This window comes from Cetobacterium somerae ATCC BAA-474 (assembly GCF_000479045.1).
GTDB lineage: Bacteria > Fusobacteriota > Fusobacteriia > Fusobacteriales > Fusobacteriaceae > Cetobacterium_A > Cetobacterium_A somerae.
This window is the reverse complement of sequence record NZ_KI518180.1, coordinates 57,672-110,332: the sequence shown is the minus strand read 5'-3', so window position 1 is coordinate 110,332 and position 52,661 is coordinate 57,672. Positions and strand designations below refer to the sequence as shown.

The 52,661-nt window shown below is 28.6% G+C and carries 48 protein-coding genes (1 of these 48 only partly in view); 18 read left to right on the top strand and 30 right to left on the bottom strand.

Annotated features, from left to right (window positions below; all coding sequences use genetic code 11):
- Window positions 1-52: 52 nt before the first annotated feature.
- The 8 genes from HMPREF0202_RS09635 to HMPREF0202_RS09600 all read right to left on the bottom strand — a co-directional run bounded on the left by HMPREF0202_RS09635 (window position 53) and on the right by HMPREF0202_RS09600 (window position 9,024).
- Entirely contained in the window at window positions 53-1,450 is a 1,398-nt protein-coding gene (locus HMPREF0202_RS09635; protein ID WP_040407111.1) for a BatD family protein, read from the bottom strand.
- Between the two features lie 11 nt (window positions 1,451-1,461).
- A complete protein-coding gene (locus tag HMPREF0202_RS09630; protein WP_023050620.1) occupies window positions 1,462-2,151 on the bottom strand; it encodes a hypothetical protein in 690 nt (229 codons plus the stop codon).
- Entirely contained in the window at window positions 2,144-3,106 is a 963-nt protein-coding gene (locus HMPREF0202_RS09625; RefSeq protein ID WP_023050619.1) for a vWA domain-containing protein, read from the bottom strand. The genes HMPREF0202_RS09630 and HMPREF0202_RS09625 overlap by 8 nt, the downstream gene beginning before the upstream one ends.
- 11 nt (window positions 3,107-3,117) lie before the next feature.
- Window positions 3,118-4,077 carry a vWA domain-containing protein gene (locus HMPREF0202_RS09620; RefSeq protein ID WP_023050618.1) on the bottom strand — a complete coding sequence of 320 codons (960 nt, stop codon included), beginning with the start codon at window positions 4,075-4,077 and terminating at the stop codon, window positions 3,118-3,120.
- Window positions 4,070-4,777 carry a hypothetical protein gene (locus HMPREF0202_RS09615; RefSeq protein ID WP_023050617.1) on the bottom strand — a complete coding sequence of 236 codons (708 nt, stop codon included), beginning with the start codon at window positions 4,775-4,777 and terminating at the stop codon, window positions 4,070-4,072. The genes HMPREF0202_RS09620 and HMPREF0202_RS09615 overlap by 8 nt, the downstream gene beginning before the upstream one ends.
- A complete protein-coding gene (locus HMPREF0202_RS09610; protein WP_023050616.1) occupies window positions 4,774-5,604 on the bottom strand; it encodes a DUF58 domain-containing protein in 831 nt (276 codons plus the stop codon). The genes HMPREF0202_RS09615 and HMPREF0202_RS09610 overlap by 4 nt, the downstream gene beginning before the upstream one ends.
- A gap of 9 nt (window positions 5,605-5,613) precedes the next feature.
- Window positions 5,614-6,543 carry an AAA family ATPase gene (locus HMPREF0202_RS09605; RefSeq protein ID WP_023050615.1) on the bottom strand — a complete coding sequence of 310 codons (930 nt, stop codon included), beginning with the start codon at window positions 6,541-6,543 and terminating at the stop codon, window positions 5,614-5,616.
- A 126-nt stretch (window positions 6,544-6,669) separates the two neighbouring features.
- Window positions 6,670-9,024 (bottom strand): sensor domain-containing protein, encoded by a 2,355-nt coding sequence (locus tag HMPREF0202_RS09600; protein ID WP_023050614.1) that lies wholly within the window; start codon window positions 9,022-9,024, stop codon window positions 6,670-6,672.
- A 149-nt stretch (window positions 9,025-9,173) separates the two neighbouring features.
- Between HMPREF0202_RS09600 and HMPREF0202_RS09595 the strand changes: the two genes are divergently transcribed.
- Complete coding sequence (locus HMPREF0202_RS09595; RefSeq protein ID WP_023050613.1) at window positions 9,174-9,971, top strand: Cof-type HAD-IIB family hydrolase; 798 nt, start codon at window positions 9,174-9,176, stop codon at window positions 9,969-9,971.
- A gap of 45 nt (window positions 9,972-10,016) precedes the next feature.
- On the opposite strand, the gene HMPREF0202_RS09590 is transcribed toward HMPREF0202_RS09595, so the two are convergent.
- Together HMPREF0202_RS09590 and HMPREF0202_RS09585 are read right to left on the bottom strand one after the other, a co-directional pair.
- The gene (locus tag HMPREF0202_RS09590) at window positions 10,017-10,520 is read right to left on the bottom strand and encodes an outer membrane beta-barrel protein (protein WP_023050612.1); all 504 of its coding nucleotides are present in this window, start codon (window positions 10,518-10,520) and stop codon (window positions 10,017-10,019) included.
- An 83-nt stretch (window positions 10,521-10,603) separates the two neighbouring features.
- Window positions 10,604-11,875, bottom strand: coding sequence for an aldehyde dehydrogenase family protein (locus tag HMPREF0202_RS09585; protein ID WP_051364152.1), 1,272 nt, complete (start codon window positions 11,873-11,875; stop codon window positions 10,604-10,606).
- A 140-nt stretch (window positions 11,876-12,015) separates the two neighbouring features.
- On the opposite strand from HMPREF0202_RS09585, the gene HMPREF0202_RS09580 reads away from it, so the two are divergent.
- From HMPREF0202_RS09580 to HMPREF0202_RS09565, 4 genes are all read left to right on the top strand, one after another.
- Window positions 12,016-13,701 carry a M3 family oligoendopeptidase gene (locus tag HMPREF0202_RS09580; RefSeq protein ID WP_023050610.1) on the top strand — a complete coding sequence of 562 codons (1,686 nt, stop codon included), beginning with the start codon at window positions 12,016-12,018 and terminating at the stop codon, window positions 13,699-13,701.
- A gap of 115 nt (window positions 13,702-13,816) precedes the next feature.
- On the top strand, window positions 13,817-15,997 hold the full coding sequence (locus HMPREF0202_RS09575; protein WP_023050609.1) for a TolC family protein: 2,181 nt from the start codon (window positions 13,817-13,819) through the stop codon (window positions 15,995-15,997).
- A gap of 12 nt (window positions 15,998-16,009) precedes the next feature.
- Complete coding sequence (locus HMPREF0202_RS09570; RefSeq protein ID WP_023050608.1) at window positions 16,010-17,095, top strand: efflux RND transporter periplasmic adaptor subunit; 1,086 nt, start codon at window positions 16,010-16,012, stop codon at window positions 17,093-17,095.
- Between the two features lie 2 nt (window positions 17,096-17,097).
- A complete protein-coding gene (locus HMPREF0202_RS09565; protein WP_023050607.1) occupies window positions 17,098-20,313 on the top strand; it encodes an efflux RND transporter permease subunit in 3,216 nt (1,071 codons plus the stop codon).
- A gap of 37 nt (window positions 20,314-20,350) precedes the next feature.
- Here the strand turns inward: HMPREF0202_RS09565 and HMPREF0202_RS09560 are convergent, their stop codons facing one another.
- A complete protein-coding gene (locus tag HMPREF0202_RS09560; protein ID WP_023050606.1) occupies window positions 20,351-21,016 on the bottom strand; it encodes a response regulator in 666 nt (221 codons plus the stop codon).
- Window positions 21,017-22,570 (bottom strand): ATP-binding protein, encoded by a 1,554-nt coding sequence (locus HMPREF0202_RS09555; RefSeq protein WP_023050605.1) that lies wholly within the window; start codon window positions 22,568-22,570, stop codon window positions 21,017-21,019.
- A gap of 214 nt (window positions 22,571-22,784) precedes the next feature.
- On the opposite strand from HMPREF0202_RS09555, the gene HMPREF0202_RS09550 reads away from it, so the two are divergent.
- Together HMPREF0202_RS09550 and HMPREF0202_RS09545 are read left to right on the top strand one after the other, a co-directional pair.
- Window positions 22,785-23,828, top strand: a complete 1,044-nt coding sequence (locus HMPREF0202_RS09550) for an AEC family transporter (RefSeq protein WP_023050604.1) — start codon at window positions 22,785-22,787, stop codon at window positions 23,826-23,828.
- 27 nt (window positions 23,829-23,855) lie between these two features.
- Window positions 23,856-24,842, top strand: coding sequence for a 2-hydroxyacid dehydrogenase (locus HMPREF0202_RS09545; RefSeq protein ID WP_023050603.1), 987 nt, complete (start codon window positions 23,856-23,858; stop codon window positions 24,840-24,842).
- A 44-nt stretch (window positions 24,843-24,886) separates the two neighbouring features.
- Here the strand turns inward: HMPREF0202_RS09545 and dacB are convergent, their stop codons facing one another.
- Both dacB and sstT read right to left on the bottom strand, forming a co-directional pair.
- Window positions 24,887-26,371, bottom strand: a complete 1,485-nt coding sequence (gene dacB / locus HMPREF0202_RS09540; RefSeq protein ID WP_023050602.1) for a D-alanyl-D-alanine carboxypeptidase/D-alanyl-D-alanine endopeptidase — start codon at window positions 26,369-26,371, stop codon at window positions 24,887-24,889.
- Between the two features lie 124 nt (window positions 26,372-26,495).
- Window positions 26,496-27,731: a serine/threonine transporter SstT gene (gene sstT / locus HMPREF0202_RS09535; protein ID WP_040407105.1), complete on the bottom strand. Its 1,236-nt coding sequence runs from the start codon at window positions 27,729-27,731 to the stop codon at window positions 26,496-26,498.
- Between the two features lie 154 nt (window positions 27,732-27,885).
- On the opposite strand from sstT, the gene HMPREF0202_RS09530 reads away from it, so the two are divergent.
- From HMPREF0202_RS09530 to HMPREF0202_RS09505, 6 genes are all read left to right on the top strand, one after another.
- Window positions 27,886-28,323, top strand: coding sequence for an ACT domain-containing protein (locus HMPREF0202_RS09530; RefSeq protein ID WP_023050600.1), 438 nt, complete (start codon window positions 27,886-27,888; stop codon window positions 28,321-28,323).
- Window positions 28,324-28,417: 94 nt separating this feature from the next.
- Complete coding sequence (locus tag HMPREF0202_RS09525; RefSeq protein ID WP_023050599.1) at window positions 28,418-29,380, top strand: biotin--[acetyl-CoA-carboxylase] ligase; 963 nt, start codon at window positions 28,418-28,420, stop codon at window positions 29,378-29,380.
- Window positions 29,374-30,684, top strand: a complete 1,311-nt coding sequence (locus tag HMPREF0202_RS09520) for a sodium:solute symporter family protein (RefSeq protein WP_023050598.1) — start codon at window positions 29,374-29,376, stop codon at window positions 30,682-30,684. The genes HMPREF0202_RS09525 and HMPREF0202_RS09520 overlap by 7 nt, the downstream gene beginning before the upstream one ends.
- A 246-nt stretch (window positions 30,685-30,930) precedes the next feature.
- Window positions 30,931-31,656 carry a transporter substrate-binding domain-containing protein gene (locus tag HMPREF0202_RS09515; protein ID WP_040407103.1) on the top strand — a complete coding sequence of 242 codons (726 nt, stop codon included), beginning with the start codon at window positions 30,931-30,933 and terminating at the stop codon, window positions 31,654-31,656.
- 328 nt (window positions 31,657-31,984) lie between these two features.
- Complete coding sequence (locus tag HMPREF0202_RS09510; protein ID WP_023050596.1) at window positions 31,985-33,496, top strand: ABC transporter substrate-binding protein; 1,512 nt, start codon at window positions 31,985-31,987, stop codon at window positions 33,494-33,496.
- An 18-nt stretch (window positions 33,497-33,514) separates the two neighbouring features.
- A complete protein-coding gene (locus tag HMPREF0202_RS09505) occupies window positions 33,515-34,678 on the top strand; it encodes an amidohydrolase (protein ID WP_023050595.1) in 1,164 nt (387 codons plus the stop codon).
- 37 nt (window positions 34,679-34,715) lie between these two features.
- On the opposite strand, the gene HMPREF0202_RS09500 is transcribed toward HMPREF0202_RS09505, so the two are convergent.
- Window positions 34,716-36,773, bottom strand: a complete 2,058-nt coding sequence (locus tag HMPREF0202_RS09500) for a BglG family transcription antiterminator (protein ID WP_084537671.1) — start codon at window positions 36,771-36,773, stop codon at window positions 34,716-34,718.
- Between the two features lie 166 nt (window positions 36,774-36,939).
- Here HMPREF0202_RS09500 and HMPREF0202_RS09495 point away from each other — a divergent pair, with 166 nt between their 5' ends.
- Entirely contained in the window at window positions 36,940-38,838 is a 1,899-nt protein-coding gene (locus HMPREF0202_RS09495) for a PTS fructose transporter subunit EIIC (RefSeq protein WP_023050593.1), read from the top strand.
- A 47-nt stretch (window positions 38,839-38,885) separates the two neighbouring features.
- On the opposite strand, the gene HMPREF0202_RS09490 is transcribed toward HMPREF0202_RS09495, so the two are convergent.
- On the bottom strand, window positions 38,886-40,616 hold the full coding sequence (locus tag HMPREF0202_RS09490) for a solute:sodium symporter family transporter (RefSeq protein WP_187116530.1): 1,731 nt from the start codon (window positions 40,614-40,616) through the stop codon (window positions 38,886-38,888).
- A gap of 241 nt (window positions 40,617-40,857) precedes the next feature.
- Here HMPREF0202_RS09490 and HMPREF0202_RS09485 point away from each other — a divergent pair, with 241 nt between their 5' ends.
- From HMPREF0202_RS09485 to HMPREF0202_RS15635, 4 genes are all read left to right on the top strand, one after another.
- Entirely contained in the window at window positions 40,858-41,577 is a 720-nt protein-coding gene (locus HMPREF0202_RS09485) for a GntR family transcriptional regulator (RefSeq protein ID WP_040407100.1), read from the top strand.
- Window positions 41,578-41,594: 17 nt separating this feature from the next.
- Window positions 41,595-43,046: a sulfatase family protein gene (locus HMPREF0202_RS09480; protein ID WP_023050590.1), complete on the top strand. Its 1,452-nt coding sequence runs from the start codon at window positions 41,595-41,597 to the stop codon at window positions 43,044-43,046.
- Window positions 43,047-43,159: 113 nt separating this feature from the next.
- Window positions 43,160-43,636 (top strand): flavodoxin, encoded by a 477-nt coding sequence (locus tag HMPREF0202_RS09475; protein ID WP_023050589.1) that lies wholly within the window; start codon window positions 43,160-43,162, stop codon window positions 43,634-43,636.
- 18 nt (window positions 43,637-43,654) lie between these two features.
- Complete coding sequence (locus HMPREF0202_RS15635; protein ID WP_261795768.1) at window positions 43,655-43,783, top strand: hypothetical protein; 129 nt, start codon at window positions 43,655-43,657, stop codon at window positions 43,781-43,783.
- Window positions 43,784-43,818: 35 nt separating this feature from the next.
- On the opposite strand, the gene HMPREF0202_RS09470 is transcribed toward HMPREF0202_RS15635, so the two are convergent.
- The 14 genes in view from HMPREF0202_RS09470 to eutC are tightly spaced (at most 59 nt apart) and all read right to left on the bottom strand, a layout consistent with a single transcriptional unit that may run on beyond the window.
- On the bottom strand, window positions 43,819-44,937 hold the full coding sequence (locus HMPREF0202_RS09470; RefSeq protein ID WP_023050587.1) for a 1-propanol dehydrogenase PduQ: 1,119 nt from the start codon (window positions 44,935-44,937) through the stop codon (window positions 43,819-43,821).
- An 8-nt stretch (window positions 44,938-44,945) separates the two neighbouring features.
- Window positions 44,946-45,392, bottom strand: a complete 447-nt coding sequence (locus HMPREF0202_RS09465; protein ID WP_023050586.1) for a cupin domain-containing protein — start codon at window positions 45,390-45,392, stop codon at window positions 44,946-44,948.
- A complete protein-coding gene (gene eutH, locus HMPREF0202_RS09460; protein WP_023050585.1) occupies window positions 45,389-46,477 on the bottom strand; it encodes an ethanolamine utilization protein EutH in 1,089 nt (362 codons plus the stop codon). Before eutH ends, HMPREF0202_RS09465 begins: the two co-directional genes overlap by 4 nt.
- Window positions 46,467-46,733: a hypothetical protein gene (locus HMPREF0202_RS09455; protein ID WP_023050584.1), complete on the bottom strand. Its 267-nt coding sequence runs from the start codon at window positions 46,731-46,733 to the stop codon at window positions 46,467-46,469. The genes eutH and HMPREF0202_RS09455 overlap by 11 nt, the downstream gene beginning before the upstream one ends.
- Window positions 46,734-46,985: a EutN/CcmL family microcompartment protein gene (locus tag HMPREF0202_RS09450; protein WP_023050583.1), complete on the bottom strand. Its 252-nt coding sequence runs from the start codon at window positions 46,983-46,985 to the stop codon at window positions 46,734-46,736. It lies immediately after the preceding gene.
- Window positions 46,986-46,989: 4 nt separating this feature from the next.
- On the bottom strand, window positions 46,990-47,586 hold the full coding sequence (locus HMPREF0202_RS09445; protein WP_040407098.1) for a hypothetical protein: 597 nt from the start codon (window positions 47,584-47,586) through the stop codon (window positions 46,990-46,992).
- Window positions 47,579-48,226, bottom strand: a complete 648-nt coding sequence (gene pduL, locus HMPREF0202_RS09440) for a phosphate propanoyltransferase (protein ID WP_023050581.1) — start codon at window positions 48,224-48,226, stop codon at window positions 47,579-47,581. The genes HMPREF0202_RS09445 and pduL overlap by 8 nt, the downstream gene beginning before the upstream one ends.
- A complete protein-coding gene (locus HMPREF0202_RS09435) occupies window positions 48,213-48,971 on the bottom strand; it encodes a hypothetical protein (RefSeq protein WP_023050580.1) in 759 nt (252 codons plus the stop codon). Before HMPREF0202_RS09435 ends, pduL begins: the two co-directional genes overlap by 14 nt.
- 11 nt (window positions 48,972-48,982) lie before the next feature.
- A complete protein-coding gene (locus HMPREF0202_RS09430; RefSeq protein WP_023050579.1) occupies window positions 48,983-50,419 on the bottom strand; it encodes an acetaldehyde dehydrogenase (acetylating) in 1,437 nt (478 codons plus the stop codon).
- A gap of 19 nt (window positions 50,420-50,438) precedes the next feature.
- Entirely contained in the window at window positions 50,439-50,957 is a 519-nt protein-coding gene (locus HMPREF0202_RS09425) for a BMC domain-containing protein (protein ID WP_170207986.1), read from the bottom strand.
- Window positions 50,958-51,016: 59 nt separating this feature from the next.
- Window positions 51,017-51,301: an ethanolamine utilization microcompartment protein EutM gene (eutM, locus tag HMPREF0202_RS09420; protein ID WP_023050577.1), complete on the bottom strand. Its 285-nt coding sequence runs from the start codon at window positions 51,299-51,301 to the stop codon at window positions 51,017-51,019.
- A 17-nt stretch (window positions 51,302-51,318) separates the two neighbouring features.
- Window positions 51,319-51,723, bottom strand: a complete 405-nt coding sequence (locus HMPREF0202_RS09415) for a BMC domain-containing protein (RefSeq protein WP_023050576.1) — start codon at window positions 51,721-51,723, stop codon at window positions 51,319-51,321.
- A gap of 17 nt (window positions 51,724-51,740) precedes the next feature.
- On the bottom strand, window positions 51,741-52,394 hold the full coding sequence (eutL, locus tag HMPREF0202_RS09410) for an ethanolamine utilization microcompartment protein EutL (protein WP_023050575.1): 654 nt from the start codon (window positions 52,392-52,394) through the stop codon (window positions 51,741-51,743).
- A gap of 10 nt (window positions 52,395-52,404) precedes the next feature.
- On the bottom strand, window positions 52,405-52,661 hold the 3' end of the coding sequence (eutC, locus tag HMPREF0202_RS09405) for an ethanolamine ammonia-lyase subunit EutC (protein ID WP_023050574.1). Its footprint extends 622 nt past the window's final position; 257 of the gene's 879 nt are visible here — the last part of the coding sequence; its start codon lies off the right edge, out of view; the stop codon is at window positions 52,405-52,407.

Here is a 52,661-nt window from a genome sequence, read left to right as displayed (position 1 = left end):
TGGAATTGCTCTTTCATTTTTTTATAAAAAATTATTTTTTATAATTAATAATTTATCTTTTTTTAACGTTTTTATACTTCTTTCTGTCTAATACAAGGTATATTATTGTAATCAATTCTATCAAACATAGAAGAGAAACAATTCCAAAAGCTAATTTATAGATATTTTTAGCTGAAGTTTTCTCTGTTTCAAGAAGTTTTATATTAATTTCTTGTAAATTGTTAGTTAAGTTTCCAGAAGAAGTAGTTTCACTTTTATTTACTGAATTATTATTTTCCATATTTTTTTGTATAGGTCTATTATTAGATGAGTTATCTATTTGAAGTTTTTCTCCTGTAACTTTTATTTCTTGTGATGGAATTATTAAATTTTCATATTTTTCTGTTTTAGTATTAAAATATGGAATAACTATTTCTGGAGTTTTTTCAATACCTCCATTTTTAGGAATAAATGCTACTTCAAATGTTTTTTCATTATAATAATTCTCACCTTTGATCTCTTCACTATAATTTTTAACACTTTGGAAAATATTAAAATTATTTTGGTTTTCAATAGGTAAATTTTCAAGTAAAGCTAGATTACCACTACCAGATAGAGTTAAATTTAAAGTGATAGCTTGTCCAACATTAACCTCTTTATTTTTCCAGTTCTCTTTATAAGTAAGAGTCCCTACAATATCTTTAAAATTTTTAGGTGTATCTACAGGTAGTGGTTTAATATCTATTTTTAAATTATCTCCACCAACTAAAGTTGTATTTTCGTAGAAAAAATCTCTTGTAGGTTCTCCAACTTTAACCTCACTTGTTACGATATTTTTTTCACCACTACTATTAGCTTGTAAGATTCCTTTAAATATGTTAAGCTCAATGGCTTGTTTTCCTTTATAATCTATTTGATTTTGTATATAACTATTGTTATTATATTTAGTGATATCTTTTACTGAAAAATCTTGGAAATTTGGTGCTTTAACTTGAGAAAAAGAACTAATGTTAACAGTACTTATAAAATTCTCTTGAAAAGGTATTTTTTCACCAAAATAATAACTTTTTTTAGGTATATCTACTTGTAAAGCAAATCTATCTTCCATAACTTTATCTAGTTGCTTATTCTCTCTTACATCTATTTGAAGAGCTTTTTCATTACCTTTTTCAGTGATAACTTTTAGTGTAAATTCACCATCTTTCTTTGGCTTTAATCTATAAACATCACTTTTAACTGATGTTGTTTTTCCATTGATTACATTATAACTGTTACTAGAACCTTTGGATAAAACATCAAAATTTTCCAAGCCATCTATTTTGTATCTTTCTTTATCTTCATTTACAAATGAAACTTCTAAATTAAAAACTTCATATTTTGAAGGAGATAAATTAGAAGAGTTTAATATTAATTCAGAAAAAGTTAATTTACAAAGCATTAACATTATTAAAAATAAATTAATTTTTTTCATTCTGCTCTCCTCTACCATCTATTTTCACTATTTTTATTTTCGCTTGTGTTTAAAACTCTCTCATTATTCTTAAAAGCTTGCTTTTCGTTTCCTTCAAGTCTTTGCATAATGCTTCTTAACTCCTCTTCTTTTTGCTTCATAGCTCTCTCCTCTGGAGTTAACTCTTTTTTCTCATTACTATTTTGTGAGTCACTTTTATTTTCTTGATTATCTTGCTGATTTTGTTGATTTTGCTGTTGCTTCTCATCATTCTTTTGATTTCCATCTTGCTTCTGATTATACTGTTGACTATCTTTTTCATCTTTATTATTTTGCTCATTTTTTTGCTGTTCATTTTGTTTATTATTATCTTGTGAATTGTTTTTGTTTTGTTGATCTTGTTGCTGGTTTTGCTGTTCATTTTCATTATTTTTTTGATCTTGATTTTCTTGTTTGTTATCCTGTTGTTGATTTTGTTTTTCTTCTTCAACTTTATTTTTAATAATTTCAAAATTCTTTTTTATATTTATATCCTCATTTGTATCCATAGCTAATTTATACTCTTCTAGAGCCTCTTTAGTTTTATTTTCTTTTACTAATGAGTTACCATTCATAAATTTTAAATATCCAGGTTCTTCAATTGCTTTATCTCTTTTTAATTTTAGAATCCCAAATATAATTAAAAATATTCCTAGAAGAAGAACTAATATTTTTCTAAACATATTCTCCCTCCTTCTCTTTTCTTCTTAAAAAATATCCAATAAGTATCAATAAAAGTCCTGCTCCCAATGGATATTGATAATACTGTTCATAAATATTTAATTTTTCATCTCTTTGAGAGGTTTTATCTAGTTTACCAATATCAGCAATTAACTTTTGATAATTGCCTGTATTCAAGTTATTTAAAGAATAATATTGTCCACCACTCTCTCTAGCTAACTCTTTTAAAAAATTATCATTCAATTTAGATACAACTATATTTCCACTGTTATCTTTTATAAATCCATTATCTATTGGAATTACACTTCCTTCATCAGTTCCAACTCCAAAGATAAAAGTCTTAATGTGATTATCTTTAACATACTTTAAAATTTCAGGATTTCTCTCTCCACCATCTGAAAAAATAATAACATTTTTATCTTTTGCATCTGTTTTTTCAAAAGAGTTATTTGCTAATTTTAAAGCTTCTAAAAGCTCTGTTCCACCACCTGAAATAAGCTTACTATCTATTGCATCAATATAATTTATTGCCATAAAATAATCATCAGTTAAAGGCATTTGAACATAAGCACTATCAGAAAATGGAATAATTCCAACTCTATCTCCCTTAAGATTATTTAAAATCTCTTTTAATTCTTTTTTACTTATTTCCAATCTATTTGGATAAGTATCTTCAGCTAACATAGACTTAGATATATCCATTAGAACATATAGGTCACTTCCTTGAATTGCTATTTTTTCCTCCTCTTTTAACTTTTGTGGTGAAAGTAGTGCTATAAATACTAAAATTCCACCTAAAGAAAGAAAAAGTGTTTTAACAATCATAATGATAGTATCCTTTTTCCAACCTATTCTCTCTAATATTTTCTCTCTTTTTCTTACTCCTAATATTAAAAATAAAACAGTTAAAATAGGGATAACTACAAATTTAATACTAGCTGTGTTTCCAAACTCCATAACTATCCCTCCTAAGGTATTCTTATATATTTAAAATATTCGAAAAATACACCTAATAAAAATAAAACTAAGGCAATTTTTAATAACTCTTCAAAATATTCTGTTATATCATAGATACTTCTACTGTCTATTTTACTTTTTTCTAAGTTATTTATTTCGTTAAAAATATTTTGAAACTCTTTAGAATCACTAGCTCTAAAATATTTTCCATTTGTTTTTTCTGCAATAAGATTTAAAAGATTTTCATCAAGTTCTTTATTTTCAATATATGAAGTTCCAAAGAACCCTGGAATTGCAATCTCTCTAGCTCCAATTCCAATTGTATAAACTTTTATTCCTAACTCTTTAGCTACTTCAGCTGCTCCTACAGGGCTCATTTCACCAGAGTTATTTTCACCATCTGTCATTAATATTATAACTTTAGATTTTGAATCAGAGTCTTTTAGTCTATTTAATGCTACTCCTAATCCCATACCAATAGCGGTTCTATTGTTACTTGTTATATCATCTGTTGTTATATTTGAAATCATATTTTTTAATACACTATGGTCAAATGTCAATGGGACCTTTGTATAAGCCTCTCCTCCAAACACAACTAAAGATAATCTGTCATTTGGTCTTTTATCAATGAACTCTTTTAATAACTCTTTAGATTTTTCTAATCTATTAGGATTAAAATCTCTAGCTTCCATAGATTTAGAAAGATCTAAGGCTATTGCTATATCTATTCCATCTTTTTTTACAACTTTTCCCTCTGTTGTAAGCTGAGGACGAGCCAAAGCTAGAATCATAAATACAGTAGATAAATACATAAAAACTCGTCCTAAAAGATGTTTTTTACTTCCTTTTGAATATTTTTTGATAATTTGTATCCCTGGAACCTTAATAGCACCTTGAGATCTTTTTCTAAAAAAAAGATAGGTAACTATAGGAATCAGTACTAATATATATGGCATCTTAAAGTTATACACTGTTCTTTTTCTCCTTTCTTAATCTCTCTACTATTTCAAAGGTTCTCTTTTTATATTCTAAATAATCACCATCTCTATTAGGGGCAAATTTTAAATAATCCATATTTTTAATAAAATCAATATCCTCTTCAGTTATAGGAGAGACAATATTGTATTCTCCTCCTAAGAAATTAGTTCCATACATATTATCTATATATCTACGTAATTCTAAACTAATCTTCTCTTTCCAATTGGATTCATTGACTTTAGACATCCCTTTTTTAAATATAATATATGGATCTTTAGCTCTATCCACTAAATGCATAAAAAATGCTGTTATAACAGCAATTATTCCTGCTATAGTTGCTAAAATTCCCATATGTGGATAATCAGTTTCTATATATGTATTATTAGGGTTTGAAAGAGCTTCGTAAATCTCTTTTTCAGAAGGTTCTATTGTTGAAACTACATCTATCTTCAGTTTTTTATCACCAATTTGGATTTCATTTTCACCGACTTTATATGTAGTAAATGTTACAATATAAGAACCATCTTTATCCTTTTCTAAAGATGATATCTTGTAATCTTCTAAAGCTTTTTCAATTTCACCTTTATCAATAACACCCTCTATTTTTAGAGTGATTTTATCACCTATATTATACTCTTTGCTAAAAGATAGTAGAGAAAGTAAAAGAAAAATACCAATAGCTATTTTTTTCATCGCACTCTCCCTCTATTAAAGAATTTTGAAATCTCTTTTACATAATCCTCTCCAACATATAAATTTATTCCATTGGAAATATTATTTATATTTATATTACTACTATTCTCTTTATAATTTTCAACAACTATTTGTTCTCCAGTTTCAGCATCTTCTAAAGTAAAAATAGCTCCAATTGGAAGTGATTCATATTTTTTATCACCAATTCTAACTGGTATAATTTCATGTCGTTGAGATAGTATTTTTAACTCTTTTTCATAGTTATCATCTAAAAAATCTGATATTAGGAAGATAACTGATCTTCTTTTAAAAACTTTTCCAAAGTATCTTAAAGCCATAGCAATATCTGTTTTATCCCCTTTGGGATTAATCGTCAATAAATTTTCAATTATAGATAATGTATGTTTTTTCCCTTTTTTTAATGGAATAACTCTCTCAATTTGATTAGAAAAAAATAGTGCTCCTACTCTATCACCGTTTTTATTAGCACTAAATGCTAAACTTCCAACTAATTCTGTTATAAGGTCTAATTTCTCTTTGAATCTATTAGACGCTGATATGTCAACTAATAAAAAGACAGAAAGTTCTCTCTCCTCTACAAACTCTTTTACATAAGCTTTTCTTTGTTTAGCAGTAACCTTCCAATCTATTTTTTTTACATCATCTCCTGGAGCATATCTCCTAATATCTGAGAACTCCATTCCATTTCCTTTTAAACAAGATTGATACTGTCCTGCAAAAATATTATCAGATAAAATAGTAGCTTTTATTTCGATATTTTTTATCTTTTTTAAAAGTTCCTTTTTACTCTCTAATTTATTATCCATAGCCTCTCCTTATGGTAAAATAACTGTTTTTAGTATATCATCTATTATATCTTCTACCTTTTTATCCTCTGCTTCAGCTTCATATGTTAAAATAAGTCTATGACGTAATACATCATAAATAACTTTCTTTATATCTTGTGGCATTACAAAATCTCTTCCATCTAAAAATGCAGCAGCTTTAGATGCTATAACCAAGCTTATACTAGCTCTAGGAGAAGCTCCACAAGCTATATAATCAGAGTGCTCTCTAGTCTTAAATACAATATCTAAAATATATTTTTTTAATTTTTGATCTATAACAACTTTCTTTATTGTTTCTTTGATTTCTTCTAAATCCTGTAGAGATACAATTGTATTTATAGGAATATCTGAAAACTCTTTTTCACCTGTTAGTAGATCAAGTATTTCCATCTCCTCTTCATATGTAGGATACTCTATTTTCACTTTCATTAAAAATCTATCTTGTTGAGCTTCTGGTAACGGGTATGTTCCATCTTGCTCTATAGGGTTTTGAGTTGCTAAAACTATAAATGGTTTATCTAATTTAAATGTCTCACTAGCTATTGTAACTTGTTTCTCTTGCATAGCTTCTAAAAGAGCAGATTGAACCTTCGCAGGAGCTCTGTTTATTTCATCAGCTAAAACTATATTAGCAAATATAGGCCCTTTTTTTACACTAAAATCTCCTGTCTTTTCATTATACATCTCTGTTCCTACAATATCACTAGGTAATAAATCTGGTGTAAATTGAATTCTTGAAAAACTTAATCCTAAAGTTTCCGCTATTGTGTTTACTGTCAGTGATTTTGCTAATCCAGGAAGACCTTCTAATAGAATATGGTTTCCTGTTAAGATTCCTATCAGAATTTTTTCGACCATGTCTTTTTGTCCAATTACCTTTTTAGAAATCTCGTTTTTTAAAGTATTAATTCTTTCCATACTTTCCTCCTAAATTTTATTTAACATTATAATTTATTATACGGCGTTTTTGTTAAAATCCCTAAATTTTTTGACGAAAAAAAAAGAGCAAAAGTTTTATACTTTTACTCTTCAAAATTAATTTTTTTATTGTAATACAGTTGCTTCTATTATATGCTTTGGTAGTGGCTTAGAAAAAAGGTATCCTTGAATAAAGTCAGCCTTCATATATTTTAATAAAACTAAGTCTTCTACTGTTTCAACTCCCTCTGCAACAACCTTTAAGTTTAAAGCATGGGCAGTATCAATACAAAGCTTAACTAAAGTTCTGTATTCTTCACTATCTTTCATACCCCAAATAAAACTTTTATCAATTTTAATATTAGAAAGAGGTATCTTTACAAGATAACTAAATGAAGAGTATCCAGTTCCAAAATCATCTAAAGATATTTTAATTCCAATATCTTTAAGTTCTTTTATTTTAAGAATATTTTCTCCGATATTTTGTAATAATACAGTTTCTGTGATTTCTATCCCAACATAACTAGGATTAACTTCTGTTTCAGTTATGATTTTTTTAATAGTTCTAACAAAATTATGCTTCATTATTTGAACTGCTGAGATATTAACAGAAACTATTACTTTTTTTTCTCTATTTTCATTTATTTTTTTAGCAAAAGAGAAAGCACTTTTTATTATAAACTTTCCAATTTCATCTATTAAAGTAGATTTTTCCATAATATTTATTATGTCTACTATAGGTACTTTTCTATATTTATCATTATTCCATCTAAGGAGTGCTTCTAATCCCACAAGTTCTTTACTGCATGTGTATTGAGGTTGATAGTGAAGTTCAAGTTCATCTTTATCTAAAGCGTTTCTTAAATCTTGTTCTATCTCCTCATTTAAACATCTTTTTTTATCTAAATCACGATTATAAAAAACATATTGATTTTTTCCTTGATCTTTGGCTTTATATAGTGCTAAATCCCCTTTAGTTAAAAAATTATCTATTGTTTCTTCACCAGTATTACCAGTAACAATTCCAATACTTGCAGATAATTTATTAAATTTCCGTTTTTTACCACTTAAAAGATTAAGGATTTTTTCTGCCATATCTGTGGCTAATTCCTTATTCAGTTTTCCTTCCCAAACAATTACAAACTCATCTCCACCAATTCTAGAAACGAATCCATCTCTACAAATCGTCTGTAAATCCTCTCCAAATTCAATTAGGATTTTATCACCATGCTGATGACCAAAACTATCGTTTAAAGATTTAAAGTTATCTAAATCCATAAACATAATTGTTACATCAGAATACTTTCTAACTAATTGACTTTCTACATAGTTGTATAGCCCTCTTCGATTAGCTAGTCCAGTTAATGAGTCTGTATAAGCCATTCTTTTTATTTTAGCTTCCTGACTCTTCATCTCTGTAACATCTCTCATTGTACAAACAATACCTATAACCTCACCAGATATATCAATAATTGGTGATTTGAAAACTTCAACTATTTTTTCTCCATTTTTTGTTTTTAATGTTCTCACTAAAGATATATTACTTTTATTGTGAATGACATCTTTATCTTCAATTTCAATACTTTCTTTATGCTCTTTGCCTAAAAAATCCTCTTCTTTTAATGAAATATAAGAAAATCTATTAACATCAGTTAACTTATAAAATGTTGAATTGTTTTGTATAATATCTCCGTTTCTATTTTTGGTAAATACAGCAAAAGGCATATTTTCCAATAGAATATCAAATTTTACATCTTTATTTTTTAAATCTGTTATATCTTTTGCAATCCCCATTGTTCCTAAAATATTATTTTTTCTATCTACAACAGGAACTTTGTAGATATTAAATTGTTTATAACCTTTTTTACCTGGAATTATTTCATCGAAAACTAGTTGCTTTCTCTCTGTCATAACCTTTAAGTCATATTGACGACAATTTTCCCCAATCATGCCATCCCATACGAACTGATCCCCTTTTCCTCTTATTGTTTCAAAGTCTTTTCCACAATGTTCTTTAAACTCGTTATTAACAATCATGTACTCACTATCTTTATTTTTAAACCAAGCCATATAAGGAATATTATCTAATAGAGTATAAAACTTTAATCTATTTTCTTCTGCTTCTTCTTTAATTAAAAGATTTTCTTTTAGTTGGTCTAAAACTAACCTAATCTCTTTTAAAGAATATGGTTTTAAAAGAAAGTTTCCTGCTCCTCTTTTTATATAGTCTGAGGGTCTCTCTTCTTTTAAAATATTGACTGATACAATTATTCTATCTGCTTTTTCTTTAAAGTATTCAAATACATAGTCATTATAGCTATCAAACACTATAAAGTCATAGATTTTAAAGTTAGATTTTAAATAGTCTAAGATATTTAAAAATTCAAAATCATAATCTTGCAGTAGATGTAATCCTAACTCTTCAAGGGATATTTTTGTACTTTCACTTTCATGTAAAATTAAAACCTTTGATTTTTTCATTTAACTTCCTTTACTCCTGATTTTTTTACGTTGTTACATATGTTTTTTAATATTTTAACATATTTTATAGTTATTGAAAATAATTAATATTGAAATTCCAATCTTTTGATACTATAATAATAAATATAAAAAGAGTTTAGGGGGAATGTATGTATAAGTTAATAGTTTCTGATTTAGATGGGACTTTAGTAGACAAAAACAAAAATGTTTCTGAATATACAAAAAAAATTGTAACTTTATTAAAGGAGAGAGGAATTGAATTTATAATAGCTACAGGTAGAAGTTATAAAGGAGCTAAACATATTTATGATACTTTGGAATTAAATGGCGAAATTGTCTGTAATAACGGAACTACTATTTATAATAATAAAGGGGAGTTAATTTTCCAAAGAACATTGGATTCTAACATAGTCAATGAAGTTTTTAAAAAATCTTTAGAAGAGGATTGCGTATTTTTCGCTACGTATGGAACTCAAGTATATATAGAAGAGGGAACAATTGATAAAGCCAATACTTTTTTATACAATCCACTTGAAGATCCTATTGAAATAAATTTAGAAAATATTAATCTATATACTTTTGAAAAGATAGTTTTAATGGATAGAGATGGTGAAAAATTAAAACACCTATCATCTTACTTTAACAAATACGATGAAGTGAACGCCTTTATATCTCAAGAGGATTATCTTGATATCGTTCACTTTGAAACATCTAAAGGAAAAGCTCTTGAAATGATAGCTAAATTAAAAAATATTAGTTTAAAGCATACAATTGCCTTTGGAGATGCTTTTAACGATTACGAAATGCTTAAAGTTGCTGGAAAAGGACTTGTTATGAAAAATGGTTTTGAAGACTTAAAAAAAGAGTTCGATACATTAGATTTAACAAATGATGAAAATGGAGTTGCAAAATATTTATCTACTTTATTTTCTTTAGAAAATATTTAATATATAAAAAGGGAGTTTTTAAAACTCCCTTTTCTTATTTTTATTTTAGAAGAAGTTATATCCTAATGTAAAGCTAATTTGCTCTAAATTATCATTCCCTCTTTTATCTCCATCTATTTTTGTAACAGAGTATAATATTTCACCTTGTAGTGCGAATATATCCATACCTACTCCAGCACCATAGAAATATTTTCCATCAGGATTTGAATTAGATACGCTATCACGAGTATATAAAACTTTTCCAACTTTTCCAACTAAGTATGGTTTTACTCCAACTGGGAATAGATTCATTTTAATTAGTCCATAAGCTGGTACTGTTTCAATATCTGTTCCTGAAGTTTTTCCATTATAAGCAATTCCCACTCCTACATCTGCTAAAAGTAAAGTTTGAGTAATTTCTAATCCTAATGTTGGCGCGTAGCTTTCAAAACTCTTATCCTCTTTGTTATAAGAACCAGCGTTTGTTATAGCTCCTAATCTTAAATGTGCATCCATTGAAAATGCTGCTGTACTTGCTGCTAAAAATAAAGCGATTAATCCTTTTTTCATGTTTTCTCCTTAAATATCTTTCTAGTATCGTATATATTGTATAATATTTTCTTAAGAAGCACTACATTTATTTTTACTTTTATTTATTTTTTTATTTTATTTAAAATTAGATTAATAACTTTTCTTAGCATAGATATTTTTATACCACTTCCTTCAAAAATTGGTTTATAGTGAGTAAATGTATCAAATGTATATTTACCATGATACTGTCCAAGTCCACTGTAACCTACTCCACCAAAAGGAACTCTTTTATCAATAATTTGCAGCATAGTACTATTTATACATACACCTCCTGCTTTTAACCCTTTTGTAGATAAATTACCTTTATCACTTCTAAAAATGTAAAGAGCTAATGGAGCAGGTTTTAATCTTAAATCCCAATAAACTTTTTCTAAACTTTCATATTCAACTAAAGGAAGAATTGGACCAAAGATTTCCTCTTGAGAAATAGGATCATCATCTTTAGGATTTAAAACTATTGTAAATGGAAATAATCCTTTATTTTTAGTGTCGTCATCTATTTTTCCATTTTGATAGATTATATTTTGATTATTTAACAAATTTTCTAATCTTTCAAAGTGCTCATCATTTATTATTTTTCCTTGAACATCTCCATTTTTTCTAATATACTCTCTAGTTAATTCTACAAATTGATCTTTCAATCCCGTTGGTAGATAAATATAATCAGGAGCTACACATGTTTGGCCTCTATTAAAAAATTTACCCCAAATTATTTTCTCTACAGCGTCTTGCAAACAATGTTCATCCTCTATTATAACAGGTGATTTTCCTCCTAGCTCTAGTGTCACTGGTGTTAATGTTTCAGCCGCTTTTAAATATACCTCTTTTCCAACTTTTGTACTACCAGTAAAAAATATATAATCAAACTTTGAATTTAAAAGCTCTTTTGTTGTTTCTCTATCTCCTAATACAACAGAAATATCTTCAACACCACTTTCTTCAATTATTTTTTTTATTATTTCACTTGAAAATTTAGAATTTTCAGATGGTTTTAAAACAACTTCATTTCCAGCAGCGATAGCACCTATCAAAGGAATAAAAGTTAAATTAAAAGGATAATTCCATGGAGAAATAATTAAAACTTTTCCGTAAGGCTCAGGTTGAATAATTGTTCCACAACCTATAAAATTAAAAAAGCTTTTAATTTTTTCAGGTTCACTCCATTTTTCTAAATTCTTTAAAAAATAGTCAAATTCAGATATAACTGGGTAATACTCTGATAACCTACTTTCTTCAAAATTTTTCCCTAAGTCTTTATATAAGGCATCTGTTACTAAATCTTTATTTCTTTCAAAAGATTTTTTTAATTTCTCTAACTTGTCTATATTTTTCATATACATACCCCCTTTCAAAAAATTCATTTTTGTCTTTATACAATATTATATATATTTTTCCTTTAAAAATTTTTTTGTTGATGATATGTAGATTTTCCTCTATAATAGAGTTATTTTTAAAATAAATAAAGGAGGAATTTATGAAATTTAAAGATTTTAAATATGAAAGACCTAATTATGATTTAATTAAAGAAACTTTAACAAATCTAATGGAAAACTTAAAAGCTTCAACTGATATTCAAGAACAAAAACACTTAATTCACGAAATTAATGCCATAAGAAACAATATATCATCTATGTCTAGTATTGCTAATATTAGACACACTATAAATACTGAGGATAAATTTTACGACGATGAGAATGAATACTGGGATGAGATTTCACCTTTTTATCAAGAGTTAGATACCAACTTTTATGAGATTATGGTAAATCATAGTAATAAAGATAAACTAGTATTAGAATATGGAGATCAACTTTTTAAATTGATGGAAAATAGTTTAAAAACATTCTCTTCAGATATTATTGAAGATTTACAAGAGGAAAATAAAGAAGTTTCTAAGTATGTAAAACTTTTGGCTTCTGCTAAGATATTATTTGATGGAAAAGAAAGAAATTTATCTGGGATGACTCCTTTTATTCTTTCTAAAAATAGAACTATAAGAAAAGCTGCTCAAGAAGCAAAATCAACTTTTTTTATTAATAACGAAAGTAAATTTGATGAAATATTTAATAACCTTGTAAAAATAAGAGTAAAAATAGCTGAAAAGTTAGGATTTAGTAATTTTATAGAGTTAGGATACTTAAGAATGAATAGAGTAGACTATAATGCTGAAATGGTAGATTCTTTTAGAAAGCAAGTTGTTGAAAGTATCGTTCCATTAGCTTCTGCTTTATATGAAAAACAAAAAACAAGATTAGGATTAGAAACTCTTAAGTATTATGATGAAAAATTTGAGTTTAATGATGGAAATCCAACTCCTAAAGGAGATTCAAATTGGATTATTGAGCAAGGAAAAAAGATGTATCATGAACTTTCATCTGAAACCGCTGAGTTTATTGATTTCATGATTGAAAATGATTTGATGGATTTAACAACTAAAAAAGGGAAAGCTGGAGGGGGATATTGTACTTTTATTCCAGATTATAAGTCACCTTTTATTTTTTCAAATTTTAATGGAACAAGTGGCGATATTGATGTTTTAACTCATGAAGCTGGACATGCTTTTCAAGTTTATAGATCAAGTTGGATTGAAATTCCAGAGTTATTATGGGCTACATATGAAAGTTCTGAAATACATTCGATGAGTATGGAGTTTTTCACTTGGAATTGGATGGAAAATTTCTTTAAAGAGGATACAAATAAATATAAATATTTGCATTTAAGTAGTGCTATTAAATTTATACCTTATGGAGTTTTAGTGGATCATTTCCAACATAAAGTTTATGAGAATCCTAATTTAACTCCAGCTGAAAGAAAATCTATCTGGAGAGAGCTCGAAAAAACTTATAAACCTCATTGTGATTACTCAGAAAATCCATTTTTAGAAAAAGGAACATGGTGGTTCCAACAAGCTCATATATTTGAAGTACCATTTTATTATATAGATTATACATTGGCTCAAATTTGTGCTTTACAATTTTGGCAAAAAATGAATAAAAATTATCAAGAAAGTTGGAAAGATTATTTAAATCTTTGTCATGAGGGTGGAACAAAATCATTCTTAAATTTATTGAAAGTTGCTAAATTAAAATCACCTTTTGAAGATAATTGTGTAGAGGATATAATGGAAGATGTTAAGAATTATTTAAATAAATTTCAATTTTAATATATTATAGGTCTAAAAGAAGTATTTTTATACTTCTTTTTTTATTTTCAAAAGGATTTTTTTACTTTCAACAGAATATGATAATGATACAACTAATTTTTAAGGGAGGGTCCTTATGGGAAAACTACTTTTTTTACTTTTTATTTTCAATTTTTCTTTATTCGCCAAAACTCTTGATGTTGGAGTTATTTTAGAAAACCATTCTCAATGTTCAGAGACTGCTTTAGAAATTCTTAAAGATGAATTAAATAAAAATTTTGCCGGTACAAATTTTTCTCCAAAAATTACAGAAAAGTTTTATCTGACAAACCACAATATTCAAGATGGTATAAACAAACTAAATAAAAATCCTAAAATTGATGGAGTTTTTATTTTAACTTGTGCGCCATTAGAAAATATATCTAATCTACAACAAAATAAGTTTTACTCAGTTCCTTTAGGTTTTGGAGACAAGGGTAAAAATATTCCAAAAAATTTAAATTATATCTATAGTAATCTTGATTTAAATGATTATTTAATGCCTTTTAAAGAATTAAACGGAGTTACAGAGGTTGATGTTCTTATCTCTAATATGAATTCTAGTAATTTAAATAAGCTTGCTCAGCACACTAATATTCCTGGTGTTAAAATTAACGTTCTTAGAGCTAGTAAAGAGAATTTAATTAATGCAATTGATAAAAAAGTTCCTTCTTTTCTTATTGATTTCAACGAAGAGTTAAAACCATATGCATATTCTGGGTTGAATTTGAATAAAGAATTTAGAAAAAGATTAAGAGCAGCTTCTTTAAACTATATGTTTTTTAAAACTAAAAAAGATATGAGTACAATTGTTGAAGTTAACGCTCCAATCAAAGATATATATTTAAACTCTGAAGTAGCAACAAAAATTGATATTTATCCTAATCTTATTTTCCTTCAAGATTTATCACAAGTTAATAATCCAGAAATGGCAAATCCTAAGCTGACACTTAAAAATGCTGTAAATAGAGCTCTTAACTCTAACTTAGATCTTCTTCAAGTTAGACAAAACATTATGACTAGCTATTATAATGTTAAAGTTACTAACTCTAAGCGTTTACCACAATTGTCAGCTAATGCTGATTATTCAGCTTTAGATGATAGATCACCTAATTTTAAACAAGGATATCCTACAAATAGTGTAGCTTCTTATTTACAACTTTCACAAGTTATATTTAGTGATCAAATCAATGCTAGTGTTTATATTGATAAGTTATCATTAGATTCTAATAGAAAAGCATTTGAGCAACAAAAATTAGCTACTATATATTATGTAGCTTCTACATATGTTAATATTCTTCAATTAAAAGCTCAATTAGCTATTCAAGCAAGTAACTACGATCTTTTAAGAGAAACTTTAAATGTTGCTAAAATTAATTACAATGTTGGTGCTGGTGGATTGCAAGATGTATATAGATTACAATCAAATGTGGCTGGAGCTCTTTCAGATATTTCTAGTGTTAAAGGAGAGATTCGTTCTCAAGAGATATATTTAAATAACCTTTTAAATTATCCAGAGGGAAATACGTATACTTATGAAACTCTTGATGAACTTGCTCCATACTTCTTATTAAGTGAAAATTTAGGTAAGAACTTTACATTTGGTTCTGAAAAATCTAAAAAAATAGAGAAATTTTTAGTAAGCGGTGCTCTAACAAACTCAAATTCATTAAAACAACTTGATAATACTATTAAAAGTAAAGAAAGAGAGCTTGTATCAAATGAAAGAGAACGTTATATTCCAACTGTTACTGCTTCTGGAAATTACTATAAAAATAATATGATTACACCTTGGGGTAAAAATTCAAATGGAGATTTCCCAGATGAGTATTGGCAAGCTGGAATTAATGTAAGTTTACCTCTTATTAGTGGTGGAGAGATTTACTATAATGGACAGGCTATAAAAAGTGAGTTAAAAGCACTTGAGTTTAATAAACTTTCTTCTCAAAATCAATTAGCTCAAGAAGTTTTACAAACATACACAAATCTTTTAACTAACTTTGTACAAAGTTATACAACAAAAATATCTTCAGATGTAGCTAAGAAAAATTTAGATATCGTAACTAACCTATATACAGAAGGAACAACTACGTTAACTGATTTTTTATCTGCTCAAAATAATACTTTGAGTCAAGAGTTAAATCATGTAATTGAAAATTTTAATCTAATTAACTCTACGCTAAAACTTGAATATCTTTACGGTAAGTCATCTCTTACTATGGAACCATCTGAAAGAAAAGTTTTACTGCTTAAACTTCAACAAGAGTTAGATAATTAGGAGGGATAAATTATGAAAAATAAATTTTTAGTGGTTACACTATTATTAGCATTATTAGCGTGTGGAAAAGAGAAATCGAGTTCTACCGAAGAGGTTAAATCAGTTGTTTATGAAAAAGTAGAAAAAAAAGAGTATAGCGTTAAGCGTGCTTACTCAGGTACAGTTAATACTGAAGCTCTTTCAAATTTAAGTTTTAGAGTTTCAGGAACTATAAATAATCGTATTGCCCAGTTGGGTGATACTGTTAAAACTGGACAAATTTTAGCTACTTTAGATCCTATAGAGTATCAATTAAATTATCAGCAAGCACTTTCTAATCTAGATAAAGGAAATGCAAATTTAGCTGAATCTACTGCAAACTTTAAAAGATCAGAAGCACTTTATCTAGAAAACAGTATCTCAAAAGCATCTTATGATAGTGCAACAGCTAATTATAAATCTGCAATATCTTCTGTTAAAGCTCTTGAAGATGCAGTTAATCTAGCTAAAGTTAATTTAAGTTATACTATGTTAACAGCTCCTAGCGATGGTACTATAGGACAGGTAAAAAGTGAGGTTAACCAAAATGTATCTTCTAGCACAGTAGTTTTTGTTCTAAATACTTTTGGTGAGCGTTATGTAGAGTTTAATGTTTCTCAATCTGTTGTTGGAGATTTAAAATTAGGAGAAGAGGTTCAGATTGAAATAACTTCTCTTAATAATTTAAGTATAAAAGGAACAATTACTAATATTGGAACACTTTCTGTTGGTTATGGTGGAACTTATCCTGTTAAAGCTAAAATTGTTGATCCTTTAGATACTGTAAAAGTTGGTATGACAGCAAAAGTTATCGTTACTACAGATAATACTAATAAAGTTATCGCAGTTCCTTTAACAGCTATTTTAACAGCTCCTAATGGAGAAAAATATGTTTATGTTGTTACAAATCTTGAAAATAATATTGGTATAGTTAAGAAACAACTTGTTACATTAGGAAATACTACAGAACAAGGTAGTGAAATTGTTAGTGGATTAACAGACGGCGATTATGTTGTTACAAAGGGAAGTAGTGTCCTTTTAGAAGATCAAAAGGTTTCACTTTTAAAAGGAGCTGAATAGCCATGAAATTAACCGAACTAGCAATTAAAAATAAAGTCACAACCTATTTTTTAATAGTTATTCTACTTATTGGAGGATACTTATCTTATGATAAATCCGAAAAAGCTCAAGACCCTGGATTTACAATAAAAGTAGCTCTAATTACAACTAACTGGCCAGGAGCCACAGCGAAACAAATGGCAGATTTAGTTAGTAAAAGAATCGCTGATCAAGTACAAAATATGGATTCTCTATGGTATGTAAACTCAACTAATACAGATGGACAATCAAATGTTTATGTTAATATTAAAGCTGAATACAAAGATATTCAGCCTGTTTGGACAGAACTTAGAAATAGAATTAATACATTCGTTGTTCCTAATCTTCCTCAAGGAGTTCAAGCTCCTCAGATAAATACATTTTACGGAGATATCTACGGAACTCTTCTTGCAATTGGTGGAGAAGGTTATACCTATGAGGAACTTTATGAAACTGCTTATCAATTAAAGGAAGTTTTATTATTCAATGTTCCTCAAATTGGGAGTATTGATATTTCAGGTATTCAAAAAGAAACTATATATATTGACATTGATAATAAACTTTTATCTCAAACGGGACTTACTTTAGAAAATATTATAAATACTTTAAATAGTTCAAATGTTATTATTAAAGGTGGAAATATTGTTATAGATCAAAATAGACTTAAAGTGACTCCTAGTGGTAACTTTAAAAATATTGAAGATATAAAAGATACTATCATAACAAGTCCAAATGGTGACTCTAGTATATATTTAAGTGAAGTTGCCAATATTTATAAAAGTTATCAAGATCCTTCAACATACTCTATAGATTTTAATGGTAACAAATCCCTTGTTCTTGGAATATCATTAGGTTCTGGAGAAGATGTTTTATTAATGGGAAAAGGTATTCAAGAGACTTTAAAAACTTATAAAAATTCTCTTCCAATAGGGCTTGAAATTGGAGAAATCTATTATCTTCCAGACTTAGTTCAAACAAATGTAACAGCTTTTATAGTTAACTTATTTCAAGCAGTTACAACAATTGTATTAGTAATGCTTGTTTTCTTAGGACTTAGATCTGGACTTATAGTTGCTGCACTAACTCCAACATCAATAGCATTTACTCTTATTGGATTATTTTGGTTTAACTATGGTATCAATCAGATTACTCTTGCTGGACTTATTATAGCTCTTGGTATGCTTGTTGATAATGCCGTTGTTATGTCTGAAAATATAACTGTTTTACTAGAAGAAGGAAAACCTAGAATGCAAGCATGTTTAGAATCATCTAGAACACTTGCTATTCCTTTATTTGTTAGTTCATTAACAACTATAATGGCCTTTTCTCCAATTATTTTAAATAAGCAAAACATGGGAGAGTATGTTGGACCTTTAACAATTGTTGTTATGTTAGCTCTTATGAGTTCTTGGTTAATTAACCAGACTTTTATTCCTTTATTATGTTATGACTTTATAAAATTAAAACCTGGTGAAAAACAAAATCTTAATAGTAAACCATATGTTTTATATAGAGAGATTTTAATCAAAGTTTTAAAAAATAAAAAAATTACAATTATTTTAACAGCTATATCTTTTGTTTTCGGAATTTGGTTACTTGGTCTTGCGCCAGCAAACTTTATGCCTGGTTCAACTGACCCTGTTATGTCAACATATATAACTCTACCAAAAGGAACTGATGTTAATCAAACAAGAGCGGTTGTTGAAGATTTAAATAAATTTATTGAAAAAAATTATAGTACTGGTCCCCAAGAACCTCTTCCTCCAGGACTTTGGGATTATTTAACAACTGGTGGAACTACAAAAACATATGATAAAGCTGGAGTTTTAAGCTGGGGATCATTTATCGGTGGAGGTGCTCCTAGATTCTCTACAGGATATTCACCACAAACACAGCTTCCTGAGTACGCTTACATCATGTATAATCTTACAGATTACAGATTAATTCCAAAACTAAGTCAAGAAATTAATGAGTATCTTTTAAATAAATACCCTGATATTGACGTTGTTTCTAAAGGATTAGGAAGTGGAGTTTCTCTTGCTAAAGATTTAGGATATGTTTTTGCTTCTCGTGATATAACTCTTTTAAAGAAAGTAGCTGAAGAGGTTAAAACAAAACTAACTTCTCTAGATGGTACTTACGCTGTATCAGATGATTGGGGAATTGAAGTTCCTAAAATATTTATTGAAGTAGATACTGAAAAAGCTCAAATGGCTGGCTTTACTAATGATACCATTGGGACTTATTTAGAGTATGTTCTTCAAGGTTATAATGCTAGTGTTTATAGAAACTTTGATGCTCCACCTCAAAGTACTATTATTCCAATAGTTTTAAGAGGTACTGACCAATACAAAAATGATTTAAACTCTATACAATCTATTGAACTTGTAAACTCAAAAGGGCAAGCTGTTCCTTTAAAACAAATTGCTAAAATATCTTTAGAATACTATGACAGCTTAGTTTCTACTAGAAATATGGCTTACTCTATAGAAATTGATGCTGCTATAAAAGATTCTACTACTCCTCTTGAAGTTAATAAAAAGTTTATGCCTTGGCTAAATGAAAAACTTAAAGAGTGGGGACCTGATGTTAAATATTATTCATCTGGTATTATGCAAACATCTGATGAAAACCAACAAGCTTTATTTGCTCAAGTTCCAATAGCAATTTTAGGAATGTTCTTCCTAGTTGTTGCACAATTTAACTCTATGAGAAAAGGTTTAACTATTATGCTTGTTATTCCTCTTTCTATATTAGGAGTTGCCATTGGACTACTATTAACTAATACTGACCTTGGGTTTATGGCAATGATTGGTATTATAGCACTTGCTGGAGTTGTTCTTAACCACGCTATTATACTAGTGGATAAAATGACCATCGAAAAGGATGATTTAGGTCGTAGTGATCAAGATGCTGTTGTCTTTGGATGTCAATCAAGACTTAGACCAATTTTTCTAACTGTTGCTACAACTTTAGTTGGATTACTACCATTATATTTCTTTGGTGGACCACTTTTCCAACCAGTAGCAGTTGTTCTTATATTTGGTCTTGTTACAGATACATTCTTAGCTCTTGGAGTTATTCCAGTTATTTATGCACTTTTCTATAAAATTGACTTTGCTAATTATGCATATGATGAAAGTCGTCTAATAGAAAATAAACCAACTGAAAATACTGAAAATAAAGATATTCAATCATAATGAAAATGCCTAGCTACTCAGCTAGGCATTTTTTACTTTACATTTTTTTATACACATATTGTGGTCTACCAATATTTCCATAAATTATATTTTCTTTTATATAATCTATTTTTTCTAAGTAATCTAAATATTTTTTTATAGTTACATTACTCATTTCTGTTAGTTCACAAATCTCTTTAATGTTAAACTCTTTTCCATTTAAACTATCAATTTTATTCATTATTCCATTAAGAGTTTTTTCATTTAAACCTTTAGGTAAAATTTCAAAGTTTTCCTTTTTAATAATATTTAATCTATCTAAATCCTCTTGTACTATTTTTTTCTCATTAAAGAGCTCATTTTTATCATGGAATTTTTTAATAGCACATTTAAATCTTTCAAAATCAAATGGTTTTATTAAGTAATCTAAACATCCTAAAGATAATGCTTTTTTTATATCCTCACTACCATTAGCAGATGTAATCATTATAATATCTACTGTATACCCCTCTCCTCTAACAGCTTGTAAAATTTCTAGACCACTTTCTCCTCCTAAAAAAATATCCATTAAAATTAAATCAACTTTAAATTTTTGTAAATATTCAAAAACTTCCTGTTTATTTATAGCATGTCCAACTATTTCCAATTGAGATATCTTTGAGATATATTCCATATTTATCATAGCCACCATTGGATCATCTTCAACTACTAAAACTTTCTTCAACTATTTCACCACCTTTACTTTAAAAAACTTCCACTTTTCATTTTGTTCAAATTCAATTGTTCCGTTGTATAATGATATTTTATTTTTTACGATACTTAATCCTACACCACGTAAATCTCCCTTTGTAGAAAATCCTCTTTCATATATTTTAGAAAAATATTCTTGGGGAATTTTTTCTCCATTGTCCCAAACTTCAAGTTCAATCTTTTTATTTGTTTCTATTATTTTTATCTTAATTATTTTTTCGATAATATGAGTTTCCTTAAATGAATCCATAGAGTTTTCTATTAAGTTACCTATTATTGTGCTTATATCTTCAATTATAGGACTTTTATTCTCAGTTGAAACTTGTGACTGAGAATCTATTATAAACTGTATTTTTCTCTCTTTACAAATTGCATCTTTTCCTAGTAACATCGCTTTTAAAAAGGAGTTTTTAATATTTGTAAATTTTTTAAAATCATATTCATTTAAATTCTGTATTTCAAGAATATATTTTTTTGCCATATCTATTTTTTCAAGATTTATAAGTCCTAAAATAACATGTAATCTATTTTTAAACTCATGAATGTTAGCTCTCATTCCATCAACTAACTGATCTATACCTGTAATCTCTCTAGCATATCTATTAACATCATCCTTTGTTTTTATAAGTAATATTGTTCCATAGTATTCAGATAAATTATATATTGGTAATATCTTTATATAATAGTACTCATCTTCTATAACTACCTCTATATTTCTAGCAGTATTTTCTTTTTTTTCTAAATAGATACTTACTTTTTCTAAAATTAATTTTGGAGATAACTTCCCATATTTTTTAGAAAAAACACTATTCACCTTAAGTATCTCATTCTTTGTATTTAAAGCTATTAAACCAGATTCTAAATTATCTATTATTAATCGTTCTTCAACATATAGTCTTCCAATCTCTTCTGGATCTAATCCAAATAGACTCTTTCTAACACCATTTGCAAAAGTTATTGCCAATATAAAAGCTAATCCAAAAGCTTCTATAAATAATAAGCACAACATGACAACTGTATTCTTTTTCATATCTGAGATTGCAGTATAGTATTTTCCTACCATTACAAACCCTATGACCTCTTTGCTATTAACATCATATATAGGCTCAAATCGTCTAAAAGTAATACCCATTGATCCCATCATTTTAGAAAAATATCCTTCTCCTTTTTTTATATCATCCCATTGAACAGGATTTACAAATTTTTGTCCTATTTGATTCTTGTCTAAATGAGAGTATTTTATCCCCTCTATATTTGCAACTACAATAATATCTATATCTCTAAATATATCTGTTAGTGAATCAACCTTTTTTTCAATTTCACCACCTTTATAACTTAACTGTAAATTTTTTCTTATTTCATTACTACTGCTAACAACTTTAGCTGCTTCTAAAAGATTTTTTGTTATGTTATTTTCATCATTTTTTATTTTTTCATTAAAAAATATTGCATATGAAAAAATAAGGGGTATTAAATTTATTATTAAAACCCAAACCATTATTTTATTTTTAAAATTTAATCTCTTCATAACTGTTATATTAACATATAAAAAAGAGTTAGTACAATTAATTATTATACAAATTTAGATAACTTTTTTGCCTATTTTTTTATCAATTTTAACTTTTTCCACTTAAAAAAGTTAAAAAACTATTTATAAAGTTTAAAAAATTGTAAATTCTTTTAAAAGGAACTATATTAGTTATTGAGTACATAATTGTTAAATTTTATTTTAGGAGGAATTTATGAATTTCAGTGAAATTATTTCAAGTATTTTGAAGAACAATAGTATTGTTGGTGCTATATCTTCATCTGTTTTAATCATTCTTTTTGGATTTTATCTTAGAAAAACTAATGTTTTAAAAGATGGTACATCTAAAACATTAAGTGACGTTATCCTATCTGCATCTTTACCAGCTTTAGCTTTTAACTCTTTTATGCAAGATATAAATAAAAATAGTTTAGAGCAAGGTATCAATCTTTTAATTTGGGGATTCGCTATATATATCTTATTGATATTTTTAACAAAAGTTTTATACATCCAATATAAAGGTGATAAAAAATCAGTTTTAGAAGTATTAACTATATTTGGATCTACTACTTTCTTTGGTATCCCAATTATTGCTGCTGTTTATGGAGAAGTTGGAGTTATGTATGCTTCTATTTTTAATATAGCATATAGAGTTTTCCTTTATTCATATGGATATATTAAAATGTCTGGTATTAAAGTAGATAGAAAAAATGTCTCTCAGATGTTTTTAAATCCAATTGTTTTAGCTACATTTTTAGGTATGTTCGTTTGGGTTTTCCAAAGCTCATTACCTCAAGTATCTATTGGTGATAAAAGCTATGCTTTCTTAAGAATTGATAAAACAGCATTCTGGCTATTTAAACCTATGACTTATCTAGCTGCTCTTTGTTCTCCATTAGCTTGGATTTCTATTGGTGCAAAATTAGCTGATATTTCTCTAAAAGAAGCTTTCTCTTCAAAAGATTCTTGGATTTACAGTTTTGTTAAAGTTTTAGGGGTTCCTGCTATAAATATAGTTGCTTTATATATTTTAAATGTTACAAATATTTTACCAATATCTTTTGTAGGATTAGCTACTGTTGTTATTATGATGGCAACACCTACAGCTACTGTTGCTGCAGCTTATGCTATAAAATTTGATAAAGAGTCACTTATGACATCAAATTGTTCTTTACTATCTACAGTATTTAGTGTAATATGTATGCCATTATGGATTGTAGTTTTAGAGGTTATTAAATCTTTACAGATATTTGGATAGATTAAACAAATTTATAGGAGGTTTATAATGAAATTAATATGTTTTGGTGTTAGAAAAGTAGAACGTGATTTTTTTATAAAATTAAATAAATTCGGATACGAATTAACTTTAGTAGAAGAACTATTAAATGATGAAAATATTCATCTAATAGAGGGACATAAAGCAGTTATGTTAAGAGCTAATTGTCCAGCAAATAGAAAAAACTTAGAGATAATTAAAGGGTATGGTGTTGAATACCTTCTAACTAGAACTGTTGGTTATAATCATATCGACTTAGATGCCGCTAGAGAGATGGGATTTAAAATGGCTAGAGTTCCTACTTATTCTCCAAATGCTATTGGTGAACTAGCAATTACTTTTGCTATGAACTTAGTTAGAAAAGGAACTTATATGATAAATAGAAGCAGAGAAAAAAACTTTACTGTAGATGAATTTATGTTTAGCAGAGAGATTAGAAACCTAACTGTAGGTATTGTTGGAACTGGAAAAATTGGACTAACAACTGCTAAGCTTTTTAAAGGACTTGGTTCTAAAGTTATTGCTTATGATATCTATGAAAATGAAAATGCTAAAGATATTTTAGAATATGTTTCAATGGATGATTTAATTAAAAATGCAGATATCATAAGTTTACACTGTCCATATATAAAAGGATCTAATGATAATTTAATCAATGATGATCTTATTAATAAAGCTAAAGATGATGTTATTATAATAAATACTGCTAGAGGAGAACTTCAGGATGTTGAAGCTATCATAAGAGGATTAGAAAGTGGTAAAATCGGTGGCTTTGCAACAGATGTATTCTCTAACGAAAAAGAGTTTTTCTTTAAAAATATGACTGGTAAAGAGATTGATAAAAATGTTGAAAAACTTTTAAATCTTTATCCTAAAGTATTAATAACTCCACATATTGGTTCATACACTGATGAAGCTTTAACAAATATGATTGAAATATCTTATGAAAATCTTGATGAGTTTATTCAAAAAGGAATTTGTGAAAATCAGTTATAATAATTTAATAGAAAAGCTATGAAGATTAAACTTCATAGCTTTTTTTAAAAGACACTATTTAATAGTTTTTCCATCTGCTTTCTTAATTCACTTCTCTCTCCATTCCAGTGATTAACCACAATGGCAAAAGCATATGTTCTTCCATTTTTTTCTACATATCCAGCATAAGATTGTATTCCACTCATACTTCCACTTTTAACTCTAACTTTTCCTTCTAAAGGTGTATTTCTTAAAAATAAAGCTACTGTTCCATCTTTTCCAGCAACAGGCAAAAGATTTTCTAATCCATCTTTAGAATGAGATAAAATTTCTACTAATAGTTTTGCTGAAATCGTATTTCCCCTAGATAAACCACTTCCATCTCTCATAGTTAAAGAGTGAACGTCAATTCCTTTTTCTTCCCAAAACTTTTCTATCTTGACACCTTTTGTTTTCTCTATTAATTGATATAGGTGTTCTGTATAATGATTATCACTTCTAGTTAATAAAACTTTAACTATTTCAGATATTGGTGGTGATTTTGTTACTGCTATAACTTGAGGATTTCTAGGTCTTTGTGATGTTAATCTAGCTGTTTTGATATTTCCATTTACTTTTATGTTTTCTCTTTTTAAATAATATGAAAAATATTGTCCTAAAAATAACCCTGGGTCAGGAATATCGCTTTGAATTGTTAATCCATTTTTATTTTGTGGAACTACTCCAAAAATTCTTCTTTTATTTTCTAAAGGTATACCTCTTACGTATATATCCTTTTTCCCACCTGGCATTACTACACTTTGATTATCAAATGTTAATCCTTGAATCTCTGGTTTAGTTTTTATCACTTCAGGCTTTTTACCAGAGATACCTGTATTTAAATAAAGAGTATATATATTATCAAATACACTTATTCCATAAGTCCCTTGACCATAATTTGTGCCCATATCTTCCCAAAGCCATTTTCCAGGAATTCCTTCATATCCAAATAAATCATCTAACACAATTATATTTCCATTAATAGACTTAATTCCTGCTTTTTTAACTGCATCAGTCCAATTTTTTAAAAATTCCTCTCTATTTATAGATATCCCATCTGAACCTAAGGTAGGATCACCTCCTCCTTGAATATATATATTTCCAGTTAAAACTCCATCTTTAGATATCTTTCCATCATATAAAACTTTAGTTTCTAAAACAGTATCTGGACCTAGTACTTCTAAGGCTGTTGCTGAGGTAACTATTTTTAAAACAGATGCTGGAGTTAAAGCTGTCTCTCCTCTATAATTATCAATAACTGCTCCACTTTTCACATCCATAGCATAAAAACTTAAATTCCCATGCTCTAAAACTTTTGAATTAACAAATTCATCCACAGCTTTTGATTTTGCTTTGACAGGTAAAGTTGTCATGGGTATCATTGGTTCTTCTACTATTTTATCTGGAACAACTGGTATTTGATAGCTATCTCTATTCTCAGATTTTTCTATGCTACTACAACTAGCCAATAATGTTGTAATTAACGCTAAACAAATATATTTTTTCTTCATACACCACCTCTTATAAGACTTTTTTATATCCTACATCATTTAAAGATTTTTTTAAAGTATTTTTCTAATTAATTATTTTTTGAACAATATAAAAAAAGCTTAGAAAAAATCTAAGCTTTTGATTTTATACTTTGCTAACCTCTACTTCTCTTCCCTCTTTTCTCCACTGTGAATATTCTGCAATACTTGTAAATAAAACATCTGTAGATGAATTTAAAGCTGTTTCACACGAATCTTGAAGAACTCCTATAACAAACCCTACTCCAACAACTTGCATTGCAACATCATTAGATATCCCAAACAAGCTACATGCTAGTGGAATTAAGAGTAATGATCCTCCAGCTACACCTGAAGCTCCACAAGCACTTACAGCTGAAAGAACACTTAGAACAATTGCTGAGAAGAAATCTACTTGAATTCCTAAAGTATGTGCTGCACTTAAAGCAAAGACAGATATTGTAACTGCTGCTCCTGCCATATTTATTGTTGCTCCAAGAGGAATAGAAACTGAATACATATCTTTTTCTAAACCTAGCTTCTCACAAAGATTCATATTTACTGGAATATTCGCTGCTGAACTTCTTGTAAAAAATGCAGTTAATCCACTTTCTTTCAAACATGTAAATACTAATGGATATGGATTTTTTTGAATCATTATAAAAGCTATTATTGGATTAACTATAAGAGCTACTGTTGCCATACATCCTAAAAGTAAAAGTAAAATCTTTCCATATGATAGTAATCCACTTCCACCACTAGCTTCTATTGAACTAAATATTAATCCCATAACACCAAATGGAGTAAACTCTATGATAAGTTTTACAACTTTTAAAAGAGCTTTAGAAATATCAACTACTACCACTTTTGTTTCTTCTTTAGCTTCTTTCAAAAAGATACCAAATAATGAACTCCAAAATAAGATGCCTATATAATTTCCATTAAAAAGAGCTTTTACTGGATTATCTATTAAATTTAAAAGTAACGTTTTTAAAACTCCAACTATATTTTGTGGAGCTGACTCCATATTTACATTAGATACAAGGGATAGGGTAACTGGAAATAAAAAACTTCCTATTACTGCAACTAAACTAGCTAAAAAAGTTCCCAATAAATATAATATCACTATTGATTTTATATTTGTTTTCTGACCTTTTTTATGCTGAACAATTGCAGATATAACTAAGAAAAATACCAATATTGGAGCAACTGCTTTTAGAGCACCTACAAATAAATCTCCAAAAATTGTTATCCAACTCATACTATTAGGAGCAATATATGCTAAAGCTACTCCAAATAATAATCCTATAAAAATTCGTTTTACCAGGCCTAAGCCGCACCATGCTTTAAATACTTTCTCCATTTTTACCATCTCCCTGTCTTTATTTTAAAAACATATGTTTGTATATAGGAGACAATATAGCATATTATTTTTTAGAATACAAGTTTTTTTTATAGACATTTTTTTTTTTTAAAGTTATACTATCTACAAATGTATATAAATTGGGAGGTTGCAAATGAATGGAAAATTTTTGGTTGTAGATAAATCTATCCTTCCAGATTATCTGGAGAAAGTTATTGAGGTTAGAAACTTACTAGCTGAAGGCAAAGTCCAAAATGTTAGTGATGCTGTTAAAATTGTCGGAATAAGTCGAAGTACTTATTATAAATATAAAGATTTTGTATTTTTACCATCTGATAATGCTTTGGGAAAAAAAGCTTTAATATCTCTTATGTTAGAGCATGAAAAAGGCGCTTTATCTGAAGTTTTAAATTTTTTATCATCGGTTAATTGTAATATAATTACTATTAATCAAAATATTCCAATTAATAACGTCGCTTCTGTAGTTATATCTTTTGAGATATCTTCAACTTCTCTTCCTCCAGAAGATGTTGTTCATGAACTAAAAAAAATTAAATATGTTAAAATGTCTAGACTTCTAGCATTTGAGTAAAACTAAAATGTCAACCTTAAGAGAATAATAAAGTTGACATTTTTTTAATTCTGTAATAATATATATTGAATACTGTATACAATCAGGAGGAAAAATGACTACTAAAGAAAAGATTATCTCTATGTTAGAAGAAAACAAAGGTTCTTATCTTTCAGGAGAAGATATTGGAATTCAATTAAATATCTCTCGTGCAGCAGTTTCGAAAGCTATTAAAGAACTAAAAAATAATGGTTATACAATTGACTCTGTAAATAGAAAAGGTCACTGTATTCCTCACAAGAGTAATACTTTATCCTTAATAGAAATCAAAAAAAATCTTAAATACAATAATGATATTATTTTAAAAGATTCTGTTTTCTCTACTAATTCAGAGGGAAAAAATTATCTAGTAAATAATCCAGAGCATGGAACCGTTATAATTGCTAATGAGCAAACAAATGGTAGAGGACGAAAAGGGCGAAGTTTTTTTTCACCTAAAAATACTGGAATATATATGAGTATTATTTTAAAACCAAAAACTTTACTTCTGGAAAACTCTTTTAAGATAACCATTGCTACAGCAGTTGCTGTTTCTAATGCAATCGATGAAATCTGTAATAAAGATACTCAAATAAAGTGGGTTAATGATATTTTCTTAAATAATAAAAAAATATGTGGAATCTTAACAGAAGCTATAACAGATTTTGAAAGTGGCTCTATTGAAAATATTGTTTTAGGAATTGGAGTAAACTTTAATACTTTAAACTTTCCAGAGGATCTTTCTCATACTGCTGGATCGATTTTTCTAGAGGATATTACTCCTATTAACAGAAATCAACTAATTTCAAAAATAATAAATAATCTTATGGATATTATAGAAAATTTAGATGATTCAGAAATTATTAAAATCTATCGTAATAAATCATTTTTAATTGGTAAAGATATTATTTATTATGAAAAAAATAGTCCTATTCAAGGTATTGTTGTTGATATTGATGATAATGGACATCTTATTGTTCAAGATTCCAATAAAATTATAAAAATTTTAAAATCAGGGGAGGTTAATTTTAAATGGTAGAAAATTTATTTTTAAATTTATATTTTCTAGGTATTTTAGCAATTGGGTATAACTCATTTAAAAAAATTAAGGATAGTTCACATTTTTTTATAGCGAACAAGGAGGCTGGTGTTTTCCAAGTTACAGGTAGTTTATTAGCTACAGTTTTAGGAAGTTCAGCTATACTAGGAAATGTTGCTGCTACTTATTCTATTGGGTGGGCTGGAATTTGGCTTCTTTTTTGTGCTGCATTTGGTCTTTTTGCCCTTTTACCTTTACTTAAAAAATTTGAAAAATTTAAAGGTTATAATCTTCCTGAACTCTTAGGAAGTTTTTATGGAGATGAGGTTCGAATTTTAAGTTCTTTTATTATTTCCATAGCTTGGATTGGAATTGTTGCTGCTCAAATTATGGGTGCTGCTCAAATTATGGAGATTATAAGTAATTTTTCTTATTTTCAAAGTGTTATTATAAGTGGAGTGGTTTTTATTATATATACGATACTAGGTGGACAACTTTCAATTATAAAAACAGATTGTTTTCAATTAATTTTTATTTTATTAGGTATTGTTCTATGCTTTTTATTTTTACCAAACATAGAAACAACTTATGTAGTACCTCAAGTAATCAACGAAAAATTTAGTTACATCGATTTATTAATTTTAGTACTAACATATTCATCTACATTTTTAGTTGGTCCTGATATTTACTCTAGAATTTTTTGTGCAAAAGATAGTACTGTTGCTAAAAAATCTATTATTATTAGTATTATTATTTTAATACCTTTAGCTTTTATTTTAACTAAAATAGGTATATTTGCTGCGGGAGCTTATCCAAATTTAACTAATGGTCAATCTCCATTACTACATGTTGCAGCTAACACTTTACCAAAACCTATAAGTCTTCTTTTATACTTTGGTTTACTTTCTGCTATAATTTCTACTGCTGACACTTGTTTGCTAACTGGATCATCTATATTTACAGAGATTTTTACTAAAAATTTAAAAAATATAAGATCAATTAAACTTACAAGAGTTTTCATTGGAGTATTTGGGTTATTTAGTATCCTAGTTGCTCTTAAACTCAAGTTTATATTAAGTTCTCTATTATTAGCTTTATCTGTTTATTCTGGTGCACTTATAATTCCATGTTTTGCAGGAATTTTGGGATATCGATTTAAAAAGTTCTATGTTCTAAGTGCAATTATAATGGGAGGAGCTATAGCTTTATTTGGAAAAATCTATGGTGGTAATCATTCAAATTATATTTTAATTCTTGCATTTTGCATCAATGCTATAATTTTAACAATTGGCAGAAAAAAATAAAAAATATATTTTGACAAAAAAAATTTTATATGATAATATCACTTAAAATAATTTTTTAAGGAGGTCAGTTATGTTTTTAAGGAACGAAAGAGAAATTTTAAAATTTTATATTTTAGATAAACTATCTCTTTTGTTATGGAAAATATGACTACATTTTATTAATATTTTAGTCTTTTATTTACCGAACTAATTTGAGTTAGTTCGGTTTTTTTTATACAAAAATTTATTTTAATGGAGGGTATTATTATGAAAAAAATTATTACTTTAATCATGGCAAGCGTTTTATCAGTATCTTTATTTGCAGAAAAACTTTATGTTGGTACCAATGCTGAGTTTGTTCCATACGAATATCTTGAGAATGGTAAGTTAACAGGTTTTGATGTTGAACTTATGGAACTTATTGGCCAAAAAGCAGGATATGAAATTGTATGGAAAGATATGTCTTTTGATGGCCTTATTCCTGCTCTACAAACTGGAAAAATTGATGCTATAATCGCTGGTATGTCTCAAACAACAGAAAGACAAAAAGCAGTAGATTTTTCAAATCCATATTTATATTTTAAATCTGAGCATCTTGTTTTAGTTAATAATAAAAGCTCTTTAAACAATAAAGAAGAACTGAAGAATAAGATTGTTGGTGTGCAATTAGGTTCTCTTCAAGAGGAATTTGCAACAAAATTAGGTGCTAATGTTAGACCGTACAACTCATTTTTAGGCGCTCTTATGGATTTGGAAAACAATAAAATTGATGGTGTTATTATAGCTGATAAAACTGGATACGAATATTTAAAGTCTATGAAAACTCTAAAAACACTTGATAAAATTACAGATAATTACCCTGGTGCATCTATCGCTTTAAAGAAGGGAAGCTTAGAAAAAGTTGAAAAAATTAATAAAATTTTAGAAAATTTAAAAAACACTGATGAGTATAATAATTTAGTGATTAAATATTTTCCTGAAAAAAATAATTAATTTTTTTATTGACATTTGATTTTTTTTTATTTATACTTAACAAAATAAAAAATTTAAGGGAGGTTACAAAATGACACTATTTATATTTAGCTTTAGTTTCTATCTATTTCTGCTGCTGCTAGCATTTATTTTTATACTAGATAAAAACTATATTTTCAATTGGCTAAATATAAATTCACAAGTAAACTCTTTTAAAAAATTAAAAATGAATACTATTTATTTTCATAGTCTTCTCTTTCTCTAATTTTTGATTTAATTTAAAATAGTTGTGTTTATAACAGCCAGAAATGGCTGTTTTTTTTATATAAAATTTTAAGGAGATGATTCTATGAAAAACATTTGGTTTATTTTTACTATTTACCTTTCTCTATTCTCTACTAATACTTTCGGTAAGGTAGAGAGCCAATTTAAAGACACCCTTGTTATTGCCCAAAGATCTGATGTGAAAACTTTAGATCCTCAAAAAAGTATTGATACTGTTTCAAATAAAGTGATAAACCTTATGTTTGAATCTCTTCTTACTTTAGATGAAAATTTAAATATAACACCACAAATTGCCACAAGTTGGGAGCAAGTTGACGACCTAAACACTATTTTCCATCTAAGAGAAGACATCACTTTTCATAATGGAGAAAACTTAACATCTGAAGACGTAGTATTTTCATTAAACCGAGCTAAATCTTCTGCACAAGTTGGATATAATTTTACACCTATTATAAATGTTCAAGCTATTGATAAGTATACAGTACAAATAACAACTGATAAACCTTTTGGTGCTATGTTTAAATATTTAAGTAGTGTGGGAGGAGCTATTGTTAGCAAGAAAGCTGTGGATGAGCTAGGATTTAATTTCTCACAAAATCCTATTGGAAGTGGTCCATATAAATTTAAAGAGTGGATTCCAGGAGATAAAATTATCGTAGAAGCGTTTAATAATTATTACGGTGAAATTCCTAAAAATAAAACTCTTATTGTTAGAAGTATTCCTGAAGTTACAAATAGAACCATCGCTCTTGAAACTGGCGAAGTTGATATTGCCTTTGATATTGGAATCATGGATAGAGAAACTATTAAAGATAGTAGTGATTTAGAGTTGCTTGAAGTAGAGGCTCCATCGACTCTTTACCTAGGCTTTGATAATACAAATCCATTATTTCAAAATAAAAAACTTAGAGAAGCTATTGCTTATGCAATTGATAACGAATCTTTAGCTGAATTTGTTTTTAGAGGAGCTGCTCTTTCTGGAGACTCCCCTATTCCTCCAGTTATAGATGTTTATAATCCAAATGTTAAAAAGTATCCACAAGATATAAATTTAGCCAAACAACTTATGAAAGAGGCTGGATTTGAAAATGGACTTAGCATTGAACTTTGGACATCAGCACAATCAACATGGATAGATATGTGTACTATTATTCAAGATCAATTAAAAGAGATTGGAATAACTGCTGAAATTAAAATTTTCGAGTGGAGTACATATGTAACTATAACTTCTCAGCCAAACAAAGCTTTATATCTTCTTTCTTGGAACATCTCCTCTGTTGATGGAGATCCTGCTTTATACCCACTTTTCCATTCAAAGGAAAAAGGAATGTCTGGAAATAGAAGTTTTTATGACAATAAAGAGATTGATTCTTTATTATTAGAAGCTAGAACTACTGTTGATCAAAACAAAAGAAAAGATCTTTATTTTAAAGCACAAGAGATAATTCAAAACGAATTACCACACTATACATTAGTATATCCTCATTATAATTTAGGGGCTAGAAAAGCTGTTAAAAACTTAGTTTTACAAAAGAATGGTTTCACTGACTTAGCAAAAACATACGTGTTAAAATAAATTTATTGGGAGGTTTTTATGAAAACAAAGGAGTTGGCTAAAAAATATAAAGATTATGTTATCTCTATGAGAAGGGAGTTTCACAGATTTCCAGAAGCTAGTCTTGAAGAGTATCGAACATCTAAAAGAATTAAAGAGGAGCTTGAAAAATTTGGTATTGCAGCTGAAATTATAGGGGACACTGGGGTAGTTGCAACTATTTCTGGTAAAAATAATGGTAAAACTGTGGCATTAAGAGGTGATATTGATGCTCTGTCTGTAACAGAGGCAACAAACACCTCGTATAGTTCTGAAACTCCTGGACTTATGCATGCATGTGGTCATGACACTCACGCTGCAATGCTTCTAGGAGCTGCTAAAATTTTAAAAAATATGGAAAATGAGCTAAATGGAAATGTTAAACTAATTTTTCAACCAGGAGAGGAAGTCGCTCGTGGAGCTTTAAAAATGGTAAACTGTGGTGTTTTAAACAATGTTGATAATATCTTTGGAATGCATATATCTTCAGACCTCCCAGCTGGAAGTGTTTCGGCTGATGCTGGTCCTAGATGTGCATCTGCTGATATTTTTTCCATAAAAATTACAGGAAAAGGTGGACATGGAGCTCGTCCTGATCAGTGTGTCGATGCTGTTGTTGTGGCTTCTGCAATTGTTATGAATCTACAATCTATTGTAAGTAGAGAATTCTCTCCTTTAGAACCTGTGGTTCTTACTGTTGGATCAATTGTTTCTGGAAGCCGTTTCAATGTTATCGCTCAAACTGCGACTTTAGAGGGAACAACTAGATGCTACAACCTTTCAATCAGAGAAAATTTTCCTAAGATAATCGAAAGAATAGCTAAAAGTACTGCTGAAGCATATCGAGCAACTGCTGAAGTTACTTATACTCTTGGTGTTGGACCTACAATTAATAATTCAACATATTCAGATTTAGCTAAAACTTCTGCTAGTAAATTAGTTGGAGAATCTAATGTAATTTATAGACCTCCTTCAACTGGTGGAGAAGACTTTTCAGAATTTTCAAATAGAGTTCCTGGAGTTATGGTAAATCTTGGAGCTAGAAATGAAGAAAAAGGTATTATCTATCCACATCATCATGAAAAATTTGATGTAGATGAAGATGTTTTTGAAATTGGAAGTGCTTTATATGCTCAATATGCAATTGATTATCTAAATCAGTAAAGAGAAAAAATCCCTTCTTAATTTTATAGAAGGGATTTTAATTTATATCTCTATTTTTTCCTAAATTTGATAGAAACTCATATTTTTTTATAATATCGATTACTTTCTTTTTACTTGGATTATTTTCTAATTTTTCTAGAAATTTATAATTACTAACTAAATCTAGAAAATTAGATAGTGCATCTAAATGCCCGTTTTCATCTTGAGAAGTAAAAGTTAGCATAGTTTTCACAGGGGTTTCCTCTGGAAAAAGTATATCATTTCTAAAATTCATTAAAACCATCTTACTTTTAAAGACATTTCCATTATTTTTACTATGTGGGAGAGCCACTTTATTACTCATTACCATATAAGGACCAAACTCTTTTACTCTTTCTATTATATTTTCAATATACGTTATATCACAAATTTCAGTTTCAATCATTATCTTTCCAGCCATTCTGATAGCTTCTTCCCAACTTCCACACTCTACATCTAAAATAACCTCTTCTAACATATCTGATAACTTTGGCTCATCTTCATGAATATCATTTATTAAAATCTCATTCATCAATAGAGACAAATCTTTTATCAAGATATTTTCATTTTTTATTACTCCACTTCTTTTAAAAGTTTCTAATAGATCTGATAAAAAAATTCTACTTTTTCTTTTACTTAATCCAATATTTTCAAGTAAAATAATATCCTCTTTAGATAATATTGTATTTATAGTTATACAGGGTTTTTTGAGGTCAACTTCATCCATATTGATTGTTCCTACAATAAGATCTATGCTATCTAAACTATAATCTTTTAATCTATAAAATGGAATAACTTCTACAATATTTACTGAAAAATTTTCATTTATTTGCTGCGATAATAACTTTGATGTTCCGTATCCTGAACTACAAACTACTAGTATATTATTTTTTCTGTTTTCAAGTTTATTTGCTCTATCTAGAGCAGCTTTAAAATGAATAGCTAAAAAAGCAATTTCATCTTCAGTTATCTCTAAATTTATAAAATTCTTTAATGGTTTAATAGATTTTTTAGTTCCCATAAATATTGGTTTATACAGTTTTAAAAAATCTTTTAAAATACTATTTTCTAAAATTTGTTTATTTTTTAATCTATGAATAGTTGGTTTTAAGTGATTAATAATTCCTTTTAATAGCACTTTATCTTTTGATAGATCCACACCCATATTTTCAGAAAAAATTTTAATTATTTTTTTAGCTATTATATCAATCTCTATCCAGAATTTATAACTACTATTTTCAGCTGAATAACAATGACTTCCTAAAAAATAATCTGTTAATCGTACCTTTTCATTTAAATTAACTTTTATTTTATATTCCTTCTCTAAAATATCTAAAAATTTATTTATTACTTTATACTCTTTTAATCCTTGAAAAAAAACTTGATTTTCAACTTCTAATATAGATTTTCCTTTTTTTAATCTATCTATCATTATTAAAATATAATAATAAAGATTTGTATATGGTTCATCTGATATTATATGTTTTGTATTATCTATTATTAAATTTAAAAACTTCTCTATTTTTTCTCTATCTATTTCTGCGTAATATTTTTCAATAATATTTAAAAAATAAATCTCTTTTGAATAGGTTAATATAAATTTCAATTGAGCCTTTCTAATGTTCTCCTCAGTTCCAACTAAGATTAAACCTTTTTGTATTTCAATCTCTAATTTCAACTCATTTAATTTTAATTTTTCTTTAACTACTTTCAAAATATTTTTTACACTAGTTCTACTAACTCCAAGTTCATCTTCTATATTTTTTAAATTTATTCTTTCTAAAAATAAAACTTTAAACAATATAATTTCATCTTTGTACTCTGTTAAATCTATACATCTTATAAATTTATCAATTACTATAGATAAAATATCTAAGTTTTTATATTCAACTTGGCCTTTTTCCACCTTTTCAATTTGAGAATAGTTGTTACTTTTTAATATTTCATTTATTTTATCTATATCATACCTAATACTTCTTTCATTTATGCATAAAAATTCTGAAAGGAGTTTATAACTGATTTTTCCATTATATTTTATAAAATACTTAAGAATTTCTAGCTCTCTTTTAGTCATCATTACTCCTCCCCTTTATTTTTTTTAATTTTATCATAATTTCTACATTTTTTCTAATTTTAAAACATATGTGGGCAAAAAAAATCATTTTTTTTTGAAAAAATATGATTCTATTCTTTTTATTTTCAATCTGTTATTATAAAAGAAAAATAAAACTTAGGAGGTTTTTATGAATTTTAGTAATTTAATCGACAAAAATTTAATTGTTTTAGATTTAGATTCTTTAAACAAAAATGAAGTTATTGAAAAATTAGTGGATTTACTTGATGAAAATGGTGCTCTTATCAATAAAAATGAGTTTCTTGAAGCTGTTTTACTTAGAGAAACTAAGTCTCCAACTGGATTAGAGGATGGCTTAGCTATTCCCCACGGAAAGTCTCCTTCTGTTAAAACTCCTAAAATTGCTGCTGCAAGATTAAAAAATAAAATTAAAGATTGGGAGTCTGTTGACGAAAGTAATGAAGTAGACCTTATTTTTTTAATAGCTATTCCTGATGCTGAAAAGGGAACAACACACATTGAAGTTCTTTCAAATCTTACAACTCTTTTCATGGAGGATGGATTTATTGAATCTCTTAGAGGCGCTAAAAATAAAGATGAATTTTTAAATATTATTTTAAAAAACGATAAATCAGCACCTTTAAAAACTGAAACTATAAATAAAAAAGAAAAATCATTTGAAAAATCAACTGAGGAGAATAAATCATTTAAGTTTCACTTAAATAAACTAAAAGAACATCTTCTTTTTGGAACTTCACATATGATTCCATTCATTGTTGCTGGAGGAGTTTTACTATCTCTTGCTGTAATGTTATCTGGAAAAGGTGCTGTACCTGAAACTGGATTTTTAAAAGATATGGCTGATATGGGTATAGCTGGACTTACTCTTTTTACAGCTGTTCTTGGTGGATATATTGCTTACTCTATTGCTGATAAACCAGGTTTAGCACCAGGTATGATCGGTTCATGGATAGCAGTTCAAAATTATAAAACTGGATTCTTAGGAGCTATTATCGTTGGATTTATAGCTGGTTTCATTATCAACCTTCTTAAAAAAATCAAGCTTCCTGACAGCATGAAATCTTTGGGATCTATATTTATCTATCCTTTAATTGGAACATTTATAGTTTGTGGTATTGTAATGTGGGGAATAGGTATTCCAATAGCTGCTATGATGACAAGTATGAATACTTGGCTTGCTAGTATGGCTGGTAGTGGTAAAGTTGCTCTTGGAGCTATTCTTGGTGGAATGACAGCCTTTGATATGGGTGGACCTATTAATAAAGTTGCTACACTTTTTGCTCAAACTCAAGTTGATACACAACCTTGGTTAATGGGCGGAGTTGGAATAGCGATTTGTACTCCACCTCTTGGAATGGCTTTAGCTACTTTCTTATCTCCTAAAAAATATACAAAAGATGAAAAAGAAGCTGGAAAGGCTGCTGCTATAATGGGATTAATTGGAATTAGTGAAGGGGCAATTCCTTTTGCTGCTGCTGATCCTATGAGAGTTTTACCTGCTATAGTTGCTGGTGGAATTGTTGGAAATATTATTGGATTTTTAATGAACTGTATCAATCACGCTCCTTGGGGAGGATGGATTGTTTTACCAGTAGTTGAAGGGAAGTTTGGGTATATCCTTGGAACTATTTTAGGAGCATTAACTACAGCTTTAATTGTTAATACTTTAAAACCTATCGCTCCTGAAACTTTAGAAGAAGAGATGGAAGAGTTAAATTATGAGGGTGTAGTAGATGAAGGTGAAGCTGATGTTTTAGCTATAACATCTTGTCCATCTGGAGTTGCTCATACATTCTTAGCTGCTAAAGCTTTAGAAAAAACAGCTGCTAAGATGGGTATTAAAATAAAAGTTGAAACTCAAGGAGCTAACGGTATTGTAAACAGAATTACTCAAAAAGATGTAGAAAATGCTAAAGTTGTAATCTTTGCACATGACGTAGCTATAAAAGAACCTCAAAGATTTAAAAATATAAAAACATTGGATGTTAAAACAAAAGTAGCAATTCAAGACCCTAAAAAATTAATTGAAGATAGTTTAAATATTTAATTTAAAAGAAACCAACTAGAAAAAATTTTAGTTGGCTTCTTTATATTTTATATATTATTCTTTTCTAAAGATACTTGATCGTTTTCATTCACATTATTTTTAACTGATGATCTAGATTTCATTATTATAAAAACTCCACCAGCTGCAAGAGTAAAGTATACAACATTAATTACTGTTAAAGAATTTCCACCTGCTAATCCAATTTTTGATAAAATCGTATATACATATGCTAATCCTAACATTAAAATATATGATACTGGAATAGCATATTTCCAATTTGATAAATCTACATGAGATTTATTTTCTTTTGGTAGCTCATAAGGAATCTTTCTTTTCATAAAACTACCTAATATAACCATAAGAATTATATCAAATACAAATAATCCACCCATTACATGAACAAAGTTAAGATTTATTTTAAATATCCAAACTAAAGAAAAATACAGTGTTACATGAGCTATTACTGTTATTCTTGCTGCTAAACCATTTATTGTTTTGTTTAAAAAACCAACTGCTACAAGAGCTATTATAGGAATATTAAAGAATCCAGCAAATCTTTTTAAAAGTAAAAATAATCCATCTGATCCAGATTGTAACATAGGAGCAATAATCATTGATATAATAGCTATTACTGTTCCTGATATTTTGGCAACTCTTATTAAATCATCATCTGAAATATTCTTTTTAAATATAGGTTTATAAAAATCATAGCAAAATAAAGTTGCTGCACTATTTAAGAAAGAATTAAAAGTACTTAATATTGCCCCAAATAAACATGCCGTAAAAAATCCTAATAGTGGCTTTGGTAAAACTTCTCTTACAAGAGTTGGGTATGCTAAATCAATATTATTTAAAGAGTTTCCAAATATATGAAACGATACTAACCCTGGTAAATTTAACATAAATGGTAGTGTTAATAAAAATACTCCTGCTATCAAAATACCTTTTTGTCCTTCAGCTAAACTTTTTGCTCCTAAAGCTCTTTGAATAATTGCTTGATTTGTAGCCCAGTAAAAAAAGTTAACAATCATTATTCCCGTGAAAATAGTCGTCCAAGGAACTGGATCAGTTGCTGCTCCCCAAGCGTTTAATTTATCATAGTGAGTTGTTGTTATTTTAGTAACTCCATCTAAAATACTTCCATCTCCTAAGTATTTTAAAGCAAAGAATGGAATCATTGCTCCACCTATAATTAAAGCTAATCCATTTAACGTATCTGATACTGCTACCGCTTTTAAACCACCAAATATAGCATATATTCCTCCAATTATTCCTATTAGCCATACAATAACCCAAATAGACATATTAAAGCTTATATTAAAAAGACCTGGAATATCAAACATCTGTGAAAAAGCTATTGCTCCTGAATATAATGCTCCCGGAATTAAAATAAATGTATAACCAACCATAAAAAGAAATGACATCATCTGTCTTGTCTGTCTATCATACCTAGCTTCAAAAAATTCTGGAATTGTTGTAAATCCACCTTTTAAATATCTTGGTAAAAGATAAAGTGCTAAAACACATAGCGGAATAACTGATTGAACAGTCCATGCCATAATTGAAAAGTTACTAACATAAGCTGACGCATTTGTTCCTATTAGTTGCTCTGTTGATAAACTTGTTAAAACCATTGAAAATCCAATAACTACTCCTGACAGTCCCCTACCTGCCAAAAAATATCCTTGTGCTGAGTGTTCTTCATCCTTAGTTTTTAAATAAGATATGAAACCGATTAATGCTGTGACAAATACAAAACTTAAAATTGTCATTAACATACTTACACCTCCCATTTTTTATTACTTTATTTATACATTCTTTTTGAAAAACAAACAATATCTTAATTTTAACCACTATTTTTTTATAAAAAATGTAATACTCTAAACTTCATATTAAATAGACACTTCTTATAAAGTTGTTATATTTGTTATGTTTATAAAAGACAAATAATTCTTGAAAAAAAATCATTTATATGATAAAAAATGAGCATAACAAATAATACAAATTTTAATGCTCGAGGTGAGTAAAATAAAGAAAAATAACAGTCATTATGAAAAAATTTATAAAGAGCTAAAAAAAAGCATCGAAAAGGGAAAAATAAAAGAGTTTGAAAAACTTCCTACTGAGATGCAATTATGTGAAAATTACAACGTAAGTAGAATCACTATTCGTAAAGCTCTCGAAAAACTTGAGCAAGATAATCTTATACAAAAGATTAGAGGAAAAGGAACATTTGTTACACCAATGCCTATCGTTCAAAATAAGTCAGGTTTAAATAAACTTTTTGATGATATAAAAAAATCTGGTAAAACACCATACTCCAAAATTTTGTCTATTGGAATTTTTTCTCCAACAGAGGAAATACAAGAGCAAATGGAGATTACAACTGAAAATGTTCTTATCATTGAATGGGTTAGATATGCTGATAATGAACCTATACTTTATGAAAAAATACATTTTTTAGCTGAAAAACTTCCTGGATTAGAAAAAATGGATTTATCTGATAAAAAACTTTATGATATTTTAGAAAAAAAATATGGAATAGTTTTTGAAAAAGGAATTGAAAAATTTAGACCTTGTATATTAAATGATGATTTACAAAAACTTATGAAAATCAAAAATTGCAATTTAGGTATGGAGATTGAAAAAAAACTATGGTTCAATAATAAAATTTTTGAATATACTTTAGCATACATAAGAGGGGATAGATTTATATATACGACAGAATATAAAAAATAAGTTTAAAGGAGTAGTAAATGGAAAATATAGCAATTATTTTATTAGATCAAATTCGTACTGATATGTTAGGGTGTTATGGACATAATATTGTTAAAACTCCTAATATGGATAAGTTAGCTGATGAGGGAGTTATTTTTGATAGAGCATATACTCCTTCCTCTGTTTGTTGTCCAGCAAGAACATCACTTTTCACAGGGCAAATGCCAACAAATCATAAAATAATTAGAAATGTTGAAAAAGCTGAGGTACAAGATCCTAGCTTAAATAATCCAAATATAATTTCAGACTTAAAAGACCATAAAAAAATATATATTGGAAAGTGGCATGTTGGAGGAAATATTTTACCTAAAGATTTTGGATTTATTGGTCATAATTTCGATGGATATGGATATCCTGGAAGCAATGTTTATGAAAACATGGTTTTTGACCAAGGACCTAAAAAAGAGGATAGATATGTAAAATGGTTAGAAGAAAAAGGATTTGAAACTCCTAAAGTTACAGATGAATATTTCGGAGAAAACCCTCATCTTAGAGTTCAAGAACTTTGTGGAAAACTTCATTGTCCTAAAGAAGCCACTCTACCATTCTTTGTAATTGACGAAGCTAAAAAAGAGATTTTACAAGCTAAAAAAGAAGGAAGACCATTTTTTATTTGGATGAACTTCTGGGGACCTCACACTCCATGTGTAGTTCCAGAACCTTATTACTCTATGTATAATCCTAATGATGTAATCCTTGATAAAAGTTTCTATGAACCTTTAAAAAATAAACCAAACCACTATAAAAGTATCTCTCAAATGTGGGGAATGTGGGATGCTAGTGAAGATAGATGGAAAGAGGTTATAACTAAATTCTGGGGATATATAACTCTTATCGATGATGCTCTTGGAGAGTTCTTCCAATTCCTAAAAAATGAAGGACTTTATGATGATATATTTTTGACAGTTACTGCTGATCACGGAGATGCTATGGGAGCTCATAAGATGATTGAAAAAGGGGAGTTTATGTTTGAAACTACCTATAGAATTCCAATGATTATAAAAGATCCTAAATCTCCTAGAAAGGGAGAGAGAGAAAATGCCATGGTTTATTTACATGATTTAACTCCTTCATGTAGTGATCTTATCAATGGTAATTATTCTGATTTCTTCGATGGAAAATCTCTTCTTCCATTACTAAGAAACGAAGCATATGATAAAAGAAATGGAATTTTAGGACAACTTTCTGGTCACTTCGTATCTTTTGAACAAAGAATGTGGAGAAATGAAAGATATAAAATTGTTTTTAATGCAACTGATCTTTGTGAGCTTTATGATTTAGAAAAAGATCCTGAAGAGATTAATAACCTATTCTATGATGAGCAATTTAAAGATCTTAAAAAACAAATGTTAAAAGAACTTTATTGTGAAATGGTTGAAATTAAGGATCCCCTAGCAAATTGGCTTTATAGAATCATTAACTATCTATAAAATAATTTTTAGAAGAGTTTTTTTAAACTCTTCTTTTTTTTATTTAAAAATATCTTGATTTTCAAAATATTTTATTATATAATCATATCAACAATAATTAAGGAGGTTTATTTATGAATATTGGTGTATTTTATGGAAGTACTACTGGAGTTACTGAACAAGTTGCTGAAAAATTAGGAAGTTTATTAGATGCAAAAGTATTTCACGCAGGTGATATCGAGAAGATTTCAGAATTTGATACTGCTATATTAGCAACATCTACTTGGGGAATAGGAGATATACAAGATGATTGGATTGGACCTTTGGAAAAATTAAAAAGCTTAAATTTAACTGGAAAAAAAATTGGAATTGTTGGAGTTGGAGATCAAGAAGCTTTCTCTTCTAGTTTTGTTAATGGAATGAGGGATTTATATGTTGCTGCAACTGAAGCTAACGCAACTATTGTTGGATCAACTTCAACTGATGGATACTCTTTTGATGAGTCGACAGCTATTGAAAATGGTAAGTTTATTGGTTTAGTTATTGATGAATCAAATCAAAGTAATTTAACAGATGAGAGAATTGAAAAGTGGGTTGTTAATTTTAAATAATTTATGGGGAGTGATTATATGTCAAAAAATAGATTTATCGAACTTTTGAATAAAGATATCTCTTCTGTAACAGATGATGAGAAAAATGAACTTCAAGAGTTTTTAAAAGAGATGAAAAAAAGTAGTTTTAAAGGGGCAAGTAATTAATATAAAATGGCGTGAATATCCACGCCATTTCTGTATTATTCTCCAAAATAAATTTTCAATAAAAGTTTTATATAATCCTCATCAGTTAATCTATTGGGATTATACTCTGTGCATATATCTCCTTTTATATCTTCTAATATCTCTGGAATTTTAATTTTAAACTCTTCAAAGTTTATACCTAAATCTTTCAAAGATTTTTCTATTCCTAAATTTTCCTTTAGTTTTTTTACAAATCCATTAAATAGATTTTTTCCATTTTCGTCATCAGTTGGATTAAAATCTAAAAGCTTTGCAAGTTCACTATATTTCTTCCAAGCTTTTGTATTAACTTCAATTATATATGGCATTATTATAGCGTTAGCTCTTCCATGAGATATATGAAACTTTGCTCCAATAGAGTGTGCTACACTATGGTTAATACCTAAAGATGAATTATTAAAAGCTATCCCAGCCATACAAGAAGCATACTGCACATTTTCTCTTGGAAGCAGTAACTGTGGATTGTTAAAGTGATTTACTAAATTCTCTTTAATAATTTTTATGGCTTCTTTAGCTGATGAGTCTGTAAATGGTGTTGCTATTGTAGAAACATAAGCCTCTAGTGCATGAGTTAAAACGTCCATACCTGTATCTGCAATTATTTTAGATGGAAGTGTTTTCATAAACTCTGGATTTAATATTGCTAAATCTGGTAACATCTCCTCATTAGCCAGTGCAATTTTTTTATCCCCTTTAGTTATAACACTATATGATGTCACTTCCGATCCTGTTCCACTTGTTGTTGGTATTGCAATAAAGTATGGCTTCTCTCTTTTTATTTTCAGTTCGTCTTCTATTTTCAAATTAAAATATAAAATACCTTTACAAGCATCTATTGGCGAACCACCACCTAAACCAATTACACACTGAGGAGAAAAATAAACAATCTCTTTTAATCCTCTTTCAACTATTTCTACTGTTGGATTAGGAGTTACATCTTTAAATATTTTTACTTTTGAGTCTTTAGGTAATTTTTCTAAAATTTTATCCACTATTTTTAAATCTACCATAGCTTTATCTGTTACTATAAGGTAACTTGAATATTTTAATGTTTTTAAACAGTCTAAAGAATCTTCACCTGATTTTATTTTTGGTTTTATGAAATATTCTCTCATAACCCCACCTACTTCTGTTCCATCCAGTTAGCTGGATAGACAACATAGATAAACTTAGCATATTCTGTAGCTTTAAACTTTATACTTGATCCCTTTGGAATTAAAAGGACATCTCCTTTTTCACCTGTAATTGTTCTTCCATCTATTACAATTTCTAATTTACCCTCTATTACATAATCAATCTCATCATAATTTAATGTCCAATCGAAAGTACTTTTTGTCATCTCCATCATACCCGCACCAATTCTAGGGCTTTCTTCTAAAGAGAATAAATCTGTTACATAAACTTGATCTTGAGGATTTCCTGTATCAAACTTAACTTTTTCTATCTTTTCAGCTTTTACAACAGCTACACCAGATGGATCTACATACTTTATACTTTTTTCTCCTCTTAACTCTTTCTCTATAACTTTTCTAATTATTTTTTCTAGTTCTAACTCATCTATATTTATCATTTTGCTTCACCCTCTATATTTCTGAACATAAATTTTGCTAAAATAACTGCTGTTACTCCACCAACTAACTTTCCAACAACCATTGGGAATATCATTTGCGAATCTACTCCTGCAGTAAATCCTAAGTGATCTCCAAATACGAAAGCCGCACTTACAGCAAATGCTACGTTTATTACTTTACCTTTTTTATCCATCTCTTTCATTAATCCAAACATTGGGATATTGTTAGCAAGTGTTGCTACTAATCCTGCTGCTGCTTTTTCATTCATTCCCAATGATTCTCCAAGTTTTGTAAGTGGTTTATTTAAAACTTTAGTTAAGAATAATACTAATGGGAATGCACCAGCTAATGTAATTGCAATGCTTCCTACAATTTCAATACCATCTGTTATTGGAGCCATTCCTGGGATAACAACAATTCCTGTTAATGTTTCAATTATTGATGCAGCTAATCCAATTGTTATAACGATGACTACTCCTTTTCCAAAAATTGTGAATCCACTAGTCATCTTTTCAGGCATTTTCCAAAGACCTAAAGATATTAATGCTGAGAAGATTATTATTGGAAGTATATTTGAAAGTACTAACTCTAATGAGAATCCTGCTGTTAATCCACCTGCTAAACAACCAATTGGAATTGTAATCATACCTGCTAATATACCCTTTGCTAAGTATGGTCTATCCTCTTTTTCAATTATTCCAAGTGCTACTGGAATTGTGAAAACAAGAGTTGGTCCCATCATTGCCCCTAGTATTAGCCCTGCAAATTTTCCAGCTTCAGGTGAAAGTGCTAGCTCCATTGCTAGTGGATATCCACCCATATCATTTGCCAATAATGTCGTAGCAAACATTGCTGGGTCTGCCCCAAGCATTGTATAAGCTGGAGAAATTATTGGACGAAGTATCTTGGCTAATACTGGAGCAAGTGATATTACTCCAACCATTGCTAGAGCTAGAGCACCCATTGCCATAATTCCCTCTTCAAACTTCTCACCATAACCAAATTTATTTCCTAAACACTTATCAATTGCTCCAATTACCATAAATAAAACCATTATATAAATGATAATCTCATTAATACCCATTATTTATACCCCCTTTAACTTTTTTTAAGACTTCACCGATTACTCTTTCATCTGATATATTAAAGTCTTTAGTCAAAATCAATTTAATTCTTTCTTCTAAACTTTTGCAACTATCAGATACATATCTAATTTTTACCCCTTTGTTTTTTAAATAATCATTTACTTTAGGAAGAAGAATCATATCTTTTGACATATTTAATTCATCTCCAACTATAAACTCCTCTACATTTTCCAAGGTAATAAGTTTCTTTTTCATCTATTCACCTTCCTCAAATCCATCTATAATACCAATTGTTACTGCATCAATTGGTATACTTTCATTTTCTAAAACTTTTCTTGCTCCACTTCCTTTTGTTATAAGAACCATATCTCCTGTTCCAGCCCCAATATAATCACATACAACTATTTTTTCTCCGTTTTCAAGTTGAGCTATCATAAATTTCAAACCATTTAAAGACTCATCTTTTCTTGTTGCCCAAACATTTCCAATAATCTTTCCTATAACCATAAAATCACCCTTTTTTTATTTCTAAAGCTGAATTTTTTAAATATTCTTTGGCTGAGTCTGTTATAAAGATTTTATCTGAAATAACTATTTCATCTGCTGCTTCTCTTTCAATCTCTTTAACATCCTTTAAAGTCATCACTTTTTTATCAAAATATTTTTTCCTTTTAGTATTATCCAAATAATCAAGAACTTCCATTTTTTTAATAATTTTTATCCCCATATCTTTCAGTTCTTTTTCATAACTTAAATACTTATCGGCTATTTTTTTAACTTCACAACTGTAACTTCGCCAAGATATTCCCTCCTCTATTAAATATATATATTTATTTTTTAATAGAGATTTTATTATCAACTCTGTTTTTGGATTTATATATGTTGCGTTTGAAATGGAAAATAACTCATCAATTTCCAATGAAAAAACTACTATTTTATCGCTTTCATCTGAAATCTCAAATCTTTTTTCTAACTCCTCTTTAAGTACTAAATCCTCTCCTAAAAGAGTTATTTTTTCTTTTATGTTTTGTCCTTGTGAACTATTTTTTTCTCTTATATACTTCTCTATCTCTTTTCTTATAATATCTAATAAATCATTTTCATTCATAAATCTCTCCATAAGAGTCTTTAGTTAAAAAACAAGCATTGGCTTCATCATAGTCTATATGCATATTTAGAGAAAATCTATTATTCACTCTCACAACAACATCTTCAAAAATCATTGGTCTTAAACTACCACAAATTTTTACTTTTACCTTATCCTTATCTTTTAAGTTTAACCTTCTTGAGTCTTCTTCTGTCATATGAATATGATTTTTAGCTACTATTACTCCCTCTTTTAACTTTAAGTATCTATCACCATTTGTTATTAAAATTCCTGGAGTATCCTTTGTACTTCCTGATTCTCTTAAAATAGGAGTTACACCTAAAGTTCTAGCATCTGTTAATGAAAGTTCAATTTGAGTACTTCCCCTAAATGGTCCTAAAACTATTACTCCTTCAATTACTCCTTTTGGACCAACTAGTCTAACTCTTTCCTTACAAGCATATTGTCCAGGTTGAGATAGATCTTTCACTTTATTAAATTGATATCTCTCTCCAAATAAAACCTCTGCATCCTCCTCTGAAAGGTGAATATGCCTACCTGAAGCTTCTATTGGAATTCTTTTCATATTTTTATACTCTTTTTGATTCAACTCTTTTTCTACAGCATCCTTTACTAATTTTACAATCTCATCGATTTCCATACTCTCCTGTCACCCCTCTTAACATCATTATATAGATAGCACTACTTAATCTATTTAGTGCTAATAGGATGTCTCTTCTTTCGATTGTTCCATTCTCTTTAACAAAAGCTTCTACACCTTTAATCTCTAACTCTCTAGATAGTGCTCTCATCTCATTTAATTTTATAACTGGATAACTATCCTTTGAACATATTCCAAAGAGATGCTCTCTATTAAAATATTTTTTAGGATTATGAGAGATATCTCTAATCTCATCTAAACTTTTTTCTAAAACCTTTATATCAACTAATGCCTCTCCTATAACCTCTGAAACTAAAATGTTTTTTATAAATTTTTCAATACTTTCTAAATCTTTTTGGAGTTTAACATTTTTAATCTCTTCTAAATCTTTCATTAAAACTAGCCAACGACTTTGAAAAGAATCTATTACACCTCTAAAAATTATCCTTTTATCATCTTTTTTTACTAAAACATTTCCATATATTTGAGTCATATACTCTGGTTTTTCAACGTAAAGCTCTCCTAATATTCCTTTGTACTTAGGTTTTGATTCTTCATTTCTTATCTCTTTAAACTCTCTAGCCTCTTCGGTTTTTCCAACTATTTTATCAACTACTTTTATATCTTTATCTATTAAAAATTGTCTTGCTGAAGGAGTTAAAATTGTTCCTTTTTCTAAAGAAATCTCTTTCATATTTTCATCTTTTTTATAAAGAGATCTTAATTTTTCCTCTGTTAGAACCATAAGTACCTCTCCTATCTATTTAATATATCTGCTACTATTTTCTTTACCATCTCTTCTAATTTATCTTGTGATGTTTCACAGCTTTTCTTTTCTCTTTTTATATCCTCTAGCTCTCTGACTCCCCAAGCCACTCTTCTTATATTTATAAGATTTAATGGTGTTATATTATCAGAAGTTGAACTTCCTCCAACTGCACCACATCCTAGAGTTAGTGCTGGAGCAAGATTAGTTGTTCCACCAATTCCACCTAAAGCACCTGGTGTATTAACTAAAAGTCTTGAAACTGGTTTTTTTAGAGCAAACTCTCTTATAACCATCTCATTCTCAGAGTGAATAACCATAGTATGTCCTTTTCCTTCTACATTTAATATCTCAATAGATCTTTCACACGCTTCTTCCCAACTATTTTCAACATAAAATGCTAAAATTGGAGCTAATTTCTCTCTAGAGTATGGATTTCTTTTTGAAACTTCACACTCTTCTGAAATTAAAACTTTAGTGTCACATGGAACATTTATTCCTGCCATCTGTGCTAATCTTAAAGCATTTTTACCTACAATTTGTGGATTCATAGTTCCATTACTTCTTAAAATGAAATTAGCAAGTTTTTTAGATTCTTCTGGATTTAAGAAATATCCACCTTGAGCTAATAACTCCTCTTTCACTTGTTCTCTTATCACTTTTTCTACAATTATAGATTGCTCAGAAGCACATATAACACCATTATCAAAAGTTTTACTATCTATAATTCTTTTCACAGCTAATTTTATATTTGCACTTTTCTCTATAAATGCTGGTCCATTTCCTGGTCCAACTCCTATTGCTGGATTCCCTGAACTATAAGCAGCTTTTACCATAGCTTCTCCACCAGTAGCTAAAATCAGTGCTGTATCCTCATGTTTCATTAATTCCTCTGTTGCATCCATAGTTACTGTTTTTACTACACTTATTAATCCTTCAGGTGCTCCAGCTTTTTCTGCAATCTCTATCAATAGATTAGCTGTTTCAATTATACAATTTTTAGCATTTGGATGAGGACTTACAATTATTCCATTTCCAGCTTTTAATGATATTAATGTTTTATAAATTGTTGTAGATGTTGGATTTGTCGATGGAATTAATCCAGCTATAACACCTAAAGGAACACCAATTTCTAAAACTCCATTTTCATTTTTTAACTCACCAATAGTTTTCATATTTTTTATATACTCATATACATATTCTGAAGCGAACTTATTTTTTAGAACTTTATCTTGCCAATTTCCAAAACCAGTTTCTTCAACAGCCATCTTAGCTAATTTTTCACTGTACCCTTTTATTCCCTCTACCATAGAACATATAATACTATCTATTTTCTCTTGAGAAAATGTAGCATATATTTTCTGAGCTTCCTTTGATTTTCTTATTAAATCTCTTACCTCTTGTCTTGACATCAAATCTCTATCCATTTTGCCTCCCTATTAAAACTTAAATATAATCAAGTATGTTTTCAACTGGGTTATTTATTTTACTAATATCCATATATTTATAAGATGATCCTGTAACTAAAACTATTGCCTCATCTATAGAACTCGTTTCTCCTCCTACAACAAAATAACATTTTCCTGCTAGTGTCCATCCTAAAACTAATTTAACTATATCTACATCAACACTTTTAATCACATGATCTAAAACTTTAACACCATCAGCTATATTCAAAAATTCAACTACACCTATTGCTTTAAATTTTTTATCTTCTCTTTTTCTATTTAATGCTTCTAAAAGCTTTTCACTTACTCCAGAGATAACTTGTTTACAACGTTCCCCTGTTAAATCTTTTAATCCATCTTTAACTGAAGAGTTATCTCCATAAACTATAAAATAATATTTTCCAGGACAAGTTACTCCAGCCTTATATATTTTTAATTCATTAAATTTTATAATTTTATCTAATTCCTCAATTCCCTTTGGAATACTATTGAATTCAACTATACCTAACGCTTTCATCTCTTCTCCTTTCATTTTTTTTAGGGAGTGACTAGCACGTCACTCCCTAATATATTTTACTACTTTGCTTCTTTTGGTAAGATTGCCTCTACATCTGAGTGTGGTCTTGGAATTACGTGAACAGAGATTAACTCTCCAATTCTATCTGCAGCTGCTGCTCCAGCATCTGTTGCTGCTTTTACAGCTCCAACGTCTCCTCTAACTAAAACACTCACAAGTCCTCCTCCAACAATCTCTTTTCCTATTAAAGTTACGTTTGCTGCTTTCACCATTGCGTCTGCTGCCTCTATCGCTGCTACTAATCCTCTTGTTTCTACCATTCCTAATGCATTTAAAGTTGCCATAAATATCCTCTCCTTATCTATTTTTTAGTTTTATCTCTTCTATTTACTACTGATTTTGTTTCTACTTCATCTACTATTTCTTCTACTATCACTTCATTTTCTTCTGGAAGCTCTACAATTATCTCTTCCTCTACTACCTTTTCTGTTGGAACCTCTTTTTTTTCTAACATATTGTATACTTCTTCAGTTGGTCTTGGAATTACATGACTTCCCATATAAACTCCTAATCTTTTAACTGCTTCAGCTGCCGCTTCTACTGCAACTTTTACAGCTCCAACGTCACCAACTATTTCAACTGTCACTATTCCACCTTTTACAAGATGTCTATTTAGTACCTCTACATCTGCCGTCTTACACGCCACATCTACAGCCTCTATCGCTCCAACCATTCCTCTTGTTTCAATCATTCCTAACGCTTTCATAATTTAAACAACTCCTTTTAGAACTTTAATGGATTTTGAGCAACATATTTCACAGCATCAGCAAAAGCATCACATGCTGCTTTACATGCTGATTGACTACCTGTTAAAAGTCCTCCTCCAAAGTTAGTTTCTGATGGTGGTCCAAAGAAAGCTGCTAATCTTACATCTGCTGCTTTTAATGCTACATCAAGTGCATACATAGCTTCTAAAGGTGGTGCTATTAAATATGCTAAAGCTTCTCCCTCTGGTACTCCTGCAGTTTTTGACAAATAAGTTCCTGTTCTTGAAACACAGTGAGCATAATATGCAATTGTATCATCATCATTAGCACTATAGAAACATGCTTCATTTTCTATAAAGTCTACTATTGCATTTAATCCACTTTTTACTTCAGCAGGTGTAGGTCCAGCTATTATTCCAATAACTTCTCCAGCTAATTTTGTATTTGCATTTGCTGCTCCACCATAAAATGATCTACCATAAACTACTTCAACTTCTGACATTTTTGTTGCATAATCTAATGCTGTATATGTTACATCATCACAATCTGCTGTAACTATTCCAATACTCTTATACCCTTTTGGAAGTTTGAACTCTTCCGCCATTTTATCATCTACATTTGGTATTAGCTTAACTGCTAAAACACTTGGTTTTATAGGATCGTTTGTCATTTTTTCCTCCTTATAATTTTAAATCTTGTCCGCTTGCTTTAGCGTCTAATATTTTCTTAATTATATGTGCCACATGTGCTCCTGCTTCCACTGCTGGAGTTCCTTTTTCATGTATATTTGATACAACTGTTCTCTTAGCTTCTGGTATTCCTACATATCCTTTATATGTTATATATGCACTCATACTTTCTGCAGTTGCTAGTCCTGGTCTCTCTCCAATTAATACACAAGTTACTGTTGCACCAAGTGTTTCAGCTACGTCATCTG

What these genes read in the sequence shown, in the direction of transcription:
- HMPREF0202_RS15635 (WP_261795768.1), top strand. Translation starts at nt 43,655, where the DNA reads ATGTCAAAAAATAGATTTATCGAACTTTTGAATAAAGATATCTCTTCT.
- HMPREF0202_RS09635 (WP_040407111.1), bottom strand. Translation starts at nt 1,450, where the DNA reads ATGAAAAAAATTAATTTATTTTTAATAATGTTAATGCTTTGTAAATTA.
- eutL (WP_023050575.1), bottom strand. Translation starts at nt 52,394, where the DNA reads ATGACAAACGATCCTATAAAACCAAGTGTTTTAGCAGTTAAGCTAATA.
- HMPREF0202_RS09450 (WP_023050583.1), bottom strand. Translation starts at nt 46,985, where the DNA reads ATGGTTATAGGAAAGATTATTGGAAATGTTTGGGCAACAAGAAAAGAT.
- HMPREF0202_RS09430 (WP_023050579.1), bottom strand. Translation starts at nt 50,419, where the DNA reads ATGGATAGAGATTTGATGTCAAGACAAGAGGTAAGAGATTTAATAAGA.
- HMPREF0202_RS09580 (WP_023050610.1), top strand. Translation starts at nt 12,016, where the DNA reads ATGAAATTTAAAGATTTTAAATATGAAAGACCTAATTATGATTTAATT.
- HMPREF0202_RS09585 (WP_051364152.1), bottom strand. Translation starts at nt 11,875, where the DNA reads ATGAAAAATATAGACAAGTTAGAGAAATTAAAAAAATCTTTTGAAAGA.
- HMPREF0202_RS09465 (WP_023050586.1), bottom strand. Translation starts at nt 45,392, where the DNA reads ATGATAAATATAGATGAGTTAGAACTAGAAAAAATAATTAGAAAAGTT.
- HMPREF0202_RS09600 (WP_023050614.1), bottom strand. Translation starts at nt 9,024, where the DNA reads ATGAAAAAATCAAAGGTTTTAATTTTACATGAAAGTGAAAGTACAAAA.
- pduL (WP_023050581.1), bottom strand. Translation starts at nt 48,226, where the DNA reads ATGGAAATCGATGAGATTGTAAAATTAGTAAAGGATGCTGTAGAAAAA.
- HMPREF0202_RS09530 (WP_023050600.1), top strand. Translation starts at nt 27,886, where the DNA reads ATGAATGGAAAATTTTTGGTTGTAGATAAATCTATCCTTCCAGATTAT.
- HMPREF0202_RS09565 (WP_023050607.1), top strand. Translation starts at nt 17,098, where the DNA reads ATGAAATTAACCGAACTAGCAATTAAAAATAAAGTCACAACCTATTTT.
- HMPREF0202_RS09605 (WP_023050615.1), bottom strand. Translation starts at nt 6,543, where the DNA reads ATGGAAAGAATTAATACTTTAAAAAACGAGATTTCTAAAAAGGTAATT.
- HMPREF0202_RS09550 (WP_023050604.1), top strand. Translation starts at nt 22,785, where the DNA reads ATGAATTTCAGTGAAATTATTTCAAGTATTTTGAAGAACAATAGTATT.
- HMPREF0202_RS09595 (WP_023050613.1), top strand. Translation starts at nt 9,174, where the DNA reads ATGTATAAGTTAATAGTTTCTGATTTAGATGGGACTTTAGTAGACAAA.
- eutM (WP_023050577.1), bottom strand. Translation starts at nt 51,301, where the DNA reads ATGGCAACTTTAAATGCATTAGGAATGGTAGAAACAAGAGGATTAGTA.
- HMPREF0202_RS09545 (WP_023050603.1), top strand. Translation starts at nt 23,856, where the DNA reads ATGAAATTAATATGTTTTGGTGTTAGAAAAGTAGAACGTGATTTTTTT.
- sstT (WP_040407105.1), bottom strand. Translation starts at nt 27,731, where the DNA reads ATGGAGAAAGTATTTAAAGCATGGTGCGGCTTAGGCCTGGTAAAACGA.
- HMPREF0202_RS09445 (WP_040407098.1), bottom strand. Translation starts at nt 47,586, where the DNA reads ATGAATGAAAATGATTTATTAGATATTATAAGAAAAGAGATAGAGAAG.
- HMPREF0202_RS09575 (WP_023050609.1), top strand. Translation starts at nt 13,817, where the DNA reads ATGGGAAAACTACTTTTTTTACTTTTTATTTTCAATTTTTCTTTATTC.
- HMPREF0202_RS09495 (WP_023050593.1), top strand. Translation starts at nt 36,940, where the DNA reads ATGAATTTTAGTAATTTAATCGACAAAAATTTAATTGTTTTAGATTTA.
- HMPREF0202_RS09515 (WP_040407103.1), top strand. Translation starts at nt 30,931, where the DNA reads ATGAAAAAAATTATTACTTTAATCATGGCAAGCGTTTTATCAGTATCT.
- HMPREF0202_RS09480 (WP_023050590.1), top strand. Translation starts at nt 41,595, where the DNA reads ATGGAAAATATAGCAATTATTTTATTAGATCAAATTCGTACTGATATG.
- HMPREF0202_RS09435 (WP_023050580.1), bottom strand. Translation starts at nt 48,971, where the DNA reads ATGGTTCTAACAGAGGAAAAATTAAGATCTCTTTATAAAAAAGATGAA.
- HMPREF0202_RS09625 (WP_023050619.1), bottom strand. Translation starts at nt 3,106, where the DNA reads ATGGAGTTTGGAAACACAGCTAGTATTAAATTTGTAGTTATCCCTATT.
- HMPREF0202_RS09415 (WP_023050576.1), bottom strand. Translation starts at nt 51,723, where the DNA reads ATGAAAGCGTTAGGAATGATTGAAACAAGAGGAATGGTTGGAGCGATA.
- HMPREF0202_RS09455 (WP_023050584.1), bottom strand. Translation starts at nt 46,733, where the DNA reads ATGAAAAAGAAACTTATTACCTTGGAAAATGTAGAGGAGTTTATAGTT.
- HMPREF0202_RS09590 (WP_023050612.1), bottom strand. Translation starts at nt 10,520, where the DNA reads ATGAAAAAAGGATTAATCGCTTTATTTTTAGCAGCAAGTACAGCAGCA.
- HMPREF0202_RS09520 (WP_023050598.1), top strand. Translation starts at nt 29,374, where the DNA reads ATGGTAGAAAATTTATTTTTAAATTTATATTTTCTAGGTATTTTAGCA.
- HMPREF0202_RS09610 (WP_023050616.1), bottom strand. Translation starts at nt 5,604, where the DNA reads ATGGATAATAAATTAGAGAGTAAAAAGGAACTTTTAAAAAAGATAAAA.
- HMPREF0202_RS09510 (WP_023050596.1), top strand. Translation starts at nt 31,985, where the DNA reads ATGAAAAACATTTGGTTTATTTTTACTATTTACCTTTCTCTATTCTCT.
- dacB (WP_023050602.1), bottom strand. Translation starts at nt 26,371, where the DNA reads ATGAAGAAAAAATATATTTGTTTAGCGTTAATTACAACATTATTGGCT.
- HMPREF0202_RS09615 (WP_023050617.1), bottom strand. Translation starts at nt 4,777, where the DNA reads ATGAAAAAAATAGCTATTGGTATTTTTCTTTTACTTTCTCTACTATCT.
- eutH (WP_023050585.1), bottom strand. Translation starts at nt 46,477, where the DNA reads ATGGGTATTAATGAGATTATCATTTATATAATGGTTTTATTTATGGTA.
- HMPREF0202_RS09425 (WP_170207986.1), bottom strand. Translation starts at nt 50,957, where the DNA reads ATGAAAGCGTTAGGTATAGTTGAATTCAATAGTATTCCAAAGGGAATT.
- HMPREF0202_RS09470 (WP_023050587.1), bottom strand. Translation starts at nt 44,937, where the DNA reads ATGAGAGAATATTTCATAAAACCAAAAATAAAATCAGGTGAAGATTCT.
- HMPREF0202_RS09500 (WP_084537671.1), bottom strand. Translation starts at nt 36,773, where the DNA reads ATGATGACTAAAAGAGAGCTAGAAATTCTTAAGTATTTTATAAAATAT.
- HMPREF0202_RS09525 (WP_023050599.1), top strand. Translation starts at nt 28,418, where the DNA reads ATGACTACTAAAGAAAAGATTATCTCTATGTTAGAAGAAAACAAAGGT.
- HMPREF0202_RS09490 (WP_187116530.1), bottom strand. Translation starts at nt 40,616, where the DNA reads ATGTTAATGACAATTTTAAGTTTTGTATTTGTCACAGCATTAATCGGT.
- HMPREF0202_RS09505 (WP_023050595.1), top strand. Translation starts at nt 33,515, where the DNA reads ATGAAAACAAAGGAGTTGGCTAAAAAATATAAAGATTATGTTATCTCT.
- HMPREF0202_RS09475 (WP_023050589.1), top strand. Translation starts at nt 43,160, where the DNA reads ATGAATATTGGTGTATTTTATGGAAGTACTACTGGAGTTACTGAACAA.
- HMPREF0202_RS09570 (WP_023050608.1), top strand. Translation starts at nt 16,010, where the DNA reads ATGAAAAATAAATTTTTAGTGGTTACACTATTATTAGCATTATTAGCG.
- HMPREF0202_RS09555 (WP_023050605.1), bottom strand. Translation starts at nt 22,570, where the DNA reads ATGAAGAGATTAAATTTTAAAAATAAAATAATGGTTTGGGTTTTAATA.
- HMPREF0202_RS09630 (WP_023050620.1), bottom strand. Translation starts at nt 2,151, where the DNA reads ATGTTTAGAAAAATATTAGTTCTTCTTCTAGGAATATTTTTAATTATA.